Annotated in this window: 59 protein-coding genes and 1 pseudogene (1 of these 60 running past the window's edge); 15 read left to right on the top strand and 45 right to left on the bottom strand. The window is 35.5% G+C overall.

Features of this window, described 5'->3' with window-relative positions; all coding sequences use genetic code 11:
• The 11 genes from IHV10_RS12535 to IHV10_RS12485 all read right to left on the bottom strand — a co-directional run.
• Positions 1–221: the start of an ABC transporter permease gene (locus IHV10_RS12535; RefSeq protein ID WP_197129816.1), read on the bottom strand. Its footprint begins 706 nt before the window's first position; only the first 221 of its 927 coding nucleotides appear in the window; the start codon lies at positions 219–221; the stop codon falls past the left edge of the window.
• 63 nt (positions 222–284) lie between these two features.
• Positions 285–1919, bottom strand: a complete 1635-nt coding sequence (locus IHV10_RS12530; RefSeq protein ID WP_231607364.1) for a peptide ABC transporter substrate-binding protein — start codon at positions 1917–1919, stop codon at positions 285–287.
• Positions 1920–1949: 30 nt separating this feature from the next.
• Positions 1950–2159, bottom strand: a complete 210-nt coding sequence (locus tag IHV10_RS12525; protein ID WP_197129815.1) for a heavy-metal-associated domain-containing protein — start codon at positions 2157–2159, stop codon at positions 1950–1952.
• 42 nt (positions 2160–2201) lie between these two features.
• Positions 2202–2825 (bottom strand): nitrite reductase, encoded by a 624-nt coding sequence (locus IHV10_RS12520; RefSeq protein WP_197129814.1) that lies wholly within the window; start codon positions 2823–2825, stop codon positions 2202–2204.
• A gap of 191 nt (positions 2826–3016) precedes the next feature.
• Positions 3017–4393: an MATE family efflux transporter gene (locus IHV10_RS12515; protein ID WP_231618261.1), complete on the bottom strand. Its 1377-nt coding sequence runs from the start codon at positions 4391–4393 to the stop codon at positions 3017–3019.
• A 186-nt stretch (positions 4394–4579) separates the two neighbouring features.
• On the bottom strand, positions 4580–6487 hold the full coding sequence (gene asnB / locus IHV10_RS12510; RefSeq protein WP_197129813.1) for an asparagine synthase (glutamine-hydrolyzing): 1908 nt from the start codon (positions 6485–6487) through the stop codon (positions 4580–4582).
• Positions 6488–6721: 234 nt separating this feature from the next.
• The gene (locus IHV10_RS12505) at positions 6722–8761 is read right to left on the bottom strand and encodes a copper-translocating P-type ATPase (protein WP_231607362.1); all 2040 of its coding nucleotides are present in this window, start codon (positions 8759–8761) and stop codon (positions 6722–6724) included.
• A gap of 189 nt (positions 8762–8950) precedes the next feature.
• Positions 8951–9628 (bottom strand): response regulator transcription factor, encoded by a 678-nt coding sequence (locus IHV10_RS12500; RefSeq protein ID WP_197129812.1) that lies wholly within the window; start codon positions 9626–9628, stop codon positions 8951–8953.
• 2 nt (positions 9629–9630) lie between these two features.
• The gene (locus IHV10_RS12495; protein WP_197129811.1) at positions 9631–10995 is read right to left on the bottom strand and encodes a HAMP domain-containing sensor histidine kinase; all 1365 of its coding nucleotides are present in this window, start codon (positions 10993–10995) and stop codon (positions 9631–9633) included.
• A gap of 11 nt (positions 10996–11006) precedes the next feature.
• On the bottom strand, positions 11007–11735 hold the full coding sequence (locus IHV10_RS12490) for a sulfite exporter TauE/SafE family protein (protein ID WP_197129808.1): 729 nt from the start codon (positions 11733–11735) through the stop codon (positions 11007–11009).
• A 256-nt stretch (positions 11736–11991) separates the two neighbouring features.
• Positions 11992–12558, bottom strand: a complete 567-nt coding sequence (locus IHV10_RS12485; RefSeq protein WP_197129805.1) for a YdhK family protein — start codon at positions 12556–12558, stop codon at positions 11992–11994.
• Positions 12559–13087: 529 nt separating this feature from the next.
• Here IHV10_RS12485 and lgt point away from each other — a divergent pair.
• On the top strand, positions 13088–13888 hold the full coding sequence (gene lgt / locus IHV10_RS12480; RefSeq protein ID WP_312035283.1) for a prolipoprotein diacylglyceryl transferase: 801 nt from the start codon (positions 13088–13090) through the stop codon (positions 13886–13888).
• Between the two features lie 40 nt (positions 13889–13928).
• Here the strand turns inward: lgt and IHV10_RS12475 are convergent, their stop codons facing one another.
• The 5 genes from IHV10_RS12475 to IHV10_RS12455 form a co-directional block, all read right to left on the bottom strand.
• Positions 13929–14678, bottom strand: coding sequence for a YwmB family TATA-box binding protein (locus IHV10_RS12475; RefSeq protein ID WP_197129799.1), 750 nt, complete (start codon positions 14676–14678; stop codon positions 13929–13931).
• Positions 14679–14827: 149 nt separating this feature from the next.
• Positions 14828–15547, bottom strand: a complete 720-nt coding sequence (locus IHV10_RS12470) for a flagellar motor protein MotB (protein WP_231607361.1) — start codon at positions 15545–15547, stop codon at positions 14828–14830.
• A gap of 84 nt (positions 15548–15631) precedes the next feature.
• Positions 15632–16186 (bottom strand): TVP38/TMEM64 family protein, encoded by a 555-nt coding sequence (locus IHV10_RS12465; RefSeq protein ID WP_197129793.1) that lies wholly within the window; start codon positions 16184–16186, stop codon positions 15632–15634.
• A gap of 27 nt (positions 16187–16213) precedes the next feature.
• The gene (locus tag IHV10_RS12460) at positions 16214–17476 is read right to left on the bottom strand and encodes a murein hydrolase activator EnvC family protein (RefSeq protein WP_197129790.1); all 1263 of its coding nucleotides are present in this window, start codon (positions 17474–17476) and stop codon (positions 16214–16216) included.
• Positions 17477–17843: 367 nt separating this feature from the next.
• A complete protein-coding gene (locus IHV10_RS12455) occupies positions 17844–17996 on the bottom strand; it encodes a Vmc-like lipoprotein signal peptide domain-containing protein (protein ID WP_197129787.1) in 153 nt (50 codons plus the stop codon).
• Between the two features lie 235 nt (positions 17997–18231).
• Between IHV10_RS12455 and IHV10_RS12450 the strand changes: the two genes are divergently transcribed.
• Positions 18232–18504 (top strand): peroxiredoxin family protein, encoded by a 273-nt coding sequence (locus IHV10_RS12450; RefSeq protein WP_197129785.1) that lies wholly within the window; start codon positions 18232–18234, stop codon positions 18502–18504.
• Positions 18497–18823 (top strand): TlpA disulfide reductase family protein, encoded by a 327-nt coding sequence (locus IHV10_RS12445; RefSeq protein WP_312035282.1) that lies wholly within the window; start codon positions 18497–18499, stop codon positions 18821–18823. The genes IHV10_RS12450 and IHV10_RS12445 overlap by 8 nt, the downstream gene beginning before the upstream one ends.
• 95 nt (positions 18824–18918) lie before the next feature.
• Here the strand turns inward: IHV10_RS12445 and IHV10_RS12440 are convergent, their stop codons facing one another.
• Positions 18919–19506 carry a DUF1405 domain-containing protein gene (locus IHV10_RS12440; protein ID WP_197129779.1) on the bottom strand — a complete coding sequence of 196 codons (588 nt, stop codon included), beginning with the start codon at positions 19504–19506 and terminating at the stop codon, positions 18919–18921.
• 668 nt (positions 19507–20174) lie between these two features.
• On the opposite strand from IHV10_RS12440, the gene IHV10_RS12435 reads away from it, so the two are divergent.
• Both IHV10_RS12435 and spoIIP read left to right on the top strand, forming a co-directional pair.
• Entirely contained in the window at positions 20175–20843 is a 669-nt protein-coding gene (locus IHV10_RS12435; protein ID WP_197129776.1) for an NlpC/P60 family protein, read from the top strand.
• Between the two features lie 650 nt (positions 20844–21493).
• Positions 21494–22456 (top strand): stage II sporulation protein P, encoded by a 963-nt coding sequence (gene spoIIP / locus IHV10_RS12430; RefSeq protein ID WP_197130029.1) that lies wholly within the window; start codon positions 21494–21496, stop codon positions 22454–22456.
• Positions 22457–22998: 542 nt separating this feature from the next.
• Here the strand turns inward: spoIIP and IHV10_RS12425 are convergent.
• Positions 22999–23223, bottom strand: a complete 225-nt coding sequence (locus IHV10_RS12425) for a spore germination protein (RefSeq protein ID WP_197129774.1) — start codon at positions 23221–23223, stop codon at positions 22999–23001.
• Positions 23224–23734: 511 nt separating this feature from the next.
• On the opposite strand from IHV10_RS12425, the gene IHV10_RS12420 reads away from it, so the two are divergent.
• Both IHV10_RS12420 and IHV10_RS12415 read left to right on the top strand, forming a co-directional pair.
• Positions 23735–24106, top strand: a complete 372-nt coding sequence (locus tag IHV10_RS12420) for a hypothetical protein (RefSeq protein ID WP_197129772.1) — start codon at positions 23735–23737, stop codon at positions 24104–24106.
• A 311-nt stretch (positions 24107–24417) separates the two neighbouring features.
• Positions 24418–25878 carry a multicopper oxidase domain-containing protein gene (locus tag IHV10_RS12415; RefSeq protein WP_197129770.1) on the top strand — a complete coding sequence of 487 codons (1461 nt, stop codon included), beginning with the start codon at positions 24418–24420 and terminating at the stop codon, positions 25876–25878.
• Positions 25879–26081: 203 nt separating this feature from the next.
• Here the strand turns inward: IHV10_RS12415 and IHV10_RS22790 are convergent.
• Positions 26082–26500, bottom strand: a pseudogene (locus tag IHV10_RS22790) (recombinase family protein); the annotation flags it as partial.
• Positions 26501–26779: 279 nt separating this feature from the next.
• On the opposite strand from IHV10_RS22790, the gene IHV10_RS12410 reads away from it, so the two are divergent.
• Positions 26780–27088, top strand: coding sequence for a hypothetical protein (locus IHV10_RS12410; RefSeq protein ID WP_197129768.1), 309 nt, complete (start codon positions 26780–26782; stop codon positions 27086–27088).
• A 141-nt stretch (positions 27089–27229) separates the two neighbouring features.
• On the opposite strand, the gene qoxD is transcribed toward IHV10_RS12410, so the two are convergent.
• From qoxD to IHV10_RS12355, 11 genes are all read right to left on the bottom strand, one after another.
• On the bottom strand, positions 27230–27616 hold the full coding sequence (qoxD, locus tag IHV10_RS12405; RefSeq protein ID WP_197129766.1) for a cytochrome aa3 quinol oxidase subunit IV: 387 nt from the start codon (positions 27614–27616) through the stop codon (positions 27230–27232).
• Complete coding sequence (gene qoxC, locus IHV10_RS12400) at positions 27609–28229, bottom strand: cytochrome aa3 quinol oxidase subunit III (RefSeq protein ID WP_197129764.1); 621 nt, start codon at positions 28227–28229, stop codon at positions 27609–27611. The genes qoxD and qoxC overlap by 8 nt, the downstream gene beginning before the upstream one ends.
• Positions 28230–28243: 14 nt before the next feature.
• A complete protein-coding gene (gene qoxB, locus IHV10_RS12395) occupies positions 28244–30184 on the bottom strand; it encodes a cytochrome aa3 quinol oxidase subunit I (protein ID WP_197129761.1) in 1941 nt (646 codons plus the stop codon).
• Between the two features lie 59 nt (positions 30185–30243).
• Positions 30244–31110, bottom strand: a complete 867-nt coding sequence (gene qoxA, locus IHV10_RS12390) for a cytochrome aa3 quinol oxidase subunit II (protein ID WP_197129759.1) — start codon at positions 31108–31110, stop codon at positions 30244–30246.
• Positions 31111–31361: 251 nt separating this feature from the next.
• The gene (locus IHV10_RS12385; RefSeq protein ID WP_197129755.1) at positions 31362–31769 is read right to left on the bottom strand and encodes a disulfide oxidoreductase; all 408 of its coding nucleotides are present in this window, start codon (positions 31767–31769) and stop codon (positions 31362–31364) included.
• Position 31770: 1 nt separating this feature from the next.
• Positions 31771–32457: a DsbA family protein gene (locus IHV10_RS12380; RefSeq protein WP_197129751.1), complete on the bottom strand. Its 687-nt coding sequence runs from the start codon at positions 32455–32457 to the stop codon at positions 31771–31773.
• 47 nt (positions 32458–32504) lie between these two features.
• Positions 32505–33686 carry a c-type cytochrome biogenesis protein CcsB gene (gene ccsB, locus IHV10_RS12375; protein ID WP_197129748.1) on the bottom strand — a complete coding sequence of 394 codons (1182 nt, stop codon included), beginning with the start codon at positions 33684–33686 and terminating at the stop codon, positions 32505–32507.
• A 48-nt stretch (positions 33687–33734) separates the two neighbouring features.
• Positions 33735–34442: a cytochrome c biogenesis CcdA family protein gene (locus IHV10_RS12370; RefSeq protein WP_197129745.1), complete on the bottom strand. Its 708-nt coding sequence runs from the start codon at positions 34440–34442 to the stop codon at positions 33735–33737.
• Positions 34443–34583: 141 nt separating this feature from the next.
• Positions 34584–35783 (bottom strand): murein hydrolase activator EnvC family protein, encoded by a 1200-nt coding sequence (locus IHV10_RS12365; RefSeq protein WP_197129742.1) that lies wholly within the window; start codon positions 35781–35783, stop codon positions 34584–34586.
• A gap of 182 nt (positions 35784–35965) precedes the next feature.
• On the bottom strand, positions 35966–37366 hold the full coding sequence (locus tag IHV10_RS12360; RefSeq protein ID WP_197129739.1) for a sensor histidine kinase: 1401 nt from the start codon (positions 37364–37366) through the stop codon (positions 35966–35968).
• Entirely contained in the window at positions 37366–38070 is a 705-nt protein-coding gene (locus IHV10_RS12355; protein WP_197129736.1) for a response regulator transcription factor, read from the bottom strand. Before IHV10_RS12355 ends, IHV10_RS12360 begins: the two co-directional genes overlap by 1 nt.
• Positions 38071–38502: 432 nt before the next feature.
• On the opposite strand from IHV10_RS12355, the gene IHV10_RS12350 reads away from it, so the two are divergent.
• Entirely contained in the window at positions 38503–38697 is a 195-nt protein-coding gene (locus IHV10_RS12350) for a hypothetical protein (RefSeq protein ID WP_197129734.1), read from the top strand.
• Between the two features lie 34 nt (positions 38698–38731).
• Here the strand turns inward: IHV10_RS12350 and IHV10_RS12345 are convergent, their stop codons facing one another.
• Positions 38732–39775 (bottom strand): flavin-containing monooxygenase, encoded by a 1044-nt coding sequence (locus tag IHV10_RS12345; RefSeq protein ID WP_197129731.1) that lies wholly within the window; start codon positions 39773–39775, stop codon positions 38732–38734.
• Positions 39776–39805: 30 nt separating this feature from the next.
• A complete protein-coding gene (locus IHV10_RS12340) occupies positions 39806–40651 on the bottom strand; it encodes a cytochrome c oxidase assembly protein (RefSeq protein ID WP_197129728.1) in 846 nt (281 codons plus the stop codon).
• An 84-nt stretch (positions 40652–40735) separates the two neighbouring features.
• On the opposite strand from IHV10_RS12340, the gene IHV10_RS12335 reads away from it, so the two are divergent.
• Positions 40736–41062, top strand: coding sequence for an ArsR/SmtB family transcription factor (locus tag IHV10_RS12335; protein ID WP_197129725.1), 327 nt, complete (start codon positions 40736–40738; stop codon positions 41060–41062).
• A 27-nt stretch (positions 41063–41089) separates the two neighbouring features.
• On the opposite strand, the gene IHV10_RS12330 is transcribed toward IHV10_RS12335, so the two are convergent.
• From IHV10_RS12330 to IHV10_RS12310, 5 genes are all read right to left on the bottom strand, one after another.
• Positions 41090–41998 carry a cation diffusion facilitator family transporter gene (locus IHV10_RS12330; RefSeq protein WP_197129714.1) on the bottom strand — a complete coding sequence of 303 codons (909 nt, stop codon included), beginning with the start codon at positions 41996–41998 and terminating at the stop codon, positions 41090–41092.
• Between the two features lie 186 nt (positions 41999–42184).
• Positions 42185–43582 carry a ferrous iron transporter B gene (locus IHV10_RS12325; RefSeq protein WP_197129711.1) on the bottom strand — a complete coding sequence of 466 codons (1398 nt, stop codon included), beginning with the start codon at positions 43580–43582 and terminating at the stop codon, positions 42185–42187.
• 2 nt (positions 43583–43584) lie between these two features.
• On the bottom strand, positions 43585–44274 hold the full coding sequence (locus tag IHV10_RS12320) for a FeoB small GTPase domain-containing protein (RefSeq protein WP_197129709.1): 690 nt from the start codon (positions 44272–44274) through the stop codon (positions 43585–43587).
• 1 nt (position 44275) lies between these two features.
• Positions 44276–44518 (bottom strand): FeoA family protein, encoded by a 243-nt coding sequence (locus IHV10_RS12315; RefSeq protein WP_197129705.1) that lies wholly within the window; start codon positions 44516–44518, stop codon positions 44276–44278.
• A 164-nt stretch (positions 44519–44682) separates the two neighbouring features.
• Positions 44683–45393, bottom strand: coding sequence for a ZIP family metal transporter (locus IHV10_RS12310; protein WP_197129702.1), 711 nt, complete (start codon positions 45391–45393; stop codon positions 44683–44685).
• A 207-nt stretch (positions 45394–45600) separates the two neighbouring features.
• On the opposite strand from IHV10_RS12310, the gene IHV10_RS12305 reads away from it, so the two are divergent.
• The 4 genes from IHV10_RS12305 (at position 45601) to IHV10_RS12290 (ending at position 48487) form a co-directional block, all read left to right on the top strand.
• Complete coding sequence (locus tag IHV10_RS12305) at positions 45601–46632, top strand: multicopper oxidase domain-containing protein (RefSeq protein ID WP_370568612.1); 1032 nt, start codon at positions 45601–45603, stop codon at positions 46630–46632.
• Between the two features lie 14 nt (positions 46633–46646).
• On the top strand, positions 46647–47816 hold the full coding sequence (locus tag IHV10_RS12300; RefSeq protein WP_197129699.1) for a ZIP family metal transporter: 1170 nt from the start codon (positions 46647–46649) through the stop codon (positions 47814–47816).
• A 12-nt stretch (positions 47817–47828) separates the two neighbouring features.
• Complete coding sequence (locus tag IHV10_RS12295; RefSeq protein ID WP_197129696.1) at positions 47829–48002, top strand: twin-arginine translocase TatA/TatE family subunit; 174 nt, start codon at positions 47829–47831, stop codon at positions 48000–48002.
• A 146-nt stretch (positions 48003–48148) separates the two neighbouring features.
• A complete protein-coding gene (locus IHV10_RS12290) occupies positions 48149–48487 on the top strand; it encodes a helix-turn-helix domain-containing protein (protein ID WP_197129693.1) in 339 nt (112 codons plus the stop codon).
• A 58-nt stretch (positions 48488–48545) separates the two neighbouring features.
• Here IHV10_RS12290 and IHV10_RS12285 read toward each other — a convergent pair whose 3' ends face one another.
• The 7 genes from IHV10_RS12285 to IHV10_RS12255 all read right to left on the bottom strand — a co-directional run bounded on the left by IHV10_RS12285 (position 48546) and on the right by IHV10_RS12255 (position 55921).
• Positions 48546–50672, bottom strand: coding sequence for a heavy metal translocating P-type ATPase (locus IHV10_RS12285; RefSeq protein WP_312035281.1), 2127 nt, complete (start codon positions 50670–50672; stop codon positions 48546–48548).
• Entirely contained in the window at positions 50644–51033 is a 390-nt protein-coding gene (locus IHV10_RS12280) for an ArsR/SmtB family transcription factor (RefSeq protein WP_197129690.1), read from the bottom strand. Before IHV10_RS12280 ends, IHV10_RS12285 begins: the two co-directional genes overlap by 29 nt.
• A gap of 353 nt (positions 51034–51386) precedes the next feature.
• Positions 51387–52658, bottom strand: coding sequence for a cytochrome P450 (locus IHV10_RS12275; protein ID WP_197129687.1), 1272 nt, complete (start codon positions 52656–52658; stop codon positions 51387–51389).
• A gap of 374 nt (positions 52659–53032) precedes the next feature.
• On the bottom strand, positions 53033–53569 hold the full coding sequence (gene resA, locus IHV10_RS12270; protein WP_197129684.1) for a thiol-disulfide oxidoreductase ResA: 537 nt from the start codon (positions 53567–53569) through the stop codon (positions 53033–53035).
• 211 nt (positions 53570–53780) lie between these two features.
• Positions 53781–54842 carry a copper resistance D family protein gene (locus tag IHV10_RS12265; RefSeq protein WP_197129680.1) on the bottom strand — a complete coding sequence of 354 codons (1062 nt, stop codon included), beginning with the start codon at positions 54840–54842 and terminating at the stop codon, positions 53781–53783.
• A complete protein-coding gene (locus tag IHV10_RS12260) occupies positions 54839–55384 on the bottom strand; it encodes a copper resistance CopC family protein (protein ID WP_197129676.1) in 546 nt (181 codons plus the stop codon). Before IHV10_RS12260 ends, IHV10_RS12265 begins: the two co-directional genes overlap by 4 nt.
• An 18-nt stretch (positions 55385–55402) precedes the next feature.
• A complete protein-coding gene (locus IHV10_RS12255) occupies positions 55403–55921 on the bottom strand; it encodes a PCYCGC motif-containing (lipo)protein (RefSeq protein WP_312035280.1) in 519 nt (172 codons plus the stop codon).
• A 422-nt stretch (positions 55922–56343) separates the two neighbouring features.
• On the opposite strand from IHV10_RS12255, the gene IHV10_RS12250 reads away from it, so the two are divergent.
• Positions 56344–57087: a YwmB family TATA-box binding protein gene (locus IHV10_RS12250; protein ID WP_197129673.1), complete on the top strand. Its 744-nt coding sequence runs from the start codon at positions 56344–56346 to the stop codon at positions 57085–57087.
• Positions 57088–57268: 181 nt separating this feature from the next.
• Here the strand turns inward: IHV10_RS12250 and IHV10_RS12245 are convergent, their stop codons facing one another.
• Entirely contained in the window at positions 57269–57664 is a 396-nt protein-coding gene (locus IHV10_RS12245; RefSeq protein ID WP_197129670.1) for a sporulation protein, read from the bottom strand.
• Positions 57665–57671: the final 7 nt, after the last annotated feature.

Genomic DNA, 57671 nt, shown 5'->3' with positions numbered 1-57671 from the left:
TCTAAAGTAATAATTCCTGCCATGTATTTGAAATACTGGATGATAAGCGGCTGATCAAGGCCATAGTGAGCCCTCAGATTTTTCAGTACTTGTTCAGGTATGCTCTTTTCATTCGTGAATGGGTCACCTGGTATCAGATTCATTAACACAAAAGTTAGAGTGGCGATGACAAACAACGCAAGGAGTGCAGTCATCATTCGTTTAATGATATAGAAAATCATAGCTTACCTCCTTGAAAGAAAGAGGAAAACCAAAACGATTTCCCTCTATCAAATCATATTTCTTTACTCCACAAAAGCTTCCCTATAATCAACCGCTTGTATAATGTAACGGTGAACATTTTTTACATTATCTTGTTGCAGGTAGACTTTGTTGTTAAAGTAAAGTGGAGCGATCGCCATGTCTTCTAGTAATACTTTCTCGGCTTCTTGCATGTATTCAGCCCGCTTGTTTAGATCGAGTTCGGTATCTACTTTCTTAACCAAGTCATCATATGCCGGAATTGAGATTTTACTATAGTTATAGACATCTCCCGTTGTAAACTGACCGAGCAGGTTCTGAGCATCATTGTAGTCTGCCCCTGTGCTATAGATGGCTATCTCGTAATCTCCTTTTTGAACATTTTGAACAAACACTTTTCTCTCCATCGTTTTAAGCTCGACTTCTAAACCTAGATTCTTCTTCCACATTTCTTGCATCGCTTGAGTTAATTGGTTGTATAAATCGCTTGTATAGAACAATAGGCTCACCTTTGGCAGACTACTTAACCCTAACTCAGCCTTTCCTTCTTCTAATAGCTGTTTTGCCTCTTCAACCGATTTGTCCTTATAGAGTGAATCTCCTGCCTGCTCCCTGAACTCTCCCACACCATTTCCTAAACCGTTTGGTATGAATGAGAACGCAGGTGTTTCTCCTCCTTGAGTTACTTTATCTACAATCAATTGTCTATCCAGTGCCATACTCAGTGCTTTTCTTATCTTAGGATTACTGAACACCTTGTTCTCATGATTAAATCGCAAGTAGGCTACGCTTGCACTTGGTAGTTTTTCCGCGTCTCCGCTCTGAATGAGCTGGCTCTTGATAGAGTTTGGTATCTGTTCAGCAACAGCGATCTCCCCTGATTTGTACATACCATATTCGGTGTTTTGATCGTTTACCATCACCCATTTCAGTTCGTCTAGCTTTACGACCTCTTTTGCCCAGTAATTCTCATTCGGGACCATCACTAGCTCTTGATCGTGTTTCCATTCTTTAAGTTGAAATGGGCCGTTTGAAACAAATGTTTTTGCATCTGTCGCCCATTTAGCATTTGCTTCTGCTACCTTTTTGTTCACAGGCAATAATGTAAAAAACGATGTCAGTTCTAAAAAGAAGGATGTCGGTCTTTCGAGTGTGATTTCTAAAGTTTGTTGATCGGGGGCTTTTATACCAACTTCATTAAAATCTTTTACTGTCCCTTCATTATATGCAGCGCCGTTTTTGATGAAGAACAGATTACTTCCAAGAGGAGCAGCTACTTCTGGATTCAATACTCGTTCCCACGAAAAGATGAAGTCTTCCGCTGTTACTGGATCTCCGTTCGACCATTTAGCGTTCTTATTTAGATGAAAAGTATAAACTGTTTTATCATCAGAGATATCCCATGATTCGGCAACTCCGGCTACGACATTTCCTTTTTCATCCAACCTGACTAATCCTTCGAATAATTGGTTACTGATGTCTCCCGCGATCTGATTATCAATTAACGCCGGGTCTAGACTAGGAGGTTCTGATATGGCATTGATGGTTAGTTTTTGTTCCTTTTTTGTTTCACTATCGCTTGCAGCCGGTTCTTCTTCAATCCCCTTACTGCTGCAACCACTTAAAATAAGACTTACAAGTAAAATAAATGAAAAGAAAACACTTAACCTTTTTTTCATCCCCATGCCTCCCATAATCATATTTAACAACTAATCAATAACGTTGTACCCCTCCTCTTCTATTATTTCTTTGATTAGTGCTGTGTTAGTCTTATTAGACAAATAGGTTACTTGAACGCTGTTATTTGAGGCACTTGCTTTTACAGATTCAACTCCTGGTGATTCCATAAGTGCATCTTGAATGGCTTTCTCACAATGGCCGCAGCTCATTCCGTTTACTTTAAATTCGAATTTTTCCATGTTAGCCTCCTACAATGCCCCTCAAAATTTTTAAGTTTTTTTTTATATATTAAGTTGTTGTTTTATTTGATCGATACCAAACCGATTAAGAAACTTTGAAAATTTTTCTCTCCTTTTACCGTTTTTAGCATAAATATCAATAATTTGTTCGACTAGTTTAAATAATTCGTTTGGTTGTAGATTATTTTTGAAAAGTTGACCTGTTCGTGCATCAAGACCATTTGCTTTGCCACCTAAATAGAGATCAAAGGTGTCTCTTTGTTTTATAACTCCAATATCGTTTACTAATGGTTCACCACATGCGGTAGGACAACCAGTATATGCGGGCCGTAGTGTAAAAGGCACTTCCTTACCTGCGATACGATTGTTCAACTCGATGGCAACTGGCATACCCTCTTCTTCTGCCCCTTTACAAAAACCGCAAGTTCTTAAGCTCTTTACATAGTTTCCTACTGAATAACATGAAAGACCTATAAGCTCCAACTCATTCCTTATTTGTTCCAGGTTATCTTCTGGTACTTGAATAATAAGCTGTTGGAATGTTGTTAATTCAATTTCTGAATCCTCAGGTAAGTACTTGCTCAATAGAAGTAATTGTTTAGGTGATAGTTGTGCACCAAAACCAATTCCTCCGTTGACAGCTAGCCTAACTAACTTTCCCTCCAATGAAAAACCCCCTCTTATACCATACCCTCCCAACGTATAATATGTAGTATAAAAAAAACCTAGTACCAGCTAGGAAGAAATAGTATATAAATTTTCTAAAAATTCAAAATAATTGTAATTGATTCCATTTTAGTATTCCAATTTTTATAAGTCAATGGTTTTTTTATTTTAGTTTTAAAAATAATTATCTCTTATTTTGGTATATTTTTTTCAGTAGATATTTTAAAATAAGTTATCCATCTAACATATAAGTATATAGCTCTTATAAGTAAATCTAGAGCAATTGAAATCCATATCCCTGCTATTCCATAGCCGAGTACGATTCCAAAAAGGTAAACACCTAGGACTCGTATCACCCACATACCGACTGCTGTGCTATACATGGGACTTTTTGTATCGCCAGCTCCCTGAAGAGCCCCTGCCAAGATCAATCCTACAGCAAGTGCGGGTTGGGCAAATGCATCGATTCTTAGAGCAGTTACCACCATTTCAATGGCATTTTTATCTGTCGTGAACCAGGATGCAAAATATGGAGAAAAAACAAATAAGATGATCCCTATTATTGACATGAAGAAGATTCCGACCCCGGTTGTTAAAATGCCATATTGGTAGGCATCTTTTAATTTTCCCGCTCCTATACTTTGGCCTACTAGAGTAGTAGCGGCGATAGCTAATCCATATCCAGGCATGTAAGAAAAGGTTTCGATGTTTCCTGCAATGGTATGAGCTGCGAATGTTTCTGTTCCTATATGCACAATCAATCCGAAGTATAGAACTTGGCCAACTCTCATTATTAACCTTTCGATCGCAGCAGGTATGGATAATTTTATGACGGATAGCATGACGCCCCTTATCATGTTCAGTGTACCTTTACGCAGGGAAAAAGAAACGATTGATTTCTTAATATAATGATAGAGCATCCATGTTCCCATTATTCTTACTAATACTGTAGCCCAAGCGGCCCCAGCAACTCCTAATCCTTCCCAATCGCCTACTCCAAAAATCAGAACATAATCAAGACCAAGATGGATTATATTTATCCACCAGCTTACCTTCAATGGTGTTTTCGTATCACCAGAAGCTCGCAGGATGCTTCCGAAGATGAACATGAGAGAAATGAATATGGAGGGTATAGCGACGATTCGGAAATAGACAACTCCATCCACTAAAACTTTTTCATCAGCACCCATTAATAAAAGGAAAGGTTCCGCCAAAAATATACTTACGGCTCCAAAGAATAGACCTATAAACGCTGTTAAGAGAGTCGATTGTTTAGCGATTGATTTCGCCTGATCAATATCTCCGGCTCCTAAACTCCGTGCGATCAGTGATGAAGTCCCGACGCCAACCGCCATAAAGACGGCTATATAAACGGCTATTACCGTATTAGCTACACCTACTGCAGTTACCTCCTCTAGTCCTATCTTTGCTACGAAGAGAGTATCTACGAATCCTACAATCGTTTGTAAGATGTTCTCTAACATGGCTGGAATTGCTAAAGAGAGAATAATAGAGATTTTTCCCCATTTTGTCTGTTCCTTTAATGAACCATCCGATTTCAGTGACATTTATTCACTTCCTTGGTTTTTATGTTTTCAGCAATGCATTAAACCTCCTTTTTCACATGATTGTTCTAAAATTTCCACATATACTAGTTTTCACCTTCTTTCTTTTATCTAAATTTTATTTTATGTTCATTCAAGAAATATAAAAACCAAGTACTCGAGCATGAGAACTTGGCACTTGGAAATCCTTTACACTTTTAATAACTTAGCATCATTATCGTTCAAAATTTTATCTTTCGAGAAATTATATTTCTTCTCAATATAAATTTTATGCCAAATCATAAACGTTAAAATCGTCCACAACTTTCTGCTATAATCTTTCTTTCCTTTTTGATGGTCATCTAAAAGATTCAGCAAATACACTTTATTAAACAAACAATCCGTTTCACTTTCGACAATCAAAGAATATGCCCAATCAGACAGTTCATTTTGAAGCCAATGGCGTATGGGGACCGGAAATCCTAACTTCTTTCTAGTTAGAACAGAGTCTGGTACGATTCCTTCCATTGCTTTTCTTAGTATATATTTTGTCGTTTGATTTGTTATGGTCTTAGACGAAGAAAGCTGTGAAGCAACTTTAAAGACTTCCTTGTCCAAAAATGGGACACGCAACTCTAATGAGTTCGCCATCGTCATCTTATCGGCTTTCACTAGAATATCTCCCCGCAGCCATGTGTGCATATCGATATACTGCATCTTATGAACATCGTCTAGGTGTTGAATGTTACGATATAGCTCTTTTGTAACGTTTTTATAATCCCATTTCGTTTGATAGTTCTTAAGGAGCTCCTTTTTTTCAGCTTCTAAAAATATCTTTGCATTTCCGATATAGCGGTCCTCGATGCTGGTTGTACCTCTCTCAAGAAAGCTTTTTCCACGTGTACCATCAGGTAGCATTTTTGAAAATGAGTTTAGTCCCTCTTTTACTCCTGTTGGAAGTTTTTTGAAATGTCTTAATGAATATGGTTCACGATAGATATTGTATCCACCGAACAGTTCGTCTGCCCCTTCACCGGAAAGGACTACGGTAACGTGCTTTTTGGCTTCTCTTGCGACAAAAAACAGTGGGACTAATGCAGGATCCGCGACGGGCTCGTCCAAATGCCAAATGATTTTAGGCAGTTGTTCAATAAACTCTTCTGGTTTTACAATATAATGAATATTCTCTACCCCAAGATCTGAAGCCGTTTCTTTGGCTAAATCTATTTCACTGTAACCTTCTCGTTCAAATCCTACAGTAAAAGTTTTAATTTTAGGATTAAACTCTTTAGCTAACGCTACAATACTTGAAGAATCTATACCTCCAGACAAGAATGAACCAACAGGAACATCACTTCTCATGTGCACCTTTACAGATTCTCTCATTACATCCCTAATCGTATTGATTTCCTCATCAAAAGGTTTGAAAATAGGAGTAAAGCGAGGTTTAAAGTAATTCTTAATATTCATCTTTTGACCGATTTTTTTTACAAAGTAATGACCTGGCTCTAACTTTTTTATTGAACTGGAAAAAGTGTATGGTTCTGGAACGAATTGATATGTGAGATAATAATGTAGAGCTTCCTCATTAAAGCTCCCTCCATTCGTTGCAAGCAGGATGCTTTTTTTCTCAGATGCACATAATAATTCATCCTCAGATTCATAATAAAAAAATGGCTTAATACCAAAATGATCTCTAGCACCAAACAATTCTTTTTTTTCTTTATCCCATATTAAAAAACTAAACATACCTCGCAACTCATTAAGAGCCTTTTCACGCTTGATACTATATAAAGCCAGGATAACCTCCGTATCAGAATCAGTCTTAAAAGATAGCCCTCTCTTTTCTAAGCCCTCTCTTAATTCAAGATAGTTATAAATCTCACCATTAAAGGTTATCCAATACCGATCATCTTCATATCCTAATGGCTGTTTCCCGCTATCTAAATCAATAATACTCAATCTACGGAATCCTAGACGAATATGTTCATCAAAATAATATCCAACATCATCTGGTCCCCGATGAGAGATAATATTAGTCATGTTCATAAAATCATTAACTTCTGTATTCGTTCCTTGTATCTCGTTATTACTCAAATAACCGATAAAACCACACATTACTAAATCCCCCATTAAATATAATGAAAGTTACCCATTTACTAAATTTGATGTTATTTATTATTTCAAAATATCAATTCTCGAATAATGGAAACTTAATCAATAAATATTAATAACTTAAGTAAATTTGTTATAACAAAAAAATATGCATAAATTATGAAGTAGTACCACATTCTAGTTCAAATCAAAAAAGAACTACCTTTTGATATGATAGTTCCTTCAATAAAATATAGATTAAATTTTTAACAATTGTGCATTGATGGCTACGATAATTGTACTTAATGACATTAATACTGCTCCCACTGCTGGATCTAATAAAATTCCATAGGGATAAAGAATTCCGGCTGCGAGAGGTAAGGCAAAAATATTATAACCAGCGGCCCACCATAAATTTTGTAACATCTTTTTATATGTAGCTCTTGAAAGATCAATTATTGAAACGACATCTTCTGGATTACTTCTTGCTAAAATAATATCAGCTGTCTCCATAGCAACATCTGTCCCAGCCCCTATCGCTATGCCTAAGTCTGCACTAGCAAGGGCTGGGGCATCATTTACACCATCACCGGTCATTGCAACTTTTTGACCGCTCGATTTAATCTTCTTAATTTGATCGGCCTTTTGATGAGGAAGTACTTCTGAAAATATCTCGTCTAATTTCAACTTTTTTCCGACCCAATTCGCAACTTGTTGATTGTCTCCAGTTAACATTATAGTTCGAATATTTTTTTCTTTAAGTTTCTCAATCGCCCTATAGGCAGTATCTTTAACTTGATCAGCTAGCGCAATCATTCCGTATAATTCGTCATTAATCAAAATAAAAGAAACTGTTTTGCCCTCGTTCGATAGTTTTTTATAAGTTGTTGAGTCAAAAGCTATGCTCTCTTCGATTACATACCTCGGACTCATAACTTTCACGGCCTTGCTTTTTATTATTCCTTGTAAGCCTTTTCCTGTTATTGATTTAAATTCTTCTACTTCCAACAGTTTGATATTCCTTTTATTCGCCTCTTCTACAATACCCTTCGCAATAGGATGTTCTGATTGAGATTCTATTGATGCTGCTAGTTGCAATAAATCATTTTCATCTTTATTAGCCTCAGTTATTATATCTGTAACTCCAAATTCCCCTTTTGTTAAAGTTCCTGTTTTATCAAACACAATAGAATCTAAGTTTCGAGCGTCTTCAAAACTTGTACGGTTTCTAATTAGAAGACCATTTTTAGCAGATAAGGTTGTAGACCTTGCAATTACTAATGGAACCGCTAACCCTAAAGCATGCGGACATGAAATAACTAAAACAGTAACCATACGTTCAAGTGCTATGTAGAAATCATAACCTAAGAGCAACCATATTATTAAAGTCGTTAAGCTTGCACACAGAGCTATATAAAACAACCATTTTGCTGCCCGATCAGATAATGCTTGAGTTTTCGATTTTGTTGCTTGGGCATCTTGAACCAGTTTAATGACTTGGGATAAATAGGTTTCTTCACCAATATTCTTTATTAATATCGTTAAAGACCCTTCACCATTAATGGAACCAGCAATTATGTTGTGATCCTTCTCTTTTTCCACAGGTACTGATTCGCCGGTTAACATGGATTCATTAACATTTGAAACGCCTTTAATGACTACACCATCGGCAGGCACCTTTTCTCCAGGTTTAATAAGGATTTTGTCATGTTTCTTTAATTCTGAAACAGATACATCCATTACATCACCGTTTTCTTGTATTAGATGGGCTTCTTGAGGCATTAACTTAATTAGTGCTTCCAGTGAGTTGGATGCCTTCATAATTGATTTCATTTCTATCCAGTGACCTAGAAGCATAATATCCACTAATGTCGCTAATTCCCAAAAAAAGTTTTCCCCTTCATATCCAAAAACGGTAAGAGTGCTGTAGATATAGGCTGATATGATAGCAAGCCCAATCAATGTCATCATACCTGGATTCTTTTGTTTTATTTCATCAATCAATCCTGATATAAATGGCCATCCACCATAAAAAAATACTACTGTTGACAATGTAAACAGGACTAACATCGAACTTGGAAAAGTTATGTTAAAACCAAAAAACATCTGAATCATCGGTGAAAGAATTAAAATGGGTATAGTTAATAATAATGAAATATAGAACCTTTTCTTAAAATCATCAATCATATGGTCATGGTGTCCGTTATGATCCTCTTGATTAGTATGATTTCCTAACGAATGATTATGTTGTTGCTTATTTTCTTCAGTATGATGTTCATTCATGTGATGGTGATTCATTTTTTACATCCCTTCATTTATAAATTTAAACCCAATGCAATAAACACATTGGGCTTAAAACTATAATTTAGCTTTTACAATTACTATTTTTCCGATTTTTATATTAATTATTATCTTTATTGTCATTTTTGTTCTACACATCATGAATCATATCATCCATCACATTCACTACATTTTCAGATTGTTGTTCTAATTATTTTCCCATTTGTATCCTAAACCCCATACTGTTTTAAAATAGTTGTCAATTGGAAATCCTGCTTTTCTGAACTTTTCTCTAATATTTCTAACATGAGAGTCTATAGTTCTACCTTCAGTTTCAGATTCCATACCCCATATAATCTCTATCAACTGCTCCCTATTAAAGACACGCCGAGGAAATTTGATTAATAAGTAAATCATTTCGAACTCCTTTGGAGTAAGAATTATCGATTGATTATTATAAGAAATATAGTGCCTTTTCTTTTCAATAATCAATCCTTCAATTCCATAATCCTCTTCATTTTCTTGCTGCGACCTTCTTAAGACTGCTTCAATCCTAGCTAATAATACCTCTTCATCAAATGGTTTCGTAATATAATCATCCGCTCCAAGTCTTAACCCCTTTACAATGTCCATCTTTTCGTTCCTTGCAGTCAACATGATAATAGGTACTTGCAGCCATTCTCGAATCAGCTTAATTGTTTCCCAGCCATCTATATCTGGCATCATAACATCTAATAGAACTAAATGAATTTTCTCTTTTTTTATAATTTCAATCGCTTGATTTCCTGAATAAGATTTTACTATTTCAAAATTATATGGTTTTAAATATAATGAGATCAAATCTACCATTCTTTGTTCATCGTCTACTATTAATATTTTTTTCATTTTTAACTCCTTTTTAAAAATACTGAGATGGTTGTTCCTTTCCCGATTTGACTCGTGGCAGTAATCTTTCCATCATGCTGTTCTATAATCTCTTTCACAATAGCTAATCCTAAACCGGAACCTCCTTTTTCTCTAGACCGGGACTTTTCGACTCTGTATAAACGATCCCAAATCAATGGCAATTCATTTTCCGGAATCCCTTCACCCTCATCTTTAATCTGAATTTCGATAAACTCCTTGTGTCCTGTGACACTGATATTGACCGTCGTATTTTCTGATGAGTATTTCATTGCATTATCCAAGAGGTTGATTAGAACCTGATATATCCTTTTCTCATCAATCTCTAAAATATAATCCCCGTCCGAGAAATAAACCAATTCGATCTTTTTTGAAGAAAAAACTGGTTTTATATTATTAAGAACTTTTTGAACCAGTTGGGAGACCGACACTTTTTCCTTATGAATCACAAACCTAGTTTGGTCCATCTTTGCAAGTTCGAACAAATCCTCAATAAGTTTGGTCAGATTATTTGATTCTTCATTTATGATGGTTAAATATTTTGCCTTCTCTTCTACTTGGATATTTGGACGCTGCAGGATTTTAGTATAACCAGTGATGTAGGTAAGGGGTGTACGTAGTTCATGTGATATATTAGCTAAGAATTCAATTCGATCTCTTTGTAATCGATTCAAGTCCTCCGATAAAGTAGTAATCTGCAGGGCAAGTTCACCGAGTTCATCTTTTCTGTTTATATCTAAGGTGACTTTGTGATAACCATCACTTAATTTTTTTGTTGCTTCTTTCATTTTAAGTAAGGGTTTAGTAATCGTTTTAGATAAAAAGCTTACTGCAATAATCAGTATTATTAGTGAAATGATACTGATTTTAACAAACTCATCTATAAGATGGTTATTCATCTGTTGAATAAATTTTGTATCTAAAAACATATATACGAATGCCACGTGCTTGCCATCAATTACAATAGGTGAAACCGATGCAAAATAAGCTTTCTTCTTCCAGTCATTCTGTACTAAAAACCCATGATGGCTTGGTGTGATATTTTTATTCAGTATCTCTTTCATCTTAGTGTCGATATCACTTGACCTAACTAAAATGTTATCATCCGAATCCATTACTACAACTTTTGTTTTCGCTTTGGACTCCATTAGACCAACATGATGGAGTGTAACATCATCAAACTTTCTTTCTAAAACATCTCTATGATTATTTCCACGCGCGACAAGATCTCGTGTTTCCTCTTGAATACGACTTGTCAAAATGCCTTGATATAAGATTAAAAAAAGTAAAAACTCTATGATTAACATGATAACCAATAGAATTAACCCAAGTTTTATTGAAATCTTCATAGTCCCTCCTATTAGAGCCAGTAGACAAAGATATCTAGAATACCTAGAACAGTAAACAAACATCCAAAAGTCACCTGGATTACATTGCCTATTTTCTTGCTTTTCTTCAAAAGTACTCCATATAAATTAAAGTATAAGATTAAAAAGATTAATAGCAGAAATGGAAAGACTGTTCCTAAAGCGAAAATCCCCGGCAGTATGATTCCATAGGAAGTAGAAAGTACTAATGGCATTAAAAGTCCAAAAAAGAGTAGAAACATTGTTGGACAAAAACCGAGTGTCAGTACAACTCCTAATAAAAATGAATTAATAATGCCTCTTTTTGAAAAAAAGGAGTGGAAATTGAATATAATACTCAAGTTCAATTTTATGATACCAATCAGGTAAAATCCGATGATTATGAGTAACGGGCCAATCAATTTTCTGACAATAGGGAATATTGTAGTTAAGCTATTTTCTAAAGTACGACCAAATATCCATATCAGTAGTCCTAACATAATATAAACAAAAATTTTTCCGAATATGTAAGCGGAGATCTCTGGCCAAATTTTTGAATCCCTTAGAGACTTATTGCCATAATACATCATGGTACTTATATTTCCAGTTAATTGACAAGGAGCTACTGCCCCCAAAATCCCTAAAAAGAAAGCACTCAAAAGTGGTATGCCTTGGTTATTATAAAAGAGAGTAGTTAAGGGTTCATTTAAAAAACTACTTAACAAATTAAAAATATCATACATAATTCTCCCCCTCTCCCTATTAACATTACCTTAAAATTATCAAGAATTTATGCATTAAATTCAGAGCTCAATATCATCCATCTACCTAATCATACTCCCTATTTATTAATAGAAGATAAGCAATACTAAAGTTAGGCATAATTTTCTAAGTTAAGAGCTTTCGTTTAATGTGAAAAGAAGCTTCCATTGTTCACCTCTAAATAGAGGTAAAAAAAGAGTACCTACTATCGTAGATACTCCTCCCACTATTAAAATCTTACTCAGGTGATAACTCGCTTTCAGTTAACCATTGATGGTTTGTTACTTTGTCCCCACCGGTCGTAGGGGTAAAATCGACCATATAAATTGTGGTTTTCACTACAGAGTCTATAGTAGCTTCAGCATCTTTCATGCCCTCCATGTGGTCTGCATTAAGCACGACTTTTGCACCTGGTTTTAAAGGTTTCTCATTTGCATCCTGAAGCTCTTCTTGAATAACCCATTTATGATCTGTTACTTTTTCCCCACCTGTAGTTGGCGTGTATGTTACTTTATAAACATATGTATCATAAGCACCTACAATTGTTGCCTCTGCCCCTTTCATCCCTTCCATATGATTTGCATTTATAATCGCTTTACTTCCTACTTCATATTTAGGATTTTTTGCTTCTTTTAAACCTTTTGGTACTTCTCCCGATCCGGAATGGTCCATATTCCCATGGTCCTTTCCTTCTTCCATTTTCTCATCATTTTGATTTGTATCTTGGTCATTATTACCACACGCAGCGAGAGTAAGTGTGAAAACCAGTAGTAAACTTCCAAGAAAGTAATTTTTAAATTTCATTAAAAACTCTCCTTCCTTTTTTATTTAAACACTATATTACCCTTTAAATTGCAACAGTATGCATGACGATTTTTTCATTCAAACTTCATTCACACTTTTAAGTATAAGGTATCTATTTTGATAAGAAGTGTACTAATAAAATAAGAACTTTTTGTGTATTCTCTTTGCAACAAACATTAAATATTAAGTTTTTAATAGATTGTGAGATTAGAGTATCCTTTGAGGAGTATTTAAAGAAATAATCAAAGAAACAAAGCGAAGAGATAATTTAGTCTCGCATGCTGGTTTTGGTTATCTTTTAATAACTATGATCTAAACCAAGTTCATTTCAGGACTTTCCGCTAAATAATGCAGCTGAAGATGATTCCGATATATGGACTTATCTTTTATATATAAAGATAATTATTGATTAAATGAGTATAAGTCAATTAAGTCATAATTACGGTTCATCTTCAAAAAAACTCCTTATTTTTCTCTTATAATCTAATCAAAGTGGTTTTAATAGAAAATTAGAGGAGTGTTTAACTTGATTGAATCTTCAATGCAACCCATAGATCGGGTGGCTCTTGATTTTGGAGTAATTCAGATTTATTGGTATGGGTTAATCATAGCTTCAGGAGCATTTTTAGGATTTCTCCTTGCAAATAGAGAAAGCAAGAAACGTGGCCTCCCAAAAGACACGTTTGTTGATTTGGTCATGATAGCCGTACCAGTCTCAATACTTACAGCCCGATTATACTACGTTATTTTTGAATGGCAGAAGTATAAAGATAGTATTGCCGATGTATTTGCTATCTGGAATGGGGGAATCGCAATCCATGGAGCACTCATAGGTGCCTTTTTAACAGCATACATTTTTACAAAAAGAAGAGAACTATCCTTTTGGACTATTGCAGACATCGCAGCTCCAAGTATCATCTTAGGACAAGCGATTGGACGATGGGGGAACTTTATTAACCAAGAAGCCCATGGAGGACCGGTATCAAGGTCGTTCCTGGAAAATCTATGGCTTCCGGATTTTATCATTAATCAGATGTATATTGACGGTGTTTATTACCAGCCCACTTTTCTTTATGAGTCGGTATGGAACATGATTGGTTTTTTTGTCTTAATAACCCTTAAAAAGTTCAATCTTAAGAATGGCGAAGTGTTTCTAAGCTATATAATCTGGTATTCCATAGGAAGGTTTGCCATTGAAGGGATGAGGACTGACAGCCTTATGTTAACTTCCTCATTAAAGATGGCACAGATCATATCGATCGTTTTGATCGTTCTTTCCTTCTTCTTAATTGTTTATAGAAGAACGAAGAAAAATTCTCCAGTATCTTAAAAATTAGCAGGCCTCAAATATATGGCCTGCTTTTTTATATTCACGAATCCCCAGTAATAATCGGATTCCCAATGGTGATAATTGTACGTTTCCTTTCTGTATGATAATAACTTGAGATTTGAAAATTAATCTTGTTCTTATTTATTTTAATGGTCCGGTTAAGTTTTGGAGAGAACCCGTTGGAACTGATGAAGTACTTGTCTATGTACTTATCGGTTATTTTTCCTTTCAGTCTCTTTGTCATCTTATTAATGAGACTGATTTGTTCATCCTGGACTAATTTTCGCTCGATGGCTCCTTGAACTGTAGTATTGATGTTAGGATTTAACTTTAACGTGATTAACTTGTTGCGTAAGTTATCGTAAAGTTTTTTCATGTTCTTTGTTCCTAAGTCCTGACTCGTAATATTAACCAATAAATAGGTTTTGTACAAATTCGGACTTGTTTGAACTTTCTGTCCCAGCCATTTTATTGACAGTGTTGTCTTTTTACTTTTTTTATGAGTTCCTATAAATTCTATGATTCCATGATCATCGTGATCTGTGTAAACTTTTAATTGGACTGAGAATATCTGGTTTAGTTTATTTACCATTCTTTGAAAATCATTCAACGTTTGCTTTTCAGAAATGGTTGTTCCATATGTGAGAAATAATTTTTCTTGTTGTATAGATTCATTGTCCATTAAATTTTTTACGACTATTGAGTCCGTTGGCTGTTTATCACTAAAACCAATCGGACTATCTATAAGTATGAGAAAGATTGTAAGTATAATAACAAATGCCTTTTTCATTAATGTATCCCTCCCTACTAAACTAGCATCCCCATTTATGCTAGTTTTATACCGTCCATACTTATTTAGAGCATTAGAATTTCCCCATAAATAAATCCGTTTCCCAAATGGAAAACGGATTGTGTGTATATTTTATTTCAAATAAACCTCTACTCTTTTTGCAAAGGTAAGATTAAAAATTCGACCCTTCTGTTCTTAGCTCTCCCTTCAGAGGTTGAGTTAGATTCCAAAGGTTTATGTTCCCCATAAGCTTTTATACTAAAACGAGCAGGATCTAGATCTTTGTTAGAGAGCACAACATCTAGAACATGAAGAGACCGCTGCATGCTTAATTCCCAATTGGAACGAAAATCGTTATTATGTATCGGTACATTATCGGTATGACCGCCGATGATTATATCTCTTGCCGGGTGGGTTATTAATAAAGGGGTTAATTGGTAGATTATTTTTTTTGCCTCCATTTTGAGTTGACCTCTCCCAGAATCAAAAAGGATATCATTAACAATAACAATATAAAGGCCATCATCACTTAACTTCGTTTGAACAATCTTCTGAAATCCGTTTTCGTTTATATAATTCTCTATTTTTATATGTAATTTTTCAAGTTCATTTTTCTCGTATTCTATTATCGATTTTTGCTCTTCGGTTAGCATACTTGTAGTCTGGTAACTTTTAGTCTCATTTAGTACCCCTTTATTACCAAAACTTGTACTTAAGGATATCATCATGGCATTAAATTTTTTTGCATCAATACTACTAGAGGCAAAAAGTACAATAAATAATGCCAATAACAAAGTTAACATGTCCGCATACGGTATGAGCCAAGACTCATCTACTTTTTCTTCATTCTCTTGTTTTCTTTGTCTCATAACCCTCCCCCTCTTTAAGTACATTTTACATATTAGATATGGATTTTTTTTGCATAAAAAAAAGCCGTGAAAACGACTTATGACTTATTTTGAATTGGTGTTTTTGAACAATAAGTATCCCAAATAGATAGCAGTTAAAACCAACAGGATCTTTCCTATCCAGGTAAATTGCGTGATTTGATAGACGGAGAATGCTTCGAGTAATAGGGCTGGGACTTTCCCAACAATGGTAGCTGCAGAAAATACTAGAAAAGAAGAGTTAGTAAATGCTGCAGCTAATGTTACAATACCTGACGGAATAAAGGGCATCAATCGTAAAGAAAAGATTAAATAAAAGGCGTCTAACCCTTTCGCTTTTCTTAATGTATTTACCCATGAATACATGGAAATTTTGGTGAGCTTAAATTTATTTAATCCCTTTTTATATAACCAAAAAGAAATCAGGGCACCAAGTATCTCGCCTAAAAACGAGATAAACGTTCCTCCCCAAAAACCAAAGAAGATGATGTTCGCTCCGGTTAAAAACACGCTAGGAACGATCCCTAAAACAGCAATAATAATATTTAATGAAAGACTGATAGCTACTGTCAGTATTGGATTACTGCTATATAAGTCGAGAATAAAACCTTGGATATCCATATATTTTCACCCGAATTAAAATTCTTACTATCTGCTAAGAAGCGGCATAGGATTAATAGCGTTTGTCTTGCCTGAGTTCCAAGGACCTTTGTGAAGCTCAAAATGTAGATGCTGACCAAATGAATTACCAGTATTTCCTTGATACCCGACCAATTGACCTCTGCTTACTGTTTGACCATCCTGTACACTTCTACTATTCATATGAGCATATACGGTTGTATATAACTGCCCATTTATATAATGCGATATAAAAACAACATTACCGTAACTGCTTGAATAATACGACCGAAGAACTGTACCAGATTCAGCAGCTACAATAGGTACTGTACCGGCTTTTGCAATATCAATGCCTGCGTGCTCTTTCCCCCATCTTGGACCCATCGTAGATGTTAGAGTCCCTTCTGTAGGAAAAAGAAACATGCCTGTCTTGCCCTCTCTTTCATCTGATGTTTCTGCTTGAACTGGTGATGATGATGCACTTTGAACTCTTTTGCTTTTCTCCATTTCTTTTTTCTTACGTTCTAATTCTGCTTTTCTAGCGCGTTCCATTTCAGCTTTAATTGCTGATTCTTGGTTTGCTAAAAGTTTATTCTTTTCATCAAGCTCTATTAGATAATTATTAATTTTCCCCTCCTCAATTTTCAATTCCGCTAGGATTCTATTTTTTTCATCTCGCTGGGCACTTAATTGCTCTTCTAACGTTTTCATTTCAGTTAGCGTTACTTCGAGTTGTGAAAGTTTTGAATCAACTTTTTGTTTTTCCAACTTAAGGTTCCTTTGATCAAGTTTATGTTCTTCAATAATTTCACGATCTTGTTCTGCAATTAAATTTAAAGCTATTATCCGATCTAGAAAATCACCGAAATCCTTAGAACCTAACAGTACATCAAGATATTGGATGACTCCACCATCCTCATACATTGCACTTACTCTATTTTTTAAAAGCTTGTCTCTAGTCTCGATACGTTTTTCAATGATAGCTATTGATTTTTTCAGACTATCAATAGAAAGAATAATATCTTCTTTTTCAGTGCTTTTTTCCTTAATATTTTGTTCTAGTTCATATATTTTGTTGTCTATCTCTTGAATTCCATCTTGGACCTTATTTTGTTCATTTTTGACTGAATTCAGCTCTGATTTTTTTTTCTTTTCTTTTTCACCATTCTGTTCTCTCTTCTTTTTTATTTCTTCCAGTGATTCTCCATGTACAGTACTTACATTACTTGAAATACTGACAAAAGTTATATTTACAGCTAGAACTGCAGCTAACGAAACAAATTTCCTTTTCAAATTATATTCTCCTTACCCTCAGATGCAATATTTCGATTTACTTTGACAAGAAATACTATAAAAAAGAAAATTGCAGGAAATATGCATTTTAAGCTTTGTTTACATTTCAGTTCTATTACAAAATCTATAATCAAATAAGATTTCTTCTATAAATTAATGAAACAAGTATATTTATAGGATTATTATCCAAGAGGCTTTGTTTATCCATTTCATAAGAAAAAGCCCAGGGAGCACCTGAACTTTTTATTATAAACCATTATTATTTTCCAAAAATCGTAAGAGATCTCCATAAATGATTTTATCAGATAGATTAGTTCTTGTTTTGCAGTATCTGAATAATTTCAAGCGCTTAATGAACTCACAACAGTTATTCCTTGTCCATATTTCCGTGGTCCATCCCATCCATATTTTCTTTATCCATCTTCTCTTCATTTTCTTTATCATTAGAACATGCAGATATAATTCCGACACTGCTCATTAATAGAACAACAATTGATAAAGACTTAAGCCATTTTTTCATACATTCGCCTCCCTAATAACGAGTTAGACCTTTTTAAATATGATTGAAAAAGGTTAGTGGTTATTTCGATAATTAACCCTTTCTAAAAAAACTTACAACAAATATATGAAGAATTTATGCATAGTCAACTACTTGAACAAGAATTTCTTTAACAAACTTTTCTCCCAAAAATCTCCATATATGTTTTTATAATTAAAAGAAGTTGCAATATCATAAGTAACGGAGGAATGTAAAAATGAAGAAAACTATTTTTGTCACTATTCTCCTTGCTGGAATGATCGCTTGGACATTGTTTAACAATGGTATTCTTAACGCCAAGGAGGAAGTTCAAAACAATAATAATACAAGTGAAGTAAAAAAAAGAATGGAACGTAACAAAGGTGAAGAAGAGCTTAAAACCCGAATTTCAAAAGGAAATATCGCTCCTGAATTTGAATTGATGTCTTTAAATGGCTCGAAAACAAAATTGTCAGATTTCCGCGGGAAGAAGGTTCTCCTAAATTTTTAGGCGACTCGGTGTCCCCTGTCGAGAGGAAATCCCTGAAATGGAACGATTTCACAAAGACAGTAAAAATAAGGAAATTGTTATCATTGGAATTAATCTTATAACAAGTGAAAGTAGTGTATCTAATGTACAAAACTATATTAATAATGAAGGGATAACATTTAACATACTGTTAGACCAAGAAGGACAAGTAGGAAGTATCTATCGACCTATCAGTATACCAACCACTTACTTTATTGACTCTAATGGTGTGATTACGAATACGTTTATAGGACCCCTGTCATACAAAATGATGCAAGATTTTATGAATGACATGGATTAAAGCCTTCATAAACCGTAGATTTTAAAACGTTCATAGAATCCTTAAAATGTACAGAAATACTAGGTGCAAAGAATAGTGGATTTTAAATTAAATTCTTAAATAGATCGTTTGCCTTTTCTATATATGCATATATAATAGGTGAGCAAAATAGATCCAATGCTTAGCCAAAAAGTAAAATAACCTATTTGAGGCGTATATTGATTAAGTAAACTGTATCTTGGCATCATAAAAAACACATAATCGATTACATCGTTGTGCAACGTCCAAATTGCTACAATTGTTAAATGAAGTGGTTTAATCTTATAGAATGGGGCATACAACAATCCTTGTATTGCCATACCCAGATGAGAAAGGATTAACATCATACCAACAATATTAAGAGATTCATTAACAATAAACACAAGTATGTTCATAAAAACAGCCCAAATTCCGTACTTAAACAAAGTAACGATTGCTAGTCCTTCAAAGATTGGCAGATTTTTATTTACTAGAAATGCAAATAATACGATAACAAAGAATAAACTAGCAGTGGGACTGTCAGGTACAAAAAGTAAAAACTTGGATGGTGTTTCAGTTAACTGGACCCCGTACCAAATATAACCATAAATTGTACCTAAAATATTAATTGTTAGCAATAAACTAAGAAACGTTTTACTTTTTAAAATATAAAACACTTGATTCAAAATAGTCCCTCACTTCATATAGAGTCATGTTGATGTACCGGTAAACCTCTTAGTCTATAATAAGCTACAAATGTGAAGAAGCTATGCACTCTAAAATCATCTGAAATAAAACACTTTTTTGTAAGAGTGATTTTGATGCTCATACTCGCTATCAGCGTAAGCTATTACTTTGATTAGATTTTTTCCATATCAAACAAAGTTAAAGAGGGCTGTAACTCCTCGGTTTCAGCCCTCTTTAACTTTGTTTATATAATTTATATGTTGATTAACATTTCAGTTTTCCAATAAAACTCACTAAAAACTTCCCCAAAAGCTTCAGGAGTTTTATCAATACACCCCCATTAATATTGATTTCGCATTGTTTGTCAAATCTAAATTATTAATCCCATTACCTTCCTTTTTTCTTTTAATACCTATCCACTCTATTTAAAATTTAGAGGTTTAAATATTTCTCTTACCCTGGATGATCCTCCCCGCCCACAAAAACAGATGTTTTATTCAATAAGTAATTATTCACCAGTAGCTCGTAAACTAAAATTGGAAATAATGTCGAATATCCTCAAATTCTGCACAAATTTGTAATTATTAATTAACCTAACCATAATACCTTTGATATAAAAGATTGCTAGAATAATGAGAGCAAAAGAGACAACAGGAGGAATTAAGAAGTGAAAAGATTAGTTATAGGAGCAACAATTGCAGGATTCTTAACATTAAACCCATCAATCGGTAAAGCAGCTTTAGGTGATCAGACACTTAAACCAGGAATGACACATTCTGAGGTCAAGGATTTGCAAACTCATCTAAAGAGTAAAGGTTATTTTACATATTCAGGACAAACTACCAATTATTTTGGTTCATATACTAAAAGTGCAGTCATCAGTTTTCAAAAAGCTAAGGGACTGAAAGCGGATGGTATTGTGGGGTCCGATACATTTAAAGCATTAGGTATTAAATCGCCGGTATATGCCCCAACTTATAGTAAAGCAAAGTTGGTTAATACAGCTAAGAAATATATGGGAGTTCCTTATGTATGGGGAGGTACCTCCTCAAAGGGTTTTGACTGTAGCGGATATCTGAATTATGTATATCAGGAAGCTACCGGAATTAACCTTCCACGCACCGTATCGGAAATTTTCTTAAAAGGGACAAAAGTGAACACGCCACAGGTAGGGGATATGGTATTTTTTGAAACTTATAAACCAGGCGCATCTCATGCGGGAATTTATATTGGAAATAATGAATTCATCCATAGTTCTTCATCAAAGGGTGTGAGTATAAGTTCCATGAAAAACTCATATTGGTCAACAAGGTATCTTGGAGCCAAAAAATATTAACAAATTCAAAATTAATTAAAAATGGCGCAGACTCAAAGTGTAAAAACTTTTGAGTCTGCCTCTTTTTTCTATATTATTCATAACAAATTGTCTCTAAATGTTCTTGACCTCAAACTGCCACAGATAGCTACGGTCATCGTATTAAATGACAGAAGCACCCACCTATCGTTTGAACTAATATTTCTACCAATCAATCATATTAATTATCTTTCTTACTCCACTGTAATATATTTACATGCAATAAATATATTCTAGACTCTAAATCCTCTATTATTATAAGAATACTTTTCGGTTTCTAGTATATAATCTACTAACTAGACGCTGAGGTGAATGTTATGAAAAAATTACATCGATGGTTAGTTTTTATCTTTTTTTCTTCTATTATTAGTTTTTTTTTATTCCCATGGGTATTTACAATAGGAGTATTCATAGCTGGAATTACATTGTTCTGCTTTCACATTGTTCAATGTTCACTAGAGGAAAGTGAAAACTCTTATGAAAAAAAATAGATATCTACAAGCCACTGTTTTGTTGGTAAGCCTAACTTTTCTATTTGTAATTATGTTTTCAACGGTAAAAAGTAAATGGTTTGATTCTACGCTTCTTACTAATGGCTTAGAGACTTTAGTAGTGAAGCACTCGTATATGCGATAGGTTCACAAAACGGTTACTTTACAAAAGCTTTACCAGCAGAAAGTGAACCTCCTAAGTTATCCTCTATCTTCGTTCAACTCGCTACCAATATTCGGCCTGGGGATATACGTAGTTTATTTGGAAATGAGTTACCTGGCTTAGCAATATATGATTCAGAAATCTATTTAGCGAGTAAAGGAACCAATTTTTCAACATTACCTATTGAATCAACACCTCCTATCGAAGAAATCATGAAAATGACTGAGCCGACAGATGAAAATAAACAAATTTTAAAAGAGAATGAAGAAAAACATAAAGCGCCAAACACTAATGGCAAACCCGTGGTTCATATTTATCACTCGCATAGTTATGAAGCGTTTAAGTCTTTGTCAAAAGATGGAACATATAATAGTTCCAACCCTGAAACTAACATCATAGCAATTGGTGACCTTTTAAAAAGAGATCTTGAAGAACGAGGAATTGGTGTATCCCATGATACGTCTAACATTGGTGAAAAACTTAAATCTAAGAACTGGGGTACTGGAAAAGCATATATTGCAGCGAGAGAAAATGTTATTGACGCAATTTCTAATAATAAAAGCATTCAATACTTGATTGATATGCATAGAGATTCACAACCTAAAAAAGTAACAACAATCGAAATTAACGGTAAGCAATATGGCCGGTTGTTCTTAGTGGTTGGAAAGGAACATCCAGGTTACGAAAAAAACCTTGTTCTAGCTGAATCAATGCACAATAAGATTAACGAAAAATACCCTGATCTTTGTCGTGGAGTAATTATTAAAGATAAAAATGAAGGAAACGGTGTATACAATCAAGACCTTTCAAACAAATCATTGTTGATTGAAATGGGTGGAATTGATAACAATCTTCAGGAACTCATTAATACTTCGGAGGCATTTGCTGAGGTATTCAGTGAAATGTATTGGGAGAATGAAAAAGTAAATACTGTTAATTAAATTTATGAGGCATTTTACGAATTACTCCTGTTTTAGATAAAGGCCAACAAGATTGTAGAGGAGGTGTATATTGGGGCTTTAAACATTCACTCAAAAAAATTACTGTTTCTAAAAGGTCACATTCCCCCTAGCTTTCTCTAACATATCTATGTCCAGATAAGCTAGCTCAATTATTGATCTCCACTAGATTTATATTTTAATAGTGACAAAAAGCCAGCAAAATTGTTAAATGAGAGAGGGAACTTATCTCCTCTTTAATAATGGAACTGAACCATTACTGCAGGAGGGATACTAATCTCCCTCCCATAATTCATCCACCTTTACCTATTCTTGATTCTTTTCATTTACATAAACAGATGCGAACAACATATTTTTCAAGCCAAAAATATGAGGTATACTAAGTGGAATTGTTATGTAATAGGGGACCGTGAATAGAAGGTAGAAAAACAGGCAGCTAGTATCCCTTAGAAAATGATTTTTGGTATACAGCTTACTGCTAAAACGGCCCTATTTAAAACCGATAATAAAATGAATTTTGTTTTTTAGAGATTGGTTGAATTATTACTATCATTTTTATCATTATCAACTGTAACCGTGTAACTTGGTCCATTGAAGATCATTTTATTATTTCCAACATTCAAACTTCCAGAGCCTCCGTGGAATTTAGAACTATGGTTTGGTGAAATTGAGAATGCATCTCCAAACGAAGCTACTGAATTAGGTGCTATACGATTAATACTAATTCCTTTTGTAATGAGTGAAGACATATTTTTTCCCCTTTCTTACTGATGAATAACAGTATTGTTTAAAAACATGAACATCCATCTAAGTACCTAAAATAATATTTATTATTTTTACTAATGAGCCTATCAAAATTTTTTAAGCTTTATTCATTTTTTCTCTTAAAAAATTCTTTCGGCTTATTGATTTTCTATATAATCTCTCTTGATTGATTTCAAAAAAATAAAGGGAGTTTTGATATCTTCTCAACCCTTTTACATTGTAACCCATAATTAAAATTAAACATAAAGTAAAACTAAAACAAAAAGTAAAGAACTACACGCGCCAAAACAGACAGAAACCACTGCGTCAACCTTCAGTAATGAAATAAAAACAACTGTCATCGATGACCAATTAAACGATTAATTGATTTTATTTAATGATCTCTGATGGCGTCACGAATCTGTAATCTAAAGAAATGTTCAAAAGAACAATGCTCGAACAGAACCATGCGGTATGGTTTCTATATATGATGACATCAAGTATAGGGGGACATATATGGAATACAAAGAATATGGCCAACTGTTAAAGGAAATCGGAAAATATATAACTGATGATTGCGAAGAGATTACATTAACAAGTGATATTCATACAATCGAACGATTTTTATTCTTAATTTTAAAAAAGTTCAACAAAATCATCTCCTTGCTTCAAAGTATAACTCCCCCTGAAATCGTAAAACGAGAAAACGAAGAGCTCTTGCTGTTATTTGAACATCTAGCCGATGTTACGAAAAAGGGATTTAGTCAAAAGAGGCGAGAGGAGGTATCAATAGAGACGGGACGGATAACCGAGGAAATCCAACTCGTGTGTCTCTCAATCATGACCAAGGTGCTTGAGTTATGCGACACCCCCAAAAATGAGATATAAGAGTAACATATTTATCTGCTCAGGTGTCAGCAATTTCTTTCCCTCTCGTACAACACTTTCTTGTTGGCAACCTTCTACATGCTCTTACATACCTAGATTCCCACATAATCACCGCTATTATTGTGCAACATCTACGGTATTGAAAATTCATTTATACGTATATAAATGGATTAGCGTAAGAAATGTGATAATGATTTAGAGGTACCATGAAAAAGGCTGATGTTCATTTGAGATTAAACTCTTGCATAAGATAATTAATAGCCTATTCAGATTGATAAATTCATGATTTTCTTATGACTGGGGGTATTTCAATGTCTATAAGGCATTATGTTTTATTTGCAACGGACGGATTTGTTTATCTGCCTATTGATAAAACTCTGTGTCCCTCTCCAAAATCAAGAAAAAAGGTTTATATTCTTGGATTTATTGGAGGTCTTTTTAAAGTAAATGACAAAATTATTAATCCTAAACTTGATTGGTCCAATCGTAAAAATTGGAAAAATATCCTTGATATGAAGGGTAATGCAACAATTCCTTCTCCTCTAATTTTTGGAGAAGTTGGTGATCGCATCTACATTACACTCATAAATTTAGGAATGAAAGAACGTCCTAATTTAATGGACTATCATACTATTCATATGCACGGGGCTCACGTCCCTACTCAGTTGGATGGGTTTCCTGAAACATCTTTTGGTGTGCCTGTCTGGACTAATTATAAAAATCCTCCACCAAATATGACTTATTTTTTTCAACCAGAAATTCCAGGAACATTAATGTATCACTGCCATGTAGAGGCATCTGAACACATTCAGATGGGTATGTATGGAGGCTTAATCGTTTATCCATCAAAAGAAAGCTTATTTAAAGCAGGTATTAAACAAAATAGTAATGGAGTATGGTTTTTTAAAGGGATACCACAACCTCAAATTCCCAAGTCAGCTTCAAATAGAAATTTTGCTTATAACAACATTCATACATACTTTGATAAAGAGTATGTTATGTTATTATCTGATGTAGATTCGGTATGGCACGATAATGTAAATAAGGGTATATTCTTTGATGCTGCCAATTACAAACCGGACTTTTGGCTAATTAATGGACGTTCATTCCCCGATACTTTACTACCTCATCCTTTATCTCTATTATATAATGAATCAGAATCTGATTTTGTACAAATCAATTATGAATCATTTGTCCGCGTGGAAACTGATCAAAAATTTTTGCTCAGGATGATTAATATGGGATACCAGGTTGTACCCTGGCATATTCACGGATGGCATTTCACAATTATAGGAAAGGATAGCCATCTTGATCCATTTATAAAGCTTTCATCACTCTTCCAACTCGATGAATCATTCCATAATGAAATCAAAAATAAAGGTTTCACTGTAAGCATAGGTTCGGGAGAAACTTATGATTTACTACTAAATGCAGATGATAAACGATTTGAATATTTAAATTATATTACTAGAGGGCAAGATGGCTTTCCCTCATTTTGTTCTCAATTAAAAAAATTGTATAAAGCCGATTCTAAGTCAGTTTTTAATATTCCTACAGAACCTGTTAAATGCAAGTCACCAGAGTTAATTAATTATCTTCAAATTTGTCAGCAACCAATTATTGATTTAAATGATAAATTTTTTCCGCAATTTTATCCTATGCATAACCATGATGATTATAAAATCACAAATAAAGGGATTTATCCTGGCGGTCAGTTAACATATATACAAACTGATACACCTGACTATTATGTCGATGATGACATAAATTAAGACAATAAAGGTTATTTTTGTTAAAAATAATTCGATGGACTTAGAATAGTTTTTGCACGTTACATTATTACCCGATATTTGTATTACAGGATTTAGTTATTGGAAATGGAGAATTATGCTGATTAGTTCTGATATTATTCTTGAAGAAATAGTCCCGTAAGTATACCTGAAGTTTCTTTATGGTTGGTATTACGAACTAAAAATCCAAATGAAACCCCGTATCGAAACGCAGCATCAATACCTCCACGCTGCCGTTTCCAAATTCTTTCCGGTTCTTCTTGTGCCACCCGGGATAGTATTTGTAAAATTAAATCAGCAATAAAAAACTCCAAGACTATCTTTATATTTAGTCGTATCTAACATGGGTATATCGAGAACCACTATTTCGGCTTATATGTTTATTGTGATGTCATTCCTTCCATTCATTTGAGATTTCACTTTATTCCTTCCGAAACGATTCAAATAATAAATGTACATAACTCTCAGTATTCGTTTTTGAAGGTGATATTGTTCACGAGGAAAATCCCAACCACTTTGTTTATCGATAAATATATCACGTTCGTTAATGTCAATAGCTTAAAGAAAGCAATTTCAAATTTTCATTTTGGTCTTTACTACTCACTCAAATATATCCAAACATTCAAATTTTAACAGAACCACCGTCCTGTTACATTTTTCCTTAATTAAATGAAAGTCCATATTTTATTAACGTAGTTTTATGAATACTTTAATTTACTAAAACACTACAGTTCTACAGTTCATAAATGTGTGTATATTTGAATCGTATTATTCCGTTTCCACTCTACAAATTTCTTTAAAATATAATGGAACATGTTTAATCAAAATAGATTAGGGAAAATTATTTTTGATAAAGTAAAAAAAGAAAGGAAGTAAATAAAAAATGCAACAGACACAAGACTTGCACAAAACTAATGAAGAAGTTTTAGAAACAGGGAAATATATCTGTGCAGAAGGCGAAACAAAAGAATTGCAAAAAGGAGATCATTTTCCTCCTTGCCCTAAAACAAATGAATCGACTTCTTGGAGACATGCCGATCACACCCATAAAACTGGTGATGAGGTCACAGAATCCGGACATTACATTGATAAGGACGGAGAACATGTTGATTTAACGCATGGAGACACTTTTCCTAGTTGTCCTAACACAGGAGAACCTACTTCGTGGAAACATACTGGTAACAACCACTAAATTAAATTAGTTATAAGAAAATTTTTTAGTAACTCTTAAAATAAAAGAAAATAAAAAGAGGAGCCGTTACACTAAAACGGCTCCTCTTTTTGCATGTGAAAATAATGAAAGTTACTGTAACCCGTAAATCAAATAGGTTTATTAATCATGGTTCATTGATCCAGAATCCATTTTCATCTCGTGTTCTCCATTAGTCGGTTTCTTTTCTGCATGACCAGAGGATAGAACCCATACCGATCCTACTACAATAACAATCGCAACAAAAAATCCAAATAATATATTCCCGATTTGAATTCGTCCCGAAAAACCTTGTGTTCTAGAATTCTCCGTTAAGTGCATGAACATTAAGAGTTGTAATGCTGCTTGTATAATTGCAAGCCCAAAAATAACAAGCAATTTTATATTCGTTGATAAATCGGTTTCTAGGGCGAACCATATAGCAAACAGTGTTAACACAATAGACAATACAAAACCAACCACATGCTTCCAAGGAATACCTTTATGTTGAGCAGCTGCATGATTAGCCATGTTGCATCACCATCCCCATGAGATAAACGGCTGTGAAGAGAAAGATCCAAACAACATCAAGAAAGTGCCAATATAGACTTGAAATAAATACTTTAGCGGTTGTTTGAGGTGTTAAGCCCCTTTTTGCAACCTGTATCAGAATCAATATAATCCAGCCAATACCAAGGGTTACATGCAGTCCGTGTGTACCGACCAATACGAAGAATGCTGACCATGCTGCACTTGTGCCTATATTCGCTCCTTCATGAATGTAGACAAAGAATTCATAAATCTCGAAACCAAGGAATCCAAGACCAAGCAAGATGGTTGTAATCATCCAAAAGAATAAGCCTTTTACATTGTAGCGACGCATTTCATGGATTGCTAGTCCACATGTGAAACTACTGGTTAATAACAAGAAAGTCTGTATCAACAATCCTTTTACTTCAAACAATTCTCCTAATGCAGGACCATCTGCTGTCCTGTCCATCAAAACCATATATGTCGCAAACAGTGTTGAGAACAAGGCTATTTCGGCCCCAAGGAACAACCAAAACCCTAAAATATTCAATCTTCCAGTCTCTGATTGATATTCCATCGGCGTGTTGAGGTCTCTTACTTTTGATTGTGCCATGTCCACGCCTCCCTTTATTTAGTTATGTTTTCGGTTTCTTTTATTTCTTCAACCGAAACATAGTAACCATTATTGTAATCGAAAGAACGAATAACTAGCGTTGCCAATACACCGATCAACCCTATGATCGCCATCCAATACCATTCAAAGACAAGTCCAAAACCTGAGACAAAGAAGAAGCTGGCCATAACGAATGGTACACCGGAATTATTAGGCATATGGATCTTTTGAAGATCTTGTGTCGTCAATGGTTTGATCTCTTTGTTCTGTTTTTCATTCCAGAAATGATCTAATCCTTTGACCACTGGAATTTTAGCGAAATTATAGAATGGCGGCATCGCTGAAGGTGTCGACCACTCCAATGTACGCCCGTTCCATGCATCTCCTGTTTTTTCACGTGGTTCATAGCGGAAACTATAGTAAATGTTATAAACAAGAACTAAGAACGCAATCCCCATCATGAACCCGCCTACTGTTGAAATCATGTTTAGTGGCCCCCAACCTGATTCTTCGCTGTACGTATATATACGTCTAGGCATTCCGTCTAATCCAAGGAAGTATTGCGGGAAGAAACAAATATTGAATCCTATGGTAAATAACCAAAATACCCATTTACCGATACGTTCGTTTAGTTTATGACCGAACATTTTTGGATACCAATATACAAGTCCTGCAAAACAAGCGAAGACCGTACCTGCTATTAGTACATAATGGAAGTGAGCGACTAAGAAATACGTATTATGGTATTGGTAGTTTGCTGCTGCCATGGCGAGCATGACCCCAGTTACCCCACCGATTACAAAATTAACGATGAACCCGAGTGACCAGAGCATTGGCGTTGAAAATTCTATCTGACCTTTACGCATCGTAAAGAGCCAGTTGAATATCTTCACACCAGTCGGTACCCCAATAAGCATCGTGGTAACTGAAAAGAAAGAATTAACCAACGCACCAGAACCCATCGTAAAGAAGTGATGGACCCAAACTAAGAAGCTATATGCCGCGATTAGAACCATCGACCAGACCATTGCTTTATAGCCAAAGAGTGTTTTTTTAGAGAACGTAGCTATTATTTCTGAAAATATACCGAAAGCTGGTAGTATAACGATATAAACCTCAGGATGACCCCAGAGCCAGAAAAGATTAGCCCAAAGCATATCCATTCCTTCTCCTTGAAGTGTAAAGAAATGACTTCCGAATAGGCGGTCAAAAGTCATTAAAGCTAAAGCAACCGTTAAGATCGGAAAAGCAAAAATGATGATAGCCATCGTAACGAGTGCTGACCAAGTGAACATTGGCATACGGAACAATGTCATTCCTGGTGCACGCATCTTAAATATAGTGACCATAAAATTGATACCTGTTAACAAAGTACCGATTCCAGAAATTTGTAACCCCAAGAGGTAATAATTCTGACCAGGCCCAGGACTTAGTTCATTACTCGCAAGCGGCATATAGCTCGTCCACCCAGCAGATGGAGATCCGCCTATAACAAACGAGATATTAAACAGCATCGCTCCAATAAAGAATGTCCAGAAACTAACAGCATTCAGATAAGGATATGCTACATCCCGTGCACCTATTTGTAATGGAACAACCACGTTGATTAGTCCAATTAAAAACGGCATCGCCATAAATATAATCATAATCGTGCCATGTGTTGTAAATATCTCGTTGTATTTCTGTGAATCGAGAAACTCCATTTCAGGGACTGCGAGTTGCGTTCTCATTAAAAGAGCATCAACTCCCCCTCTGAATAGCATCAGGATAGCAGAGATGATATACATGATACCTATCTTTTTATGATCGACGGTAGTTAGCCATTCGGTCCATAACCACTTCCATTTTTTAAAGTATGTCAGAAAAAAAACAATTCCTAACATCGTGATAGCAATCGAGACATCCGCCCCATAAATGAGCGGATCACCTGTTACAAAAAATTCATCCCATTTCATTGATAGTGCCTCCTCTTCTAATGGGGCAGTTTCACCCCATTAGACTTTGCCTTACTATATTACTTGCTTAAGCGTTCACGCACTTTAATAGCGTAATCTGCATCATTTTCATGTTTAACCCACTTTAGATGGGTAGATGAGAAAGTCATTTCTTTCGTATGACCTTGAAGCATAAGTTGATCGTACTGCTTCTTAGTCAATTTTGGTGCTTCTTGCTGGGTTTCTTTCGCCCATTTATCAAAAGACTCTGATGTTAAAGCAGCTACTTTAAATGTTTGGTCTGTGAAACCTTCACCATTAAAGTTTGAATTTCGGCCATCAAAAACCCCTGGATCATCGGCTTGAAGATAGAGCTCAGTCTGCATACCAGCCATAGCATACTTTTGTCCACCTAATGAAGGCACCCAGAACGAGTTCATTGAATCAGCTGATGTAAGTTTGAATAGTATAGGACGGTCTTCTGGAATATTGATATAGTTTACTGTCTCTATATTTTGCTCTGGATACGTGAAAATCCACTTCCAATCCACCGAGGTTGCTTGAATAACCAACGGCTTTTTATTCTCACTTCCCTTTGGAGCTTCCTCTAAAGAATAAATAGTTTTTACCGTTGGAATAGATAACGCAACAACGATAATCAACGGGATAATCAAACAAATGGCTTCAATTAAGTGACTTCCTTTATTTTCAGGATCGTACCCCTTATGACCCTTATGATCACGATACTTATATACGATAAATCCAAACAACACATAAACGACCATTATAATTCCTATCATAAATATGATTGAATACATGATCAGGTCTTTCTGCTGTTGAGCTACCGGTCCTTTAGGATCAAGTACGAGCAAATCACTGCATCCACTCAATAAGAAAACAGTCAATAACATACCCAAGAAAACAAACGGTTTATACCGCTTATACACTAAGGCCACCTTCTTTCTGCTGTAATTCGAAATATGTTTTATAACACTATCAATTTAGCAGAACAAATACCTTTTGTATTAAAATTTACGTATGTGTCATAGGAATTTCACCACATTCACTAAAACCACATACTCTGTGCAAACATTGTTCACAAACTTGGGTTTTTCTTCCGATTTCCCAACAAGTACTTGACCTTCAAAAAGAAAAAAACCTATCCGTTTTTTTGGATAGGTTTTATTTTAATACACCATTATTTATTTTTCGTTAACAGTAAAAGCAAAGTTATTAAACTAAACGCGGTTAATGCCAAGAATGGAATAGTTACAAAGCCGAACCAATTAATATATTCCGTACTACAAGGAACTCCGTTTTTGCATGGTTTGATCGCAGCAAAACCCGGCACTTTCTGTTCTAAATAATGGAAAAGAGAAATGCATCCCCCTAAAATCGATAACGGCAGAACGTAGTGCTTTATAGATTTATTATTTTGATATGCTGCAATTCCTAAAATAATGGTCAAAGGATACATCATGATCCTTTGATACCAACACAAATCGCATGGAACGAATTCCCTAACTTCACTAAAATAGAGACTTCCAAACGTGGCGAATATGGATATTACCCATGATAGATACAGCGTTGATTCACGTAGCTTCATATTATTTTCCTTCTAATTCTTGTTCGATTAATTTGGTTAGCTCTTCATAGTTAAAAGGATCAGTAAGCATTGTTCCATTAACCATAATACTTGGAGTTTGTTCTACTTTGTATTCTTTTACCAGTTCAATATCTTTACTTACTTCTTCTAAAGTGGCTTTACTCTCCATATCTTGTTTAACTTTCTCTCTATCTATTTCAGGCGTGTTTTTACTTAAAACCTCTAAGATCTTGTCTGTTGTAATCCATGCCCCATCATGGTTTTCTGCTGGTTGTTCTTCAAACATCTTTTTGTTAAAAATCCAGAAGGCTTCTTCATCTTGTGCAAATACCGATTCGCCAGCGATGGAAGCTAATTCGGACTCTTCTCCATGAAATAATACATTGATAAACGAGAATTTAACTTTACCAGTATCAATAAAATCTTTTTGTAATTTAGGGAAGATCTGAGCACTCCATGCTTTACAAGCCGGACATTTGTAATCTCCAAACTCAACAACTTGCACGTCCGCTTTAGCATCACCTATAGTCGGCTGTCCTTTAATGGATGGAGAGGATTTGTAGCTGGATTGTGTGTTCAAATCACTATCTTGATTAGCATTGGAAATTAGAAAGAGACCTAATATTATGCCGAATAGAACAAGCGTACCTAATACAATCTTCTTAAAGGGGTTACTTTTTTGTTTCATATAAACACCTCTATGATTTTTTAATTATGTCTATTGTATCAAATTCCTTATGCATATGAATGTAATCCTGCGATTACTAAATTTACTGCTATTAAATTGAACATGATGATTAAAAAGCCAACAACACTTAGCCATGCAGATTTTTCCCCATGCCAGCCTCTTGATAGACGCAAGTGTAAATAGGCTGCATAAAATAAAAATGTGATTAAAGCCCATACTTCCTTAGGGTCCCATCCCCAAAACCTGCTCCATGCTTCTTGTGCCCATATCATAGCAAATACAAGTGCACCTAATGTAAAGACAGGAAATCCAATTGCAACGCCTCTGTACGATATTTCATCCAATAACTCAGGGTCTATATGCTTTAACTTTGGTTGAATATATGCAGCTATTCGTTTACGGCAGAGCATCGTTATCAAAATGTACAATAAAGAGCCGGCAACAAACGACCACAATAAACTATTTAAATTTTTTGCTGCGTTTTTCCCATCCATCCAAGAAGGGGTTTCAAAAAGTGAGCTCGGATTATTACTGTTGACTTCTGAATCATCTGGACTTACAATAGCTGGAAGTTCGTATGTGACAGTAATCATACGTTCATTTTTATCATTCCAAATAAATGTAGTACTATAATCCATAAGATTAAACGAAAAACTGATTAAAATAAATCCAACAACAGATAGCAATGAATAAAGGATAAACTCTAACCAAAATGTCATTTTATTGAATTTTGATTGATCCACATTACGTATTAAATATATAAGTCCAGCAACAAAACTAATAGACAAAAGTCCCTCACCAAGAGCTGCTGTAGTGACATGGATTTTTAACCAGTCACTTTGAAGCGCTGGTATTAATGGTGAAATTTCTTTAGGAAACATACTTGCATATGCGATGATCAATAGTGCAATCGGCATTGTGAATATGGCTAAAATATTTGTTTTATATATTCGATAGATGATTAAAAATGCAAAAACGAGCATCATACCAAAGAAAGTGATGAATTCAAAAAGGTTGCTGACAGGTGCATGACCACTCGCAAACCATCGAGTTACAAAATATCCAGCTTGGAATAAAAATCCTAAAATAGAAACAAAATATCCGATTTGCCCCCATTTATTAGATTGTTGTTTCTTTTTTTCACTTGGCATAGCCATCGAAAAAGGAATTATTGCAATTAAATAGACAAAAAATGCACAATATAATAAGATACCGCTTACTTCTGCCAAAATTTTCTCCCCCATCTTTGCAAATTCATAGGAATTAAAATTCCAATTTTAAAAGCCAGTAAATCCCCCGAATATATTATTTGTAAGAAACGAAATGATTTTAGTCATCCAATCAAAATACAAAAAGATTCCCATTATAATCATTAGATAACCGCCAATATTCATAAAAATACCGCTGTGCACTTTGAACCATTGAATTTTTTCAACAAAGAAAGTGAGTGCAAAAAAAGGAATAGCAAATCCTAAGATATAAAAAGACATGTAAATTAACCCCGACCCAGGATTCGTAATTCCTAGAGCCATGACAGCAGCGAGTATCGGCCCTGTACATGGCGTCCACCCAGCCGCAAAACCTAATCCAATCAGGACAGACCCAAAATATCCTGAAGGACGTTTAGTAAAACGAACTCTTTTATCCTTCATTAAAAACTTAATACTTAAGTTCCCGGTTACAAGTAGCCCGAAAAATACGATGACCACGGCTCCAACTTGACGAAAAAGATCTTTATATTGCATAAACAGTTGGCTGAATAACGAAGAGGATAATCCTAATACAAGGAAGATAATTGAGAATCCAGCAAGAAAGAACAAGGTATGAAGAACCGCATGCTTTGATATCCTGTTTGATTCTTTCAAGTCCTGTAAAGATACACCAGTTATATAAGACACAAAGGCTGGGTAAAGCGGCAAGGAACAAGGCGAAAGAAACGATAAGAGTCCAGCAGTAAACGAAAAAATCAGATTTATATCATTCATAAAAGTCACCCTATACTTATCCTATATTAACAGGTAAAAACACCCGTTGAGATTCGGGTGTTTATTACCTGCAGGTTCAAATTTTATATAAACAATACCAAAGAGGGAGGTATTGGGAATGGAAATGGATTATTCTTTTTGTTATCTGCTTAGTAATGGTAAAGCATCAATTGCATTTGATTTACTTGAATTCCATTCCCCTTGATGAAGCTCAAAATGGAGATGTTGACCTGTTGATCTGCCCGTATTGCCTTGATAACCAAGCTGTTGCCCTTTTGTTACCGTTTCTCCTGAATCTACAAGGCGGCTTTTCATGTGAGCATAGACAGTAGTATACAACTGACCATTGATATAATGTGTTAGATATACTACATTACCATAGCTCGATGAATAATAAGAACGCAGCACTGTCCCATTAGCTGCAGCAACAACTGGTACGGTTCCTGCTTTAGCAATATCAAGACCCGCATGCTCTTTTCCCCATCTAGGACCAGTCTTTGAAGTAATTATACCTTCAGTTGGAAATAAAAATGAACCGCTCCCACTATTTGATTTTGGCTGAGAATTGTTGTTTTGGCTCATTGCAGATTCTCGTTTTGCACGAGCGATTTCTGCTTTCTTCGCTTTTTCTTGGTCGTCTAGAAGTTTATTTTTCTCCTCAAGATCTAAGATATAGGAGTTAATCTCACCTTCTTTATTCTTCAAATCTGATAATATTATATTTTTTTTATTCCGCTGATCGTCAAGAACTTTCATTAGCTTTTCAAGTTCAACTTTGGTTTCTTCCAGTGTTAATAGCTGATTTTCGATTTTAGCCTTTTTAATGTCCAATACATTTAGATCTGCTTTATGTTCTTCGATGATAGATCGGTCTTGGTCAGCAATCGTATTTAAAGCTATGACTCGATCTAAGAAATCGCCAAAGCTTTTTGAACCCAATACAACTTCTAAATAGCTGGTTGCACCTCCATCCTCATACATGGCAGACACTCTTTCTTTTAGAAGTTTGTCTCTCTTTTCAATTCGTTTTTCTATAATAGCAATCTCTTTCTTTAAAGTTTCTATATTTTTGGTTATCTCTTCGATTTCTTCCTTCTTCGATTCTAATTCTCGCGTTTTATCCATGATCGATAAATCGAGTCGTTTAATCTCAGAAGAAATGGTTTCTTTTTTAGTGACTATTTCATTCTTTTCTGCTAATTTCCCTTGCCGTTTTTTATCATTCTCCTCTTTTTTTTCCTTTATCTCATCCAAGGTTGTTGCGTTTACAGTTGTTAATTCATTTGCAATACCTAACTGCAAGGTAAAGAATGCAGTCATTAAAACTAGTTCTTTCTTCAAATTCCGAGCCTCCTGACACCAAAATCTGACACTATAATTGTTTATTCGAGTTTCTAGGACACACTCACTATAATTGAAAAATGTGTGGAAACTGTGAAGAAATGCACCCTTTTATTTTTCATTTTTATTACAAAAAAAAGAGAGGATACATATACCTCTCTCCAATTCTAATTTTTTTGTGTTTAGTGTACTTTTTGATTAATAGGGATACTTACTATAAATTCTGATCCCTTACCTGGATCACTTTTAACTTCTATTGTTCCATCGTGAAGTTCAACTAACTTTTTTACGATAGATAAGCCTAATCCAGAGCCACCGTGTTGCCTTGATCTTGATCGCTCCACTCGATAAAAACGGTCAAAAATAAAAGGAAGTTCTTTTTCTGGAATTCCTTTTCCAGTATCTTTGACACGAATTCCAATAAATTTTTTTGATTTGTTTATTTCCAATATAACACTTCCGTGATCTGTATAACGAATGGCATTTTCTAAGAGATTTAATAATATTTGCTCGATTCGCAAGGCATCTGCGTAAAGATAAGCTTCTTCTGTATTTTTAATAAACTCAATTCCTATATCTTTATCTCCTGCCCGCAGTTTTACTTTAACAAGGATAGATTCGGCAAGTTCAATAATATCAATTTGTTGTTTTGTTAGCTGAAATTGGTCGATATCCATTTTTGATAAATCAAAGAGGTCGTTAATCAAGCCTTTTAATTGCAAAGAAGCCCGATTAATGGTATCTAAGTATAAAACTTTTTCATTATCATCTTTATAAAGTTTATTTTTAAGTGCCTTTGAATACCCTTCAATATAGGTGATAGGTGTACGTAATTCATGCGAAATGGAAGCTAAAAAATCTTGCCTCGAATCACGGTACTGTTTTAGTTCCACTTTCAATAAATTTATTGCCTTCCCGAGTTGACCCACTTCATCATTGGAAGAATATTCAACCGGTACACCGAGATTACCTTTCGCGATTTCTTTCGTTGCTTTTTCCATTTGTAATAATGGAGCAGCCAGTTTTCGTGAAAGAAAATAAGTGAAGCCAAGCATAAGAAAGAAAGCACCGATTCCTACAAGTGTAAGTAATAGGCGAACCTTTTTTATCGATTCATGAATCTCTTCAATCGATGAAAGTACAAAAACACTGCCTTTAAAAGTGTGGTTATTCTTTATTGGTTTTCCTGCCATTAGATGATGAGCCTTCGAAATAGGTTCTTCATATTCTTTATTTATTGTCTGCCCTCTAGATAACAAATTGTTGTTTTTTGTTGAAATCTTTTTGCCTTCTTCCAAGCCCTCCACGCCAGTACTAGCAATTATATTCCCCTTAGAATCTGTGATGAATATATCAGTCCTTGTTAGTCTGGACAGAGATTCAAACATACTAATAAACTCTTTATCATTTGTGTTGTTGATTGAATGGGCATACTGCTCAGATAGTTTATTTATATTTTGTCTTACTTCATTATAATAAAAACCCGAAAATCCTTGGTAGATTACAATACCTGTAGGGAATAGCACAACTAAGAAAAGTAAAATAAAACTTCCACTTATCTTAAAGATGATACTATTCTTCATTACACTTGTTCTCCTGGTTGAGAGAATTTGTAACCTACGCCCCAAACCGTTTTTATTGGATCAAAAGAAAGTCCCTTTTCTCTTAGCTTTACTCTAATATTTTTAACATGTGTGTCTACGACCCTGCCATCATATGAGTAATATTCACCCCAAATTTTGTTTAAGAGAACTTCTCTCGTCATAACCTGTCTAGGATTATTAGCTAAAAATATGAGCAACTCTGTCTCTTTTGGCGTAAAGTTGACACTCTTCTCGTTTGCGAATACTTCTCGAGCTCTAATATTAATCGTTAAATCCTCAATTATTATTTCATTTTCTTTCTTTTCCATTGTATTTAAGTAAGACACTCTTCGCAGCAATGCCTGAACTCTAGCCAACAACTCATCAGGTTCAAATGGCTTTGTTATATAATCATCCGCCCCAATATTCAAGCCCATAATCTTATCCTGTACATCGGATAAAGCAGTAAGCATTAGGACAGGTGTTGTACTTTTCTCACGTATTCTCATACAGATTTCCCATCCGTCTATTTCTGGCATCATAATATCCAATATAACAAGATCTACTTTATTTCTTGTCAATACATCTAGAGCGCGCTGCCCATTATCTAATTCAAGAAGGTGATAATAATCACGAAGATAGATACGCAATAAGTTTCTCATGTCCCAATCGTCATCAATGATCAATATGGTTTTCTTGTACATTCTTTTTCACCTCAATTAATATGATTTCAAAATCGCTAAGATCCAATACGCACTTGCAGTAACAAATCCAAAGGCCGTCAGGAAAAGAAAAAGTTGTAAATTAGTAAGTTTCATATCGCCCACCTCCAGTACATTAAACTCAATTTTTCAATATACATGTGCATATATTCATATATTCATTCTATATGAATTCTAGTAAATTTAAATATTTGCATTGGAACAATAACGTGACAGTTCAATTTAGAATATTGTGATTAAATACATTGTCTTTAATAGAATGTGGGTTTTCATTTTATCCAGCCCTAAATTAATGATCAACATAATAAGATATACTATGGCTACTTAAAAATAACTTACCTCGATAGTATAATAATATTTTTAATGCTATTATATGAACATATGCACATAAATACCATGAAGGGAGTGATCATATTGTTTAATATTTCAAAAGAGACGATGGAGTTTGTAGGACCTACACTTTTGATAGTTATAGGAATTGTATTCTCATTTATCTTTGTCGTTTTCATAAAGAAAGTGTCCAAGAAGCAAGAGGAGCATGCAAATCGATTTGAGCAAGAAGTCTTAGCCTCTAAGTGGCTCATGGAGGAAAAGAAAAAATCAAGTTAGATTATAAAAAAACAGTGCGCTGTATGCACTGTTTTTATTGTAAGCTGTTCATATGATTCATTAGATACTCTGCATCATTTCCGACTCCATAGAGCAGCCCTGATCCTCTTCGATACTGCCAGGGCAAACCTAAAAAGTATAGCCCTTTAACTTTAGTAACGCCTCTTTGATGAATAGGTTTTCTATCGTAATCGAATAAACCCTCAATTTGTATCCAGCTAAAATCGGATTTAAAACCTGTCGCCCAAACAACATTATCAACCATTACCCTGCTCACATCTTCAAACATGATCTTGTCATTTTCTACACTAACAGATCGTGATTTTAAAATTACCTTCTTTTCTATTATCGCTTTTTTCAGTTCAAGACCAAAAATTGGATCAGGCTGACGGCTCAAAAATCGCCCTATTGTGGTATTTACGTGTGATTGTAGAAGTCCTAACTTTTGAAACCACCAAAAGATGCTCTTATTTCCGATTACTTGCGGAAAGAACTTCATTTTATGTCCTACAGACAAGTACACTTCTTTGGTCTTGGACAACTCAACGGCGATCTGAGCACCAGAATTCCCACCACCAACGATCAACACTGATCCACTTTTGAGCTGTTCTGGAGATCGATAACCTGAAGAATGTACTTGAAAAACCTCATTGGAGAACTGATGTGAAAACTCAGGTATAAATGGGACCTGAAACGGCCCCGTAGCCACAACTACATTATCTGAAAGAAAATCGCCTTGGTTCGTTTTAACTACAAATCGGTTATCCTCTTTATGCAAACTATAAACGTTAGTGTTTAATTGAAGGGGTAATGAAAATTTTTCAGCATATGACGCAAGGTAGTCTGCTACTTCATATTTTGTCGGATAAACGTCTTGATCCCCTTCAAAATAGCATCCTGGAAGTGTACTATATGACCGCGGCGTGAACAGAACGAGAGAATCATAACGCTTTCTCCAAACATCCCCAACATTCTCTTCTTTACCGATTATTAAAAATGAATGTTTTGCCTTCTTTAAGTAATAGCCCATCGCTAATCCTGCTTGACCAGCGCCAATCACAATCACATCATAATTCATGCTTATTCCCCCCAATTAGAACAGAAATGGCTATCCCTTTGGGACCCGATAATCCTCAGCTGGTAATTCATCAATGCTATATAACTTATCTTTTTTGAACCAACCGATAAAGATCCTCAACAATACCGTTCCATATATAATCTCTTGTCCGATTTTCATGATTACTCCTCCAAGTTGCTGATCATACAGAGGTGTATAGGAGAGGTAAGTGATCGACGATCTGTGTTGATACATCTGATACAATATGTCTTTTGCAAAAATGATTAACGCACATGCTGGTGTGAGCAGTACGCCCATGGCAAAGATGTATCCTGTCTTTTGAAGGCTTGATAATTCTTTTCCGGTTTGAACATTTGATATTATAGGAAACCACATCATAATTGATGTAATAAATAAAACAATATGATAAAAATCCATCGCCCAAGGGTTAGCCATCAGCGTGTCAAAAACATTTGGAAAATGATAAATCGAAAACAAGGAATTGAATACTAGTATCGCTAACAAGGGTCTTGTTGCAAAGTGGACCATTTTCTTGATGGATGATACCTGAAAGAGATAGGTAAACACCCATTCCGGGAGCCCTGCAATTAATAATGGTGGTACCATCAGATAGGTAATTGTCATCTGTACCATATGTACACTGAAGAGATAATGATGTCCGATCAGACTTAACGGACTGCCCTCTGCAATAGCCCAAAGAATCAACCCACTACAAAAAAGTGCCCTCTTCTTAATGCTTACACCATCCAAATGTGGATTTAAAATTAAAACTCTCTTAGTTACTAAAGAAAATATAAAGCCTAGAAAAACAATTAAAAGTAAAATGTCAATCTTCCAAAGCTCAAAGAATGGATAAGTTGTTAAAACGTTATTCACAAGTACCTCCTTGGTCTAAATCGTTGTTCATTAGGAAAGATTCTCTTATAATAGATTCATGTATTAATAAAGAAGGGGTTGCACATGGGAGAACAGGAACAACATAATAAAAAGCTGTTTATTGATTTAGATGAAGAAACACTTTTTATGGTCGGTCAATGTTTTAAAGCATTATCCGATCCAACAAGGTTACGCATCTTAAATTTGTTACTACATGGTGAGCAGTCTGTAAATGAGATTGCCGACAAACTCTCTCTTTTACAATCTACAGTTTCCCACCAATTACGATTTTTGAAAAATGTTAGATTAGTGAAATCAAGAAGAGAAGGCACAACAATTTATTATACTACAGATGATGAACATGTCATTGACTTGTTAAAACAAAGCATTGACCATGCAAAACATACGTAAAAACGAGCCCTGAAAAGGGTTCGTTTTTTAATTGCAATGCCCTTGGTGCTGATGCCCTTCTCTTTCTTCATCCACTTCAATCGTCGTATGATGAATATGGAATTCATCGTGCAACACTTTTTTCACTTGATTCAAAACTTCCTTGTAATCAGCTGATGTTTCTTTTACTACATGGCAGCTGAGTGCAGGAAAATCAGATGTGATCGACCATACGTGGAGGTCGTTAACTCCCTTCACCTCGGGAAGTGATAGTATAACTTCTTTTACTTTTTCTACGTCTAAATTTAATGGTGTTCCTTCCATTAAGATATGGAAGGAATCTTTTGTTACTCTCCAGCCACTTATGATGATTAATACCGCAACAATGATACTCGCAATCGGGTCAGCGATACTCCATCCCAAGAACATGATGAGTAATGCTGCAACGATTGCTCCGACTGATCCTAACATGTCGCCAAGCACATGTAAAAATGCACTACGCACATTTAAGTTCTCGTCTTTATCGCCTTTCATCAAAATATAGGCAGCTGCTATGTTTACAAGCAATCCAATGAAAGAGATGATTAACATTCCTGAGCTCACCACTTCTGGAGGATCTACTATACGGTGATAAGCTTCCCAGAAGATATAAAGTGAGATTAAGATTAAGGTAATACCGTTTAAAAACGCCGCTAGAATCTCAAAACGTTTGTATCCAAACGTCTTTGAATGGGTGGCTTTTCGTTGCCCCATCGTAAGAGCTAAAAAGCTAAGTCCAAGTGCCGCAGCATCACTCAACATATGCCCTGCATCGGAAAGGAGAGCCAAACTGTTAGTCCAAAGGCCACCAATGACCTCAACAATCATAAAGCTCGCAATTAGAAAAAATGACCATTTTAATGCGTTTTTGTTATTACTTCCATGATGGTGATGTCCATGATCGTGAGAGTGTCCCATAATTTCCACCTTCTTAAATATGAATATGTGCTCATGTATATTATGCACAATATCCGCTCAGCGTGCAATCATACAAAGAGAAAAAGTTAATACATAATTAGAATAAACAATTGTAAATAAACTTAATCCTTTGTGTCTATCGATCATTTTTTCACATTAAAAAAAGCCCAATAAAGGGCTTTTGAATTAACGAAGAAAATAAACTGTTTGAGCAATGGTGAATGTAACCGTAATTGCAATAACAGTTGGTATCAGAAAAGCTAAAAACGTCCATTTTTTACTCTTGGTTTCTTTGTATATGTTCACGAGTGTTGTCCCGCATGGAAAATGCAACAATGAAAATAGCATCATATTCAATGCAGTAAGCCACGTCCATCCGTGCTCTACAAAGATTTGCTTCAAATCTACCAGGTTATCGACTTCTGTTAATGACCCGGTGGAAAGATAGCCCATTAATAAGATTGGCAAAACGATCTCGTTGGCGGGCAATCCAATCAGAAAAGCCATGAGTATGAAGCCGTCTAACCCTAGCATCTTACCGAAAGGATCTAAGAAGTTTACGATATACATCAAGATACTTGTATCCCCAACATAAATGTTAGCAATGACCCATGTTAAAATTGCAGCTGGCGCAGCAACTTTAATTGCACGGCTAAGAACTGATAAAGATTTTGTCAATGATGATCTTATGACTGTGTCAAAGAATTTCGGTCTTCTATATGGCGGCAATTCTAGAGTATAATGCGTAGGCACTCCTTTTAGAGCTGTTTTGGAAAGAACCCAAGAAACAATAAAGGTTACAATTACACCAACCATTACAATTCCAACGATAACAGAAGTCGTCACGAGTGATTTAAGACCACCTGTATATCCTGCTGCCATAAAAAGTGATGCAAGAACAATCAGGGTACCCCAACGACCGTTGCAAGGAACGAAGTTGTTCGTAAGGATGGCAAGCATCCTTTCTCTTGGAGATTCAATGATTCGAGACGATAACATCGCTGCAGCATTACAACCGAACCCCATCGCCATTGTTAAAGACTGTTTTCCATGTGCCCCTACACTCTTGAAAATTCGATCCATATTGAAGGCAACACGTGGTAGATAACCATAGTTTTCAAGCAAGGCAAAAGTAGGAAAGAAAATAGCCATAGGAGGAAGCATTACACTTATCACCCATGTAGTCCCCCGGTATAACCCAAGTACCAATATACCATGAAGCCAATCAGGAGAATTCATATACATAAAAAAGGCAGTTAGATGATTTTCTAGCCAGCCAAAGAAAGTAGCAAGCATCGATGACGGTATGTTAGCCCCTGCGATAGTTAGATAAAACACGATTCCAAGCATTATAATCATAATCGGGAATCCAAATATCGGGGAAGTAAAGATGGCATCTAGTTTTTCTGTTCTTTTATCATTCTTCTTATTTTTATGAATGACACTAGATTCGCATAATTGTTGACTCTTTTTATACAGATTTTGAACGATCTTATCCCGCATATGATCATCAGAGATTTCTTGAGCATACGCATATAAGTTTCCCAAACTTACTGAAGTTTTCTGTTGGAATCCATTTTGCATGATTATCCCCCCTTGACCAATAAGCGTTTTTCCATCTGCTGAAATAATGAATCATCTCCGTCAAGCAAGCGTAAAGCTACCCATCTTGACGAAATACTATCTTCAAGATACTCCCGTACGAGCGGTTCGATCTGGCGAATCTTTCTTTCGATCTCTTCATCATAAAAAATAATTTCAGGAGTACACACGATCTTTCCCGTATGGATTCTATCAATCGTATCTAATAAAAGGGTAAAACCTGTTTTATTTCTCGCAGATATTTTTATAACAGGTACACCGAGTTTCCTTGTTAACGCTTTTTCATTTATAGATATGCCTTGTTTATCTGCTTCATCAATTAAATTGATACAAATGATCACATTCGTTGTCATCTCTAAAACTTGTAAGGCTAAATTAAAGTTGCGCTCTAATGATGTAGCATCTAAAACGACCAGTGTTACATCTGGCTTTTCAAAAACGATATAATTCCTTGCGACTTCTTCATCGGTTGAATTTGAGAATAAGGAATACGTACCTGGCAGATCAATTATTCTTACCGTTTTGCCTTTATGTTCAACTTTACCTTCTGCGAGTGAAACAGTCTTACCAGCCCAATTACCGGTATGTTGTTTTAAACCTGTTAACGCATTGAACAGCGTGCTTTTTCCTGTGTTTGGGTTGCCTGCTAACGCAACAGTATAAGAGTTTTTCATGTTAGACCAACTCCCCTTCTATCCTCTGGCTTTCTTCTTTTCGTAAAGCAATGGTAGTTTGGCTTACACGGAATGCCATCGGATCCCCTAAAGGACTTCTTCTTATCACTTCAACAACTGCCCCTCGAACAAAACCTAGATCCAGTAAACGTCTTCTCATCACACCTTCTAAATCAATTGAAGTGATCCGGATGAAGCTTCCGATCTTGGCATCGTATAATTTTATTACTTTAGCTTCGTCCATCCGTGTTTCCCCCTGTCCCAATTGTTTCCCATAGGCAACTTTTAGTATCATAATAAGAATGTATTCATACTTTGTCAATTGATTGCTATTAAATCACCAAATCCAAAATTATCCATAAAAAGGACTGCCTTTTATGGCAGCCGGAGAGTTCAGCATTTGTGGTTTTAGTGAATAAAAAGCAACGAGTATGGAATTAAAAAACCAAAGCTAGTGTATAAAAGCCATTCAAAAATCGTAACATCTTTACTTTTCCTTAAAAACTCATGGAGGGTTACAAAACTAAGTGTTCCTATCGATGTACCCATTAAAAGCGTATTTACTTTTATATTTTGAAGATATAAAAACGCATTGCCAATTAATGCGCTAATACCGAAGAAAAACGCAAGAATCAAACAAGTTAATGTAAAGAGATAGAAAGAAACATTTCCATATAAAGCAGATGACATAAGTGCTAGTCCTTCCGGTATGTGATGAAAAAACATGGCAAGTAAAAATGGTGAAGAAAATATGGAGTTTGAACTCTCGTTTATTAACAACCCTACACCTACGCCAGTGGGAAGGTTATGGAGGATTAAAGCAACTACTAAGAACATAAAGGATTTTTTGTTCCCCTTATGGAAAAATTGATCAGTAATTTTCATTAAAAGTGCACCAGCTATAAATCCAAGAATAATTCCCTTTGTCTCAAATAATTCAATGGCTTCTGGGATGATTTCATTTAGTAATAAACTTAGGATGATTCCTCCTGAAAACAATAAGACTAATTTCCTCCTTTTGAATACCACATCTTTTAGAAGTTGGAGACTACCACCACCAAGGAACGTGCCTAAAAACACAAAAACAAAAACCCCTAACCCAATAATGATTGAATTCATCTCGTTGTCTCCTCTTTTTTTGTCCCACCCACTTTCACCATATTCTATTGGCTTTTTGTTCATTCCAAATAAGAATTTTATAAATAGGATGTACAATAAATAACCTTACAAAAAAAAAACAATTGACAGGATACTTGTATTAGGCATAAAGTGTAGTTATTAATCATAAAAGTTGCATAAGGGAAACTTTTTAAGAGGAGGTCAAGTATGGATAAGGAACTGGAAGAAAAGGAACAAGTCTCTCGTCGTGATATTTTGAAAATGGGATCTGTCGGAGCCATTGGACTTGCAGGAAGTTATTTTTTGAACAAGGTTGCTCCATTTACAGGAACGGTTAACGCCTCATCTCACAACAATCACAAGAAAAAGAATAGTCATGCTAATCACGCGAACATGTCGGATAAATCCAAAACAAACGGCTATAAGATGGCTGAGAGATTGCTTACTGAATTTGATTATGGAAAAGTCAGCACCCTGCCGAATGGGCAAACACTAAGAACGTACGAAGTCGTTGCGGTTGATAAAGAGATCGAGATCGCTAAGGGAATCAAGTTTCCAGGCTGGACGTACAACGGAACCATCCCTGGACCAACATTCCGTTGTACAGAAGGTGACATGCTGCGTTTCAACTTTGTTAACAAAGGCAGTCACCCGCACTCGATTCATTTCCATGGCATCCATCCTCCCGAGATGGATGGGTTAGATCCGATCTATCCAGGTCAATCTTTCACGTATGAATTTGAAGCGAAGCCTTATGGATTACAGATCTATCATTGCCATGTACTCCCTTTGGCACGACATATTCATAAAGGACTTTATGGAAACTTTATCATCGATCCTAAGAAACCGAGAAAACCTGCAATAGAACTGAACATGGTGATGAACGGTTTTGACTTGGATTTAGACGGAGAGAACGAATTTTACACCGTGAACGGTTATGCGTTCGCGTTTATGAATCATCCGATAAAGATAAAAAAGGATGAGCTTGTCCGTATTTATTTGAGCAATCTAACGGAATTTGATTTGTTGAACTCGTTTCATCTTCATGCCAATTACTTTACGTATTATCCGACTGGAAGAGACGACAACCCTTCCCAGTTCACTGATACGATCATGCAATGTCAAGGTGAACGCGGGATTGTTGAAGTCCGTTTCCCATACAAAGGAAAATATATGTTCCATGCTCATGTCAGTGAATTCGCTGAACTAGGTTGGATGGGATTCTTTGAGGTCGAGTAAAAGGAGGGGTGAAGATGAAAGCAAAATGGTGGATTGCAGGACTTATTCCGTTGATTTTATTAGTTGGCGTATTAGCTTGGGTGTTAAAAAACGGGGCTGGTGTTGAACAAGATCCAGCCGCACCGATTGAAGTCTTAAACATCGAAAGAATACAAGTAACGGTTTCTGGATTCGAAGTGGATGTGAGCAACACAGGACCAGAAACCCTAAAGATTTCACAGGTAATGGTGGATGATTCGGTATGGGATTTTACGGTCTCTCCTAGTCAGACACTAAAGCGATTTGACGAAGGTACCGTCATGATCAATTATCCTTGGGTCGAAGGTGATCCTCATGCTATAAAACTGATTACGGAGAACGGCATCATCACGGAAGGTGAGATTCCAGCTGCAACGTTAACACCCAAGCCGACTTTGGAAAACTTTTTGAAATATGGCTTTATCGGATTTTATGTCGGGATCGTCCCCATCACACTAGGCTTGTTGTGGTATCCGTTCATGAAGCGTTTTAAACGTAAATGGATCAATGCAATATTAGCATTAACGGTTGGTTTATTGCTGTTCCTTTTCGTCGGAACATTAGCAGATGGATTCGAGATTGGAGCTGAAGCACCATCTGTCTTCCAAGGAAACATGGTGGTCATCATCGGAGCTGCTCTTACCTTCCTCCTTCTGATCGGCTTTGACCAGTATCAGCATAAGAAACAGGAATCTAAAGGGTATTCTCCTTATGCTTTAGCTTTACTCATGGCAACAGGGATAGGACTTCATAACTTCGGTGAAGGTCTTGCCATCGGCTCTTCTTTCGCCTTAGGTGAAGCCGCACTCGGAACCTTTTTAATCATCGGGTTCACATTGCATAACATCACAGAAGGCATCGGGATCGCTGCACCATTGTTAAAGACCAAACCACGGTTTAGGGACTTCGTACTCCTAGGATTGATCGCAGGGGCACCCGCCATCTTGGGCACTTGGTTCGGAGGCTTTGTCTTCTCTCCGATCTGGGGAGCATTATTCTTAGGAATTGGAGCAGGTGCGATCCTGCAAGTTATCTTTGTTATCACTAAGTTGCTCATCGAAGACCATAAAAAGTTCAGAGAACCATCTGTCTCTTGGTTAAACCTAGCTGCATTCTCAGTTGGGATGCTCATCATGTACTTTACGGCGTTTTTCGTAAAATATTAAGGAGGGATAGCGATGTTAGGACCAGGAAGTTTGGTATTAGTAGGAGCTGCTGCTCTCATCGTCTTCGGGCCGAAAAAACTACCCGAACTAGGTAAAGCAGTAGGAGCGACACTGAGAGAGTTTAAAAAATCTACCAATGAACTTATGGATGAGGATGAAAGAAAAACGCAAAACAATAAAGATTAATACCACTAAAAAAATAATCAAAACATTAGAGGCTGCTAAGAATTTAGCAGTCTTTTATTACAAATATAGTATAATTTTACAATCACCTAAAAGGCTAAACTTATAAAGGATTAAATAAATTCCCTAAAGAAACGGAGGATCTAATAATGTTTCGGGATTTTGGCCAGAGAATGAGGGTTTATAGAAATCAAAGTAATGTGACTTTAATGGAACTTGCATATAAGTTAGGGGTTTCTAAATCGTATTTAAGTAAACTTGAAAATGGTAAGACGACTACTATTAAACTTACTAATCTTCAATTATTACATGATGAACTTAATCTGTTTCCAAATATTCCAAACGAATGGAGGCACGATAACATTTCTTTACGATTGTTACGGGCAAACCAACAATTACATTCCATTTACAAACAGCAACCCCATCTAGTTGAATCCATTTTAACCAATCTAGAGCAAAACATTCAATTGCAGCTGGACAACGAATAATGGCTCAATATAAATAGTAAAAAAACGCTTGGAAAACCTACTCCAAGCGTTTTGTAATTTAATTCTTGTCTTTTATACTTAAAAGTCTCAAACTATTTAATGTCACGATTAGGGTCGCACCCATATCTGCAAAAATCGCAATCCAGAGAGTAAGCCAGCCTGGAACGACTAAAAGCAACGCTAACAGCTTGATGCCAAGTGAAAATGTGATGTTTTGTTTAATAATCGTTAATGTTTTTTGGGAGAGTTTCATGGCGAATGGAAGTTTTCTTAAATCGTCTGCCATAAGAGCAATATCCGCAGTTTCTAATGCCGTGTCGGTCCCTGCTCCACCCATTGCTATCCCCACATTTGCTGCTGCAAGGGCGGGAGCATCGTTCACACCATCTCCTACCATCGCTACTTTTTCATAGGATTTACGAAGTTCTTTAATAGTTCCAAGTTTCTCATGTGGTAGTAGTTCAGACTGAATATCTGTAACACCTACTAGTTTCCCGATAGCTTCTGCAGTACCTTTATTATCCCCGGTCAACATGATTGTTTTTTGGATTCCTTGAGAATGCAACTGTTTTATGACTCCAAGACTGGATTCTCTTATTTCATCTGCAACGGCGATTAGTGCTAAGATTTCATTTTCGTTTCCAAATAATATTACAGTTTTCCCTTGGTTTTGCAATTCACTGATTTGAGCAGTGAATGATTCTATTCCTGATAAGATGCGCTCTTTGCTCCAAGTTGGACTTCCAGCGAAGTATGTTATACCGTTAATGGTTCCTTGGATACCCTTACCCGTTATAGATTGAAAGTTTTCAATATCAATCTGTTGGTAAGAGCAATCTAAATCATCCGCTTTCTTTACAATTGCCGATGCTAGGGGATGTTGAGACGCTCTTTCTAGGGCGGCTACTAGAGAGAATATCTCTTTAGTGTCACTTTCAATTTTAAGATCTGTTACAACAGGTATCCCCTTCGTTAACGTACCCGTTTTATCAAATGCTATTGCTTTAATCGCCCCAAGTTCCTCTAAATGGATACCGCCTTTTATTAATACACCGTTCCGAGCAGCGTTTCCGATTGCCGTTACGATAGAAACTGGTGTCGATATGACTAACGCACAAGGGCAACCAACTACGAGAACAGCTAATCCCTGGTAGATCCACTTCTGCCAGTCACCATCAAATAGGGGAGGGAGAACAGCGACAAGAAAGGCAACAAGGATGATTGCTGGTGTATAGTATTTTGCAAACCGATCCACGAAAGCCTGAGAAGGTGCTCTTTCTGCTTGAGCTTCTTCAACCAGATGAATAATTTTTGAGATTGTCGTGTCATCGACATGTTTGGTGACCTCAACCTCTAACAACCCTTCCTCGTTTAGTGTGCCTGCAAAGACTTCATCATCCTTTTCTTTTGTAACTGGAATGGATTCTCCTGTAATTGCCGCTTGATTGACAGAAGAGATTCCCTTTATTACACGTCCATCCATGGCAATTTTTTGTCCTGGTTTTACGATCATGACATCCCCTACCTCAATGTCATCAACCTTTACCATTTGTTCTTGGTTACCACGCTTGATCAGCGCTTCTTTAGGTGCTATATCCATCAAGGATCGGATCGATTGTCTTGCTTTATCCATCGAATAGGATTCTAAGGCTTCTGAGATAGCGAATAGGATGACAACCATCGCCCCTTCTCCCCATTCACCAATAAATGAAGCACCGATAATCGCGATTGTCATCAGAGTCCTCATATCAAAGTCAAGATGGAGAAGATTCTTAAATCCTGTGATAAACAGTCGATAGCCACCGATTACAATTGATAGGACATAGGGAATTATGGAAGTGATCGATTTCTCCCCATACATCTCAGCTGCAAGCCAACCCATGATCAGAAAAATGCTAGAAGCGATTAGGGAAGCATGCCGTTTATAAATTGCTTCATTATTTTTTTCAAACTCCTCGTTCTCTGGAACAACTTTGATATTCTCAAATGCTCCTGCTTTTTCGATTGATTTAATAGTGGTTTCTCCATATACAGTCAGTTTTAATGCTCCAAAATTAACACTTGCATCTGAAACACCATCCAGGTGTTTTACGTTCGTTTCGAACTTTTTCGCACAGCCCGCTCAAGTGAATCCAGACACACGGTATACAGTTTTGTTACCTTGCTTCGTTAAAGCTTCTTCCACGATGTTCCACCTCCTCCTGGTGTGTAAAAGTAATTTTAATCAGTTGTACTACATGCTCATCATCTAAAGAATAAAAAACCAGTTTTCCTTCTTTTCGGTATTTCATTAAGCCCATACTCCTAAGATGTCTTAGATGATGGGATGCTGTTGCAGTTGTACTTCCTACGATGTTAGCAACATCACAAACACATAGCTCCTTTTCAAGTGTAAGTGCATAAGCTATTTTAAGTCTTGTTTCATCTGAGAGAGCTTTGAAAATACTTGCTACGTTTAGCGAATTTCTTTTATTGATTTCATCTTTAACTCGAACAACTTTTTTCTCGTCAAAACAAGTTACTTCGCATACGTCTTGACTTTTCAACTTTTATCCACCTCATCCCAAACATTCAAACATCCATTTGAATGTATTATATGTAAATTGAAGAGGACGTGTCAACATTCAAGAGTAACTCCAGCATTTTGAAACCCTTTAATCTCAATTTGATGTAGTTTGTCGTGGTTGCACCATCTTTTGTTTGAGTAGTTCAGATATAATTCACCATAAACATTTTCATTTTGTTGTTTGTAATAAGTATGGTTAAGGTTTTTTTTATTAATTGGACACACATAAATGGTTTAGAACGGATTGATTCCCACATAAGAAAGCCCGTTTTTAACTTATTAGCAAAAACAGGCATTATCCAATAAATTAATTAGGTTACATTAAAACCCCATTCAAGAGTCAGTAGTCAGCTTTGGTTTAACATTTTTTATTACTACTTTGCTTTTTGGAATACTCGGCATGCTCACCAAGCTGTAACTTAAATCCTGATCTGGAACTTCATATTTCATTTGATTAACCAGATAATCAAGACTTACTTTCATAACTTCAATTGTGACCCATTCTCCAGCACAGCGATGACCCATAAATTGATCACCACCACCTTGTGGAATGAAGCTAAAAGGGCTTCCTTCCCATCTGGCAAAGCGCATCGGATTGAATAAATCAGGGCTTTCCCATACTTCTGGATCATGATTGGTACCATAAAGATCAAGTAATGTTAAGGTATCTTTTTTAAACTCATAGCCCTTCCAGACAAAATCTGTTTTCACCAGTGCCGCAACACAAGGAAAAAATGGAAAGAATCGGCGCACTTCCTGTATAAACATATGAAAATATTTTTTATAGCAGGATTGAAGTTTTTTCCTTTCTTCCGGATAATGATGCAATGCGAGCGCTATGAAATTGATAAATATAGCGTTCGCGACAATTGGTCTCAAGATATTGATTACTTCAACAGCAGCGGTGTTGATATCCAGAAGCTTTCCTTCTAGATCTTTATGCCAGGTAAATACATGTAAAGCAGTATCTTCTGGAGGATTTATTTTCCCATTACGCACCTTATTAATTAACTCGACAATCCACTTCTCCACGTTATTACGTGCATGTCTACCAAGCCAATGATTAAGGCCAATTGCGGCTGGAGTCTCGAACATCGCTGCTAAGTCTTTTGTCATTTTTTTAACATCAGCATCTTCTATAGGAACTCCCGCCCATTGACACGCCGTTCTGCACATAATTTCCTTCACTTCTTCATAGAGGGTAATTTTGTCTTTCCGTTCCCATTTATTTAGAGCTGTCATCCATTGAATTTTTGTAATGTTTGTTAGTTTTCGGATTCCTTGGGTAGTCATAATGGACATAAACATTTCTTTCCGATGTTTGTGATCTTGTCCATCCAATGCCTGAACACCATTTTTCCCAAACAATGTTTGAACTGCTCGATTTGGTGCTGCACTTTTCCTTTTGAATTTCTCAGGGTCATAAAAAATTTCAGTAGCTTCCATCCCGACCATGCATATTGCTTTTTTTCCAAGTAATCGTGTCTCAAAAACATTAGAATTAAAGCCTTGACGTCTATTTAAAATGTATCTATAACCCTCTCTAATGAAACTTAATGAATGATCTATTCCTTCCTCTCGAGGCATTTTACGTATTTCTGACATATCATTTACCTCCACTTCAATTAGTAATGGTTTATTTATTAACTATTCCTTATTAACTTTTAATAAACTTACACATTCTATACGGTGCTCAAATTGATATAATTTAACCTTATTAATGATAAGGATAAGGTCTTCAAACATGAAACTTTTGCATCCAAACTTGCAGCAACGGAAAGTCTTCACAAAATAAACATTGAACCGCCACACTTTATTAACGTTTTTAAAAAGAATTACATCTTTCTATTAAAGATGGAAGATGAATGTTATCTTATAGCCATCCCTAGAACAACTTATGCAAAAGAAGCCTCCCACGAAAATTTAGTGGGAGGCTTTTTTTAATTTCTTCTCTTATTCATTTAGCTAGTAAAATGCACTTATTTCTTCTCTTTAGGTACGATTTGATTCATAAAGGAAATGATGTCTTTTTCACTTAAGCTAGCGGTAGTCTTTTTTACAATTTTTCCGTTCTTATCAATCAAAACCGTTGTGGGTATCGGTCCAATCCCAAAAGCTTTAGTTACTTCTCTATCTTTATCCATAGGAATTGGGAAAGACAAGTGGTATCTATCTACGAAGTTCTTGACTGACACGTTAGACTCAGCTATGTTAACGGCTAGAATCTCAACCCCCTGATCTTTATATTTTTGATATTGTCGTTCCATATAAGGCATCTCCCGCTCACAAGGTTTACACCAAGTACCCCAAAAATTCAAGAAAACTCCTTTGCCACGATAATCAGATAATTTCACAGATTTTCCGTTCAAGTCTTTCAATACAAAATTAGGCGCTTGATCTCCAACCTGAACGAGAGAATTTTTTTCCTTAAAAAGGTTTATATAGAGCGTGTATCCAATTACTAGTACAAAAACACCTAGAATCAGACTCCTGTAAATAAATCGATTTTTTTTCATTTTTAACCCTTCGTTATCATATTTTTTTTCTTTAAAACTAATGTGGCCAAACTTCGATCACTCCTAAATAAAATATTACCTTATACATATTGCTCATTTATTTCAAACCCTTATTGAAAATATAGCAGTTAAATTTGTATAAAGTGTGAAGAAATAAAAATTAATACACATAAATAAAAACATCCTCCGGCTTTTCAGCCGAAGGAAAACACTACAAAGTTATATTAAACATAAAACCAAAATATAAAGTCACGATAAAAGCTAGACCAAAGGACAAGGCTAAAACTGGTTTCGCATTTTTTCTAAAGCTGATTAATATCAATAGCAAGAACAATACAGAAAGTAAACCTAAAATAACACCTAACATGGTTGGTTCTAATTGAATTTGGAAAGAAGACGGTATTTTACTTCCAAGGAAGTGCAGCATCCATGGAGCGGTCTCCACCGATTCATGAGGCGGTGACAAGGTTCCTAGTCTACTTGTAAAGAAAAATACGATCAATAATATAAGGCTTTCGATCCTCATCCAAGAAAGGGGTTGAAAGGACCAATCAGCCTTTGTTTTTTTAGCCAGTATCCCGTTGATGACAGCAAACACGAGAACGGGGATTATGCTGATATGTTTAAGCAGTAACATCTGACCATATGGAATAGCCCAGGAGTTAAGATATTCGCTTGGTTCCACGACTTTAAACATGATAAAGATGCCACTCATAAAAAGGATAACCACACATCCTATGGCTACCGGATTAAACCATCTTAAGAACTTCGCCCAGTTTTTTGCTTCCTTTGAAAACCAAGCTACTTGAAGTAGAATCCCTACCCAAACGCATACACTTAAGAAATGTACCGTATGAAGGAAAAAGCCTGACCAAAAAGATAGTGAGGCAACATGGCTCGCATATCCTACAGAACCTATCAATAGGAGCAGCCAAAATGCTTGCAAGTGTTTGGAACCTTTTAAGAATAAGGTCACCCATAGCATTACAGAAACAATCGCTGTGATAATCCAGCCTTTTCCAACGTTGAATTGTGTGAGAACCAAGTAAGTGGTATGTCTAAAACCAAAATCCTCTGCAAAATAATTGATGACATAAAGTACCGGGCCGAAGGAAAAGAGTAAAACCCCTAGTGGCATGATTAGCAATAGTGTTCTAGAAGTTATGATCTTCGGCTGTTTGGATTCTGGAACGTACTGTAAAATCACATGTCCAACGAGTAACGAAAAGAAAACATAGTTTAAGAATTCAGCGAACGGAATGAAACCGGTCATGACTTCATCTTCTTGATTCTGAAGAAAAAGACGATAGTGCCAATCACAAAGCCGATGATGATAAAGAATATCGGACTAAGACCCTCATCCTTTTTTGTATTCTCTTTGGTTAACCCTTTTTCTTCATCTTTTTGTTTATCAGAATCCGTTTCTGTTTCGTTTTCCACTGGTGAATCTACTTTTTCTTTTTGTTCGACTTGAACGTTGAACGGGATTTCTCCGTCAATAGGATGACCGTCCGTTCCGATTATCTTCCACTGGATCTTGTATGAGCCATTTTCTAATGAACGAGGCAACATGCCACTCATTGACTTTTCTTTGATCTTAACGGAATCAAGTTCAATCTCTTCCCCATCATCCTTAACGACCTTCATCGTACTTAAGTTCTCAACCTTTGTTTCGAATTGAAGGGTTATCTCTTTTAGTTCCTCTTTCACTATATCGCCATCTGCAGGACTTGATGATTTTAGTCCTGTATGAGCACTTGTGAGAGTTGGTACCATAAACGTAAGTAAGCAAAGCATTAACACAAATTTTTTCATATAAAATCACCTGTTTCTTTAAATTTCTGGAGTGGGTGTTGGTTTTGCATATCCCTTTTCATACGTTGAGTCAATTTTTTCTCGAATTTCTTTTATGGATTTGCCTTTGCTGTAATCAAGTACGGATTTTGCGGCAATTTCTAAACATACTCCGCACTTTGTCCCATGATCATCCCATACCAGAGAACCATCTGATTTATTTTCATTTATAAAACAATCGTAGTTATTCTTATGACCCGCTTCTTCACCACAGCCACAATAACAGGGCATCTTCTCTAATAACTCTTTATGCATAGCAGCAGCTTTATAGATAATCTGCATGTTTTCTGGTTTTTCAGATAAAAAAGAGGGAAGCGTCTCCATGTTCTTTGTTTCTTCTCTAATATCTGAGACCCCATGATCTGACTTTTGACTGCTTGATTCAGATTTATGATTGCTATGTTCAGCATTGCTCTTCTTAGGCTCATCTTTTGAACATGCCGTAGCTAATAAAAGGCATAAAACGAGCAGATAAGGTACTATTCTATTTATGTTCACAGTTTCTCACTCCTAAACAGTTAGCGGTTTAGCTTCAACGTTATTGTAATAAAAGAAAAGCCCCTCGTATAGACGGTTCACAATATATACATATATAAACAAATAAAAAAAGCAGTGAGTTGTCTCGCCACTTTTCACAAAGTAGTAAATAAAATTCACTTATTATTTTGTTTATAATTTCAGCAATCTATAAGATCATTCCTGCACACTTTTAAATAAACATATATAATCATTGTTTTTTACTTCGATTTTCTTCTTCTCGTTTATGACCTTCTAATAACAAATGGAAGAAGAAGTCGATCCCTTTGTTAAATCCTAAATATTTCGCACAAAAATATGGAATGATTTTAATGTTAGTGAATCTAGTAAACTTGTATAATTTCATCTCTAGCTGGTAATCCTTTAATTATGGGGTGAATACGATGTTAAACAAGAAGAGAAGGAATTTATTTTTAATTGTATTTTTATTTGGTATTTTTTTATTGAATGAGAAAAATGCTTTTAGTTTCTTTAAGGAAAATCAATTGTTGGATATAATAGAAGGGGTAAAAAAACAGGAAATAGAAATAAAAAATTGGTCTATGTTAATAAAGAAACCTATTGTTCAAACGAAAAGCAAAATTGAAATTAATAAAAAAATAGAGCAAATTAAAACTGAACAAAAAGGATTTACATGGTCGATCGAACCTTCACAAGGAAAGCACTATAAAATGATAGGGATGAGGAAAAATTTTACAGGGAATGTCAGTGAGAGAATATTGATTATCTTTTATCCTGTAGAAAATAATAGATATAATTTGAGTGTCACATACGCTGTACTTGGTAAAGGCTGGAACAGAAATGAATGGAATCGCATTTCAAAGGAATACGAGTCGGAAATGAATCGCTTTTCTGTATTTTACGCCGTTGAAGGTGTTAAAAAGCTTAAGGAACCACTAAAAACGGAAGCAACAAAGTTATTAAATCGGTTCTCTGCAAATACAGTAGAGGGTTTGTATGAAAAAAACTTCATATCAGTATCTGCTTATAATAAGATTTGGAAATCAAAAATTCCATTAGGAAATCAAAAATTTATGAATCTACACATTTCTTATCGAACTTCAAACGGTAATAATAATGATACAACCGTAACGATCGGCACCCCTATTATTACATCGGAGTATTAAAGCTGTTTTTCGGTTTGCTTCATAAATTTTTAACGTGTTAAAAAACTTTTACATGTTTGATATCATTATTATAAGAACATATGATAAATAGAACTTATCCCAACCCCATTTTTGTGTAGATATAGAAAGGTCATGCCTACTTAGAGGCATGACCTTGTTGTTTACGCCGTATATAAAAAGTTTAAGATTTGAACACTATTTTAATAACATCTTCATCATCACTCTTTAATCCTTCGTTAAAAATTAATTTTGTTTTAAAGTAATAAGACTCTTCTTGTCGAGACGCTACAAGTGATGAAGGCAGTTCGAAGGTAAATGGAATCCTAGTTTCTTCGTCTGCGTTTATGATTGTAGAAGTATGAATAGTGAAAGACTTAATTACTTGCTCCGTCTGCTTATTTATATTTTGATAAATAAGATCGCAATCTACTCTTCTAATTCCTTGTTCGATAATCCCTCCGTTTATATTGAAGTGCCCGACTACAATCTCACCAGGATAATAAGTGTCCTTCTCTAACAATAAGTCAATTTTCGCTGAACCAATTCCAATTAATGCTGTGTACTTTCTAATTAACATATAGGTC

The organism is Fictibacillus sp. 5RED26, from assembly GCF_015903895.1.
Taxonomy (GTDB): domain Bacteria; phylum Bacillota; class Bacilli; order Bacillales; family Fictibacillaceae; genus Fictibacillus; species Fictibacillus phosphorivorans.
This window is presented reverse-complemented; position numbering and strand designations above follow the sequence as displayed.

What these genes read in the sequence shown, in the direction of transcription:
- IHV10_RS12495 (WP_197129811.1), bottom strand. Translation starts at nt 10,995, where the DNA reads ATGAAGATTTCAATAAAACTTGGGTTAATTCTATTGGTTATCATGTTA.
- IHV10_RS12505 (WP_231607362.1), bottom strand. Translation starts at nt 8,761, where the DNA reads ATGAATCACCATCACATGAATGAACATCATACTGAAGAAAATAAGCAA.
- IHV10_RS12455 (WP_197129787.1), bottom strand. Translation starts at nt 17,996, where the DNA reads ATGAAAAAATGGCTTAAGTCTTTATCAATTGTTGTTCTATTAATGAGC.
- IHV10_RS12490 (WP_197129808.1), bottom strand. Translation starts at nt 11,735, where the DNA reads ATGTATGATATTTTTAATTTGTTAAGTAGTTTTTTAAATGAACCCTTA.
- IHV10_RS12355 (WP_197129736.1), bottom strand. Translation starts at nt 38,070, where the DNA reads ATGTACAAGAAAACCATATTGATCATTGATGACGATTGGGACATGAGA.
- IHV10_RS12500 (WP_197129812.1), bottom strand. Translation starts at nt 9,628, where the DNA reads ATGAAAAAAATATTAATAGTAGACGATGAACAAAGAATGGTAGATTTG.
- IHV10_RS12515 (WP_231618261.1), bottom strand. Translation starts at nt 4,393, where the DNA reads ATGTCACTGAAATCGGATGGTTCATTAAAGGAACAGACAAAATGGGGA.
- qoxD (WP_197129766.1), bottom strand. Translation starts at nt 27,616, where the DNA reads ATGGCTAATCATGCAGCTGCTCAACATAAAGGTATTCCTTGGAAGCAT.
- IHV10_RS12410 (WP_197129768.1), top strand. Translation starts at nt 26,780, where the DNA reads ATGCAACAGACACAAGACTTGCACAAAACTAATGAAGAAGTTTTAGAA.
- IHV10_RS12275 (WP_197129687.1), bottom strand. Translation starts at nt 52,658, where the DNA reads ATGTCAGAAATACGTAAAATGCCTCGAGAGGAAGGAATAGATCATTCA.
- asnB (WP_197129813.1), bottom strand. Translation starts at nt 6,487, where the DNA reads ATGTGTGGTTTTATCGGTTATTTGAGTAATAACGAGATACAAGGAACG.
- IHV10_RS12530 (WP_231607364.1), bottom strand. Translation starts at nt 1,919, where the DNA reads ATGAAAAAAAGGTTAAGTGTTTTCTTTTCATTTATTTTACTTGTAAGT.
- IHV10_RS12465 (WP_197129793.1), bottom strand. Translation starts at nt 16,186, where the DNA reads ATGGATATCCAAGGTTTTATTCTCGACTTATATAGCAGTAATCCAATA.
- IHV10_RS12325 (WP_197129711.1), bottom strand. Translation starts at nt 43,582, where the DNA reads ATGCAAAATGGATTCCAACAGAAAACTTCAGTAAGTTTGGGAAACTTA.
- IHV10_RS12310 (WP_197129702.1), bottom strand. Translation starts at nt 45,393, where the DNA reads ATGAATTCAATCATTATTGGGTTAGGGGTTTTTGTTTTTGTGTTTTTA.
- IHV10_RS12470 (WP_231607361.1), bottom strand. Translation starts at nt 15,547, where the DNA reads ATGAGACAAAGAAAACAAGAGAATGAAGAAAAAGTAGATGAGTCTTGG.
- IHV10_RS12475 (WP_197129799.1), bottom strand. Translation starts at nt 14,678, where the DNA reads ATGAAAAAGGCATTTGTTATTATACTTACAATCTTTCTCATACTTATA.
- resA (WP_197129684.1), bottom strand. Translation starts at nt 53,569, where the DNA reads ATGAAAAAAAATCGATTTATTTACAGGAGTCTGATTCTAGGTGTTTTT.
- IHV10_RS12485 (WP_197129805.1), bottom strand. Translation starts at nt 12,558, where the DNA reads ATGAAATTTAAAAATTACTTTCTTGGAAGTTTACTACTGGTTTTCACA.
- IHV10_RS12290 (WP_197129693.1), top strand. Translation starts at nt 48,149, where the DNA reads ATGTTTCGGGATTTTGGCCAGAGAATGAGGGTTTATAGAAATCAAAGT.
- IHV10_RS12260 (WP_197129676.1), bottom strand. Translation starts at nt 55,384, where the DNA reads ATGAAAAAATTTGTGTTAATGCTTTGCTTACTTACGTTTATGGTACCA.
- IHV10_RS12525 (WP_197129815.1), bottom strand. Translation starts at nt 2,159, where the DNA reads ATGGAAAAATTCGAATTTAAAGTAAACGGAATGAGCTGCGGCCATTGT.
- IHV10_RS12345 (WP_197129731.1), bottom strand. Translation starts at nt 39,775, where the DNA reads ATGAATTATGATGTGATTGTGATTGGCGCTGGTCAAGCAGGATTAGCG.
- IHV10_RS12335 (WP_197129725.1), top strand. Translation starts at nt 40,736, where the DNA reads ATGGGAGAACAGGAACAACATAATAAAAAGCTGTTTATTGATTTAGAT.
- IHV10_RS12385 (WP_197129755.1), bottom strand. Translation starts at nt 31,769, where the DNA reads ATGAAGCTACGTGAATCAACGCTGTATCTATCATGGGTAATATCCATA.
- IHV10_RS12450 (WP_197129785.1), top strand. Translation starts at nt 18,232, where the DNA reads ATGAAGAAAACTATTTTTGTCACTATTCTCCTTGCTGGAATGATCGCT.
- IHV10_RS12320 (WP_197129709.1), bottom strand. Translation starts at nt 44,274, where the DNA reads ATGAAAAACTCTTATACTGTTGCGTTAGCAGGCAACCCAAACACAGGA.
- IHV10_RS12415 (WP_197129770.1), top strand. Translation starts at nt 24,418, where the DNA reads ATGTCTATAAGGCATTATGTTTTATTTGCAACGGACGGATTTGTTTAT.
- IHV10_RS12380 (WP_197129751.1), bottom strand. Translation starts at nt 32,457, where the DNA reads ATGAAACAAAAAAGTAACCCCTTTAAGAAGATTGTATTAGGTACGCTT.
- IHV10_RS12425 (WP_197129774.1), bottom strand. Translation starts at nt 23,223, where the DNA reads ATGTCTTCACTCATTACAAAAGGAATTAGTATTAATCGTATAGCACCT.
- IHV10_RS12265 (WP_197129680.1), bottom strand. Translation starts at nt 54,842, where the DNA reads ATGACCGGTTTCATTCCGTTCGCTGAATTCTTAAACTATGTTTTCTTT.
- IHV10_RS12370 (WP_197129745.1), bottom strand. Translation starts at nt 34,442, where the DNA reads ATGAATGATATAAATCTGATTTTTTCGTTTACTGCTGGACTCTTATCG.
- qoxB (WP_197129761.1), bottom strand. Translation starts at nt 30,184, where the DNA reads ATGAAATGGGATGAATTTTTTGTAACAGGTGATCCGCTCATTTATGGG.
- IHV10_RS12360 (WP_197129739.1), bottom strand. Translation starts at nt 37,366, where the DNA reads ATGAAGAATAGTATCATCTTTAAGATAAGTGGAAGTTTTATTTTACTT.
- IHV10_RS12295 (WP_197129696.1), top strand. Translation starts at nt 47,829, where the DNA reads ATGTTAGGACCAGGAAGTTTGGTATTAGTAGGAGCTGCTGCTCTCATC.
- IHV10_RS12300 (WP_197129699.1), top strand. Translation starts at nt 46,647, where the DNA reads ATGAAAGCAAAATGGTGGATTGCAGGACTTATTCCGTTGATTTTATTA.
- IHV10_RS12330 (WP_197129714.1), bottom strand. Translation starts at nt 41,998, where the DNA reads ATGGGACACTCTCACGATCATGGACATCACCATCATGGAAGTAATAAC.
- IHV10_RS12245 (WP_197129670.1), bottom strand. Translation starts at nt 57,664, where the DNA reads ATGTTAATTAGAAAGTACACAGCATTAATTGGAATTGGTTCAGCGAAA.
- IHV10_RS12305 (WP_370568612.1), top strand. Translation starts at nt 45,601, where the DNA reads ATGGATAAGGAACTGGAAGAAAAGGAACAAGTCTCTCGTCGTGATATT.
- qoxC (WP_197129764.1), bottom strand. Translation starts at nt 28,229, where the DNA reads ATGGCACAATCAAAAGTAAGAGACCTCAACACGCCGATGGAATATCAA.
- IHV10_RS12250 (WP_197129673.1), top strand. Translation starts at nt 56,344, where the DNA reads ATGTTAAACAAGAAGAGAAGGAATTTATTTTTAATTGTATTTTTATTT.
- IHV10_RS12315 (WP_197129705.1), bottom strand. Translation starts at nt 44,518, where the DNA reads ATGGACGAAGCTAAAGTAATAAAATTATACGATGCCAAGATCGGAAGC.
- IHV10_RS12420 (WP_197129772.1), top strand. Translation starts at nt 23,735, where the DNA reads ATGGAATACAAAGAATATGGCCAACTGTTAAAGGAAATCGGAAAATAT.